46 protein-coding genes and 1 pseudogene are annotated in these 46,015 nt (G+C 71.5%); 26 read left to right on the forward strand and 21 right to left on the reverse strand.

Annotation, left to right across the window (positions count from 1 at the left end; genetic code table 11):
* Nucleotides 1–373: pseudogene (locus ABZ749_RS00215) on the forward strand (fatty acid--CoA ligase); the annotation flags it as partial.
* A gap of 183 nt (nucleotides 374–556) precedes the next feature.
* Here ABZ749_RS00215 and ABZ749_RS00220 read toward each other — a convergent pair.
* The 6 genes from ABZ749_RS00220 to ABZ749_RS00245 all read right to left on the reverse strand — a co-directional run bounded on the left by ABZ749_RS00220 (nucleotide 557) and on the right by ABZ749_RS00245 (nucleotide 5,856).
* Entirely contained in the window at nucleotides 557–1,567 is a 1,011-nt protein-coding gene (locus tag ABZ749_RS00220; RefSeq protein ID WP_357203791.1) for an NADPH:quinone reductase, read from the reverse strand.
* Between the two features lie 28 nt (nucleotides 1,568–1,595).
* Nucleotides 1,596–2,249, reverse strand: coding sequence for an HAD family phosphatase (locus ABZ749_RS00225; RefSeq protein ID WP_357221038.1), 654 nt, complete (start codon nucleotides 2,247–2,249; stop codon nucleotides 1,596–1,598).
* Nucleotides 2,250–2,281: 32 nt separating this feature from the next.
* A complete protein-coding gene (locus ABZ749_RS00230) occupies nucleotides 2,282–3,109 on the reverse strand; it encodes a hypothetical protein (RefSeq protein ID WP_357221135.1) in 828 nt (275 codons plus the stop codon).
* A gap of 188 nt (nucleotides 3,110–3,297) precedes the next feature.
* Complete coding sequence (locus ABZ749_RS00235; protein ID WP_357221041.1) at nucleotides 3,298–3,969, reverse strand: FKBP-type peptidyl-prolyl cis-trans isomerase; 672 nt, start codon at nucleotides 3,967–3,969, stop codon at nucleotides 3,298–3,300.
* A 146-nt stretch (nucleotides 3,970–4,115) separates the two neighbouring features.
* Nucleotides 4,116–4,754: a DUF4241 domain-containing protein gene (locus ABZ749_RS00240; RefSeq protein ID WP_357221044.1), complete on the reverse strand. Its 639-nt coding sequence runs from the start codon at nucleotides 4,752–4,754 to the stop codon at nucleotides 4,116–4,118.
* Nucleotides 4,755–4,827: 73 nt separating this feature from the next.
* On the reverse strand, nucleotides 4,828–5,856 hold the full coding sequence (locus tag ABZ749_RS00245; protein ID WP_357221047.1) for a Ku protein: 1,029 nt from the start codon (nucleotides 5,854–5,856) through the stop codon (nucleotides 4,828–4,830).
* 86 nt (nucleotides 5,857–5,942) lie between these two features.
* Here ABZ749_RS00245 and ligD (ABZ749_RS00250) point away from each other — a divergent pair, with 86 nt between their 5' ends.
* Together ligD (ABZ749_RS00250) and ligD (ABZ749_RS00255) are read left to right on the forward strand one after the other, a co-directional pair.
* The gene (gene ligD / locus ABZ749_RS00250) at nucleotides 5,943–6,884 is read left to right on the forward strand and encodes a non-homologous end-joining DNA ligase (RefSeq protein WP_357221050.1); all 942 of its coding nucleotides are present in this window, start codon (nucleotides 5,943–5,945) and stop codon (nucleotides 6,882–6,884) included.
* Nucleotides 6,874–7,788, forward strand: coding sequence for a non-homologous end-joining DNA ligase (gene ligD, locus ABZ749_RS00255; RefSeq protein ID WP_357221053.1), 915 nt, complete (start codon nucleotides 6,874–6,876; stop codon nucleotides 7,786–7,788). The genes ligD (ABZ749_RS00250) and ligD (ABZ749_RS00255) overlap by 11 nt, the downstream gene beginning before the upstream one ends.
* A gap of 73 nt (nucleotides 7,789–7,861) precedes the next feature.
* Here the strand turns inward: ligD (ABZ749_RS00255) and ABZ749_RS00260 are convergent, their stop codons facing one another.
* Complete coding sequence (locus ABZ749_RS00260) at nucleotides 7,862–10,168, reverse strand: esterase-like activity of phytase family protein (RefSeq protein WP_357221056.1); 2,307 nt, start codon at nucleotides 10,166–10,168, stop codon at nucleotides 7,862–7,864.
* Between the two features lie 53 nt (nucleotides 10,169–10,221).
* Nucleotides 10,222–11,307, reverse strand: a complete 1,086-nt coding sequence (locus tag ABZ749_RS00265) for a hypothetical protein (protein WP_357221059.1) — start codon at nucleotides 11,305–11,307, stop codon at nucleotides 10,222–10,224.
* A gap of 145 nt (nucleotides 11,308–11,452) precedes the next feature.
* Between ABZ749_RS00265 and ABZ749_RS00270 the strand changes: the two genes are divergently transcribed.
* Together ABZ749_RS00270 and ABZ749_RS00275 are read left to right on the forward strand one after the other, a co-directional pair.
* On the forward strand, nucleotides 11,453–12,205 hold the full coding sequence (locus ABZ749_RS00270) for a TIGR03089 family protein (RefSeq protein ID WP_357221061.1): 753 nt from the start codon (nucleotides 11,453–11,455) through the stop codon (nucleotides 12,203–12,205).
* Between the two features lie 132 nt (nucleotides 12,206–12,337).
* Nucleotides 12,338–13,060, forward strand: coding sequence for a hypothetical protein (locus tag ABZ749_RS00275; RefSeq protein ID WP_357203773.1), 723 nt, complete (start codon nucleotides 12,338–12,340; stop codon nucleotides 13,058–13,060).
* A gap of 12 nt (nucleotides 13,061–13,072) precedes the next feature.
* Here the strand turns inward: ABZ749_RS00275 and ABZ749_RS00280 are convergent, their stop codons facing one another.
* Nucleotides 13,073–13,444 carry a DUF4267 domain-containing protein gene (locus ABZ749_RS00280; RefSeq protein ID WP_357221064.1) on the reverse strand — a complete coding sequence of 124 codons (372 nt, stop codon included), beginning with the start codon at nucleotides 13,442–13,444 and terminating at the stop codon, nucleotides 13,073–13,075.
* A gap of 90 nt (nucleotides 13,445–13,534) precedes the next feature.
* Between ABZ749_RS00280 and ABZ749_RS00285 the strand changes: the two genes are divergently transcribed.
* Nucleotides 13,535–14,107 carry a TetR/AcrR family transcriptional regulator gene (locus ABZ749_RS00285; protein WP_357221067.1) on the forward strand — a complete coding sequence of 191 codons (573 nt, stop codon included), beginning with the start codon at nucleotides 13,535–13,537 and terminating at the stop codon, nucleotides 14,105–14,107.
* 32 nt (nucleotides 14,108–14,139) lie between these two features.
* Here the strand turns inward: ABZ749_RS00285 and ABZ749_RS00290 are convergent, their stop codons facing one another.
* Both ABZ749_RS00290 and ABZ749_RS00295 read right to left on the reverse strand, forming a co-directional pair.
* A complete protein-coding gene (locus ABZ749_RS00290) occupies nucleotides 14,140–14,361 on the reverse strand; it encodes a hypothetical protein (RefSeq protein ID WP_357221137.1) in 222 nt (73 codons plus the stop codon).
* Nucleotides 14,362–14,783: 422 nt separating this feature from the next.
* The gene (locus ABZ749_RS00295) at nucleotides 14,784–16,463 is read right to left on the reverse strand and encodes a DNA repair helicase XPB (RefSeq protein WP_357221070.1); all 1,680 of its coding nucleotides are present in this window, start codon (nucleotides 16,461–16,463) and stop codon (nucleotides 14,784–14,786) included.
* Between the two features lie 172 nt (nucleotides 16,464–16,635).
* On the opposite strand from ABZ749_RS00295, the gene ABZ749_RS00300 reads away from it, so the two are divergent.
* Together ABZ749_RS00300 and ABZ749_RS00305 are read left to right on the forward strand one after the other, a co-directional pair.
* A complete protein-coding gene (locus ABZ749_RS00300; RefSeq protein ID WP_357221074.1) occupies nucleotides 16,636–17,514 on the forward strand; it encodes a L,D-transpeptidase family protein in 879 nt (292 codons plus the stop codon).
* Between the two features lie 97 nt (nucleotides 17,515–17,611).
* Nucleotides 17,612–17,848 (forward strand): hypothetical protein, encoded by a 237-nt coding sequence (locus tag ABZ749_RS00305; RefSeq protein WP_355004954.1) that lies wholly within the window; start codon nucleotides 17,612–17,614, stop codon nucleotides 17,846–17,848.
* Nucleotides 17,849–17,878: 30 nt separating this feature from the next.
* On the opposite strand, the gene ABZ749_RS00310 is transcribed toward ABZ749_RS00305, so the two are convergent.
* Nucleotides 17,879–20,362: a helicase-associated domain-containing protein gene (locus tag ABZ749_RS00310; RefSeq protein WP_357221078.1), complete on the reverse strand. Its 2,484-nt coding sequence runs from the start codon at nucleotides 20,360–20,362 to the stop codon at nucleotides 17,879–17,881.
* A gap of 83 nt (nucleotides 20,363–20,445) precedes the next feature.
* Here ABZ749_RS00310 and ABZ749_RS00315 point away from each other — a divergent pair, with 83 nt between their 5' ends.
* Together ABZ749_RS00315 and ABZ749_RS00320 are read left to right on the forward strand one after the other, a co-directional pair.
* The gene (locus ABZ749_RS00315) at nucleotides 20,446–21,069 is read left to right on the forward strand and encodes an HAD hydrolase-like protein (RefSeq protein ID WP_357221081.1); all 624 of its coding nucleotides are present in this window, start codon (nucleotides 20,446–20,448) and stop codon (nucleotides 21,067–21,069) included.
* 27 nt (nucleotides 21,070–21,096) lie between these two features.
* Complete coding sequence (locus ABZ749_RS00320; protein WP_196920747.1) at nucleotides 21,097–21,483, forward strand: cold shock domain-containing protein; 387 nt, start codon at nucleotides 21,097–21,099, stop codon at nucleotides 21,481–21,483.
* On the opposite strand, the gene ABZ749_RS00325 is transcribed toward ABZ749_RS00320, so the two are convergent.
* Nucleotides 21,444–22,292, reverse strand: coding sequence for a 1,4-dihydroxy-6-naphthoate synthase (locus tag ABZ749_RS00325; RefSeq protein ID WP_357221085.1), 849 nt, complete (start codon nucleotides 22,290–22,292; stop codon nucleotides 21,444–21,446). The genes ABZ749_RS00320 and ABZ749_RS00325 overlap by 40 nt on opposite strands.
* 360 nt (nucleotides 22,293–22,652) lie before the next feature.
* On the opposite strand from ABZ749_RS00325, the gene ABZ749_RS00330 reads away from it, so the two are divergent.
* Nucleotides 22,653–23,522, forward strand: a complete 870-nt coding sequence (locus ABZ749_RS00330) for a helix-turn-helix transcriptional regulator (RefSeq protein WP_357221088.1) — start codon at nucleotides 22,653–22,655, stop codon at nucleotides 23,520–23,522.
* Between the two features lie 28 nt (nucleotides 23,523–23,550).
* Here ABZ749_RS00330 and ABZ749_RS00335 read toward each other — a convergent pair whose 3' ends face one another.
* Together ABZ749_RS00335 and ABZ749_RS00340 are read right to left on the reverse strand one after the other, a co-directional pair.
* Complete coding sequence (locus ABZ749_RS00335) at nucleotides 23,551–24,201, reverse strand: futalosine hydrolase (protein WP_357221091.1); 651 nt, start codon at nucleotides 24,199–24,201, stop codon at nucleotides 23,551–23,553.
* Nucleotides 24,198–25,799 carry an MFS transporter gene (locus tag ABZ749_RS00340; protein WP_357221094.1) on the reverse strand — a complete coding sequence of 534 codons (1,602 nt, stop codon included), beginning with the start codon at nucleotides 25,797–25,799 and terminating at the stop codon, nucleotides 24,198–24,200. The genes ABZ749_RS00335 and ABZ749_RS00340 overlap by 4 nt, the downstream gene beginning before the upstream one ends.
* An 88-nt stretch (nucleotides 25,800–25,887) precedes the next feature.
* Here ABZ749_RS00340 and ABZ749_RS00345 point away from each other — a divergent pair, with 88 nt between their 5' ends.
* Nucleotides 25,888–26,727: a DUF3027 domain-containing protein gene (locus ABZ749_RS00345; RefSeq protein WP_357221097.1), complete on the forward strand. Its 840-nt coding sequence runs from the start codon at nucleotides 25,888–25,890 to the stop codon at nucleotides 26,725–26,727.
* Nucleotides 26,728–26,763: 36 nt separating this feature from the next.
* Here ABZ749_RS00345 and ABZ749_RS00350 read toward each other — a convergent pair whose 3' ends face one another.
* On the reverse strand, nucleotides 26,764–27,009 hold the full coding sequence (locus ABZ749_RS00350; RefSeq protein ID WP_091395273.1) for a DUF2530 domain-containing protein: 246 nt from the start codon (nucleotides 27,007–27,009) through the stop codon (nucleotides 26,764–26,766).
* 88 nt (nucleotides 27,010–27,097) lie between these two features.
* Here ABZ749_RS00350 and ABZ749_RS00355 point away from each other — a divergent pair, with 88 nt between their 5' ends.
* The 4 genes from ABZ749_RS00355 (at nucleotide 27,098) to ABZ749_RS00370 (ending at nucleotide 31,101) form a co-directional block, all read left to right on the forward strand.
* Complete coding sequence (locus ABZ749_RS00355; protein WP_357221100.1) at nucleotides 27,098–28,576, forward strand: NCS2 family permease; 1,479 nt, start codon at nucleotides 27,098–27,100, stop codon at nucleotides 28,574–28,576.
* 114 nt (nucleotides 28,577–28,690) lie between these two features.
* A complete protein-coding gene (locus ABZ749_RS00360) occupies nucleotides 28,691–29,140 on the forward strand; it encodes a MarR family transcriptional regulator (RefSeq protein WP_355004963.1) in 450 nt (149 codons plus the stop codon).
* 71 nt (nucleotides 29,141–29,211) lie between these two features.
* Nucleotides 29,212–30,495 carry an MFS transporter gene (locus tag ABZ749_RS00365; RefSeq protein ID WP_357206212.1) on the forward strand — a complete coding sequence of 428 codons (1,284 nt, stop codon included), beginning with the start codon at nucleotides 29,212–29,214 and terminating at the stop codon, nucleotides 30,493–30,495.
* A gap of 96 nt (nucleotides 30,496–30,591) precedes the next feature.
* A complete protein-coding gene (locus ABZ749_RS00370; RefSeq protein WP_355004965.1) occupies nucleotides 30,592–31,101 on the forward strand; it encodes a hypothetical protein in 510 nt (169 codons plus the stop codon).
* A gap of 16 nt (nucleotides 31,102–31,117) precedes the next feature.
* Here ABZ749_RS00370 and ABZ749_RS00375 read toward each other — a convergent pair whose 3' ends face one another.
* Nucleotides 31,118–31,867 carry a helix-turn-helix domain-containing protein gene (locus ABZ749_RS00375; RefSeq protein ID WP_357221104.1) on the reverse strand — a complete coding sequence of 250 codons (750 nt, stop codon included), beginning with the start codon at nucleotides 31,865–31,867 and terminating at the stop codon, nucleotides 31,118–31,120.
* 237 nt (nucleotides 31,868–32,104) lie between these two features.
* On the opposite strand from ABZ749_RS00375, the gene ABZ749_RS00380 reads away from it, so the two are divergent.
* Both ABZ749_RS00380 and ABZ749_RS00385 read left to right on the forward strand, forming a co-directional pair.
* Nucleotides 32,105–32,770 carry a DUF4097 family beta strand repeat-containing protein gene (locus ABZ749_RS00380; protein WP_357221107.1) on the forward strand — a complete coding sequence of 222 codons (666 nt, stop codon included), beginning with the start codon at nucleotides 32,105–32,107 and terminating at the stop codon, nucleotides 32,768–32,770.
* 32 nt (nucleotides 32,771–32,802) lie between these two features.
* Nucleotides 32,803–33,630, forward strand: a complete 828-nt coding sequence (locus ABZ749_RS00385) for an alpha/beta hydrolase (protein ID WP_357221110.1) — start codon at nucleotides 32,803–32,805, stop codon at nucleotides 33,628–33,630.
* A 172-nt stretch (nucleotides 33,631–33,802) separates the two neighbouring features.
* Here the strand turns inward: ABZ749_RS00385 and sepH are convergent, their stop codons facing one another.
* The 3 genes from sepH to ABZ749_RS00400 all read right to left on the reverse strand — a co-directional run bounded on the left by sepH (nucleotide 33,803) and on the right by ABZ749_RS00400 (nucleotide 37,530).
* The gene (gene sepH / locus ABZ749_RS00390) at nucleotides 33,803–34,882 is read right to left on the reverse strand and encodes a septation protein SepH (protein ID WP_355004969.1); all 1,080 of its coding nucleotides are present in this window, start codon (nucleotides 34,880–34,882) and stop codon (nucleotides 33,803–33,805) included.
* Between the two features lie 185 nt (nucleotides 34,883–35,067).
* A complete protein-coding gene (serC, locus tag ABZ749_RS00395) occupies nucleotides 35,068–36,195 on the reverse strand; it encodes a phosphoserine transaminase (protein WP_357221114.1) in 1,128 nt (375 codons plus the stop codon).
* A 228-nt stretch (nucleotides 36,196–36,423) separates the two neighbouring features.
* Nucleotides 36,424–37,530, reverse strand: coding sequence for a citrate synthase 2 (locus ABZ749_RS00400; RefSeq protein WP_091395245.1), 1,107 nt, complete (start codon nucleotides 37,528–37,530; stop codon nucleotides 36,424–36,426).
* A gap of 279 nt (nucleotides 37,531–37,809) precedes the next feature.
* Here ABZ749_RS00400 and pdxH point away from each other — a divergent pair, with 279 nt between their 5' ends.
* The 7 genes from pdxH (at nucleotide 37,810) to ABZ749_RS00435 (ending at nucleotide 43,930) form a co-directional block, all read left to right on the forward strand.
* Nucleotides 37,810–38,439 carry a pyridoxamine 5'-phosphate oxidase gene (pdxH, locus tag ABZ749_RS00405; RefSeq protein WP_357203216.1) on the forward strand — a complete coding sequence of 210 codons (630 nt, stop codon included), beginning with the start codon at nucleotides 37,810–37,812 and terminating at the stop codon, nucleotides 38,437–38,439.
* Nucleotides 38,436–39,734 carry an MFS transporter gene (locus ABZ749_RS00410; RefSeq protein WP_357221117.1) on the forward strand — a complete coding sequence of 433 codons (1,299 nt, stop codon included), beginning with the start codon at nucleotides 38,436–38,438 and terminating at the stop codon, nucleotides 39,732–39,734. Before pdxH ends, ABZ749_RS00410 begins: the two co-directional genes overlap by 4 nt.
* Nucleotides 39,735–39,752: 18 nt before the next feature.
* Complete coding sequence (locus ABZ749_RS00415; protein WP_357221120.1) at nucleotides 39,753–40,682, forward strand: aldose 1-epimerase family protein; 930 nt, start codon at nucleotides 39,753–39,755, stop codon at nucleotides 40,680–40,682.
* The gene (locus tag ABZ749_RS00420; protein ID WP_357221123.1) at nucleotides 40,682–41,284 is read left to right on the forward strand and encodes a nitroreductase family protein; all 603 of its coding nucleotides are present in this window, start codon (nucleotides 40,682–40,684) and stop codon (nucleotides 41,282–41,284) included. Before ABZ749_RS00415 ends, ABZ749_RS00420 begins: the two co-directional genes overlap by 1 nt.
* 187 nt (nucleotides 41,285–41,471) lie before the next feature.
* Nucleotides 41,472–41,777, forward strand: a complete 306-nt coding sequence (locus ABZ749_RS00425) for a type II toxin-antitoxin system VapB family antitoxin (protein ID WP_030329612.1) — start codon at nucleotides 41,472–41,474, stop codon at nucleotides 41,775–41,777.
* A gap of 44 nt (nucleotides 41,778–41,821) precedes the next feature.
* On the forward strand, nucleotides 41,822–42,985 hold the full coding sequence (locus ABZ749_RS00430; RefSeq protein ID WP_357221126.1) for an acyl-CoA dehydrogenase family protein: 1,164 nt from the start codon (nucleotides 41,822–41,824) through the stop codon (nucleotides 42,983–42,985).
* 99 nt (nucleotides 42,986–43,084) lie between these two features.
* The gene (locus ABZ749_RS00435; protein WP_357221129.1) at nucleotides 43,085–43,930 is read left to right on the forward strand and encodes a DUF4230 domain-containing protein; all 846 of its coding nucleotides are present in this window, start codon (nucleotides 43,085–43,087) and stop codon (nucleotides 43,928–43,930) included.
* Between the two features lie 123 nt (nucleotides 43,931–44,053).
* Here ABZ749_RS00435 and ABZ749_RS00440 read toward each other — a convergent pair whose 3' ends face one another.
* A complete protein-coding gene (locus ABZ749_RS00440; RefSeq protein ID WP_030486383.1) occupies nucleotides 44,054–44,263 on the reverse strand; it encodes a PspC domain-containing protein in 210 nt (69 codons plus the stop codon).
* 371 nt (nucleotides 44,264–44,634) lie between these two features.
* Here ABZ749_RS00440 and ABZ749_RS00445 point away from each other — a divergent pair.
* Nucleotides 44,635–46,015: L-serine ammonia-lyase (locus tag ABZ749_RS00445; protein ID WP_357221132.1), on the forward strand; the 1,381-nt coding region annotated here is incomplete at its 3' end.

Raw genomic sequence — 46,015 nt, forward strand, 5'->3', positions numbered from 1 at the left:
GGACGGGTACATCAACCTGACCGACCGCGCCAAGGACGTGATCAAGTCCGGCGGCGAGTGGATCTCGTCGGTGGAGTTGGAGAACGCCTTGATGGCCCACCCGGCGGTGCTGGAGGCGTGCGTGGTGGGGGTCCCGGACGAGCGATGGGACGAACGTCCGCTGGCCACCGTCGTGGTCCGGGAGGGCGCTTCGGTGACCGCCGAGGAGTTGCGGGACTTCCTGGCCGGGTCGGTGGCGCGCTGGCAGTTGCCCGAGCGCTGGGCGTTCATCGACACGGTGCCGAAGACCAGCGTGGGCAAGTTCGACAAGAAGGTCGTCCGTTCGCGGTACGCCGAAGGCGAGCTGACTGTCCGGGAGCTGACAGCCCCGTAACGTTTTCCCCGGCACTGTCGCCTGTTGGGGCGGGAGTACTCCTGAACCCTCCCCAGGGGCGGCCCCGGCGTTCGCACCGCGCCGGGGCCGCCCGCTCCACGCGGGGTAACCCGCACCGTCATTGTTGCGAAACTTGTTCGCTTCTGTCCTGCTGACGAGAAAATCGGGTGGTCGGCGACCCGATCAGGCGTCGCTGGTGGTGATGAGCACCTTGCCCACCGTCGAGTCCTCCACCGCCTGGTGCGCCGCGGCCGCCTCCGCCAGCGGGTAGTAGTGCAACGGCAGGCCGGCGTCCGCGCCGACCCGGATGCCACCCTGGCTGGCCGCCGCCGCCACGTCCTTCACGCCCTGCGCCTTGGCCGCCTTCGGCTCGGTGTAGACCAGGACGAACTGCCAGCGGGCGTTCGGCGCCATCATCGCCCGGATCGGGATGCTCACCTCGTCCCCGCCGTTGTCGGCGTACATGCAGACCGCGCCGCCGTGCCGCAGCACCCGTGCGTCGACCGAGGCGTTGCGGGCGGGGGCAACCTCCACGATCGTGTGGACCCCGTCGGGAGCGATCTTGTGGACCTCCTCGACCACGTCCTGCTCCCGATAGTTGATCACGAAGGATGCGCCGGCCGAGGCTGCGAGCTGGGCCTTCTCCGCGCTGCTCACAGTGGCGATCACAGTGGCGTCGGCCCAGCGGGCGAGCTGGATCGCGGCGTTGCCGACCGCGCCCGCGCCGCCCTGCACCAGCACCGTGTGATCCGCCAGCGCGCCCGCCCGCAGCGTGTCCGGCATGAACTCGCCAGCCGTCAGACAGCGGTGCGCGGTGAGGAACGGAATGCCGAGGGCCGCGCCCAGCTCGAACGGAGCGGCACCGAGGCGTACCGCCTGCCGGACCGGCACCAGCGTGTACTCCGCCGTCGTGCCCCACTGTCGCTGCCAGGCGGCCTCCCAGACCCACACCCGCTCACCGATCAGGTCGGGGTCGACCCCGTCGCCGACCGCCTCGACCAACCCCGCGCCGTCCTGCCCGGGGATCTGCCACCCGTTCGGCGGGCTGTTGCGGCGGGACTTCCAGTCGGTCGGGTTCACCCCGGAGACCGCCATCCGCACCAGGACCTCGCCCGCCCCCGGCTCGGGCACCGGGCGGTCGACCAGGTCGAGCACCGAAGGGTCGCCGTTGCGCTCGTACACGATGGCCTTCATCCGTGGTCTCTACCCGGCTCGACCCCTGTCAACCCAGCTCGTCCACCAGCTCCGGGGTCAGCTCACCGATCGCGTTCAGCGTCACCACGGCCAGCGCGGCGGCGTCCGGATCGAGCGGGTACGAGCCGTGCGGCACCGCCACCACCCGCATCCCCGCCGCCGCGGCGGAACGCACCCCGTTGGACGAGTCCTCCACGGCCACACACCGGGTCGGGTCGACGCCGAGGCGCTGCGCCACGCTCAGGTACACGTCCGGTGCGGGCTTGCCCCGCTCGGTCTGCTCGGTGGAGAGGGTCGCGCCGAACGCGTCGGTCAGGCCGGTCGCCGCCAGCGCCGCCTCGATCAGCCGGGTCGGCGACGAACTGGCCAACCCGAGCGGCCACCGCGCGGCCAGCCCGCGAACGACCTGGTCGGCGCCGTCGATCAGGGGTACGTGGTCCCGGTAGCGTCGGGCCATCTCCTCGACCACCTCGACGGCGACCTGCTCGGCGGTGCGGTCGACGTCCAGCTCTCCGCTGAGGTAGTGCGCCCACTCGCCGGTGCTCATCCCCATCAGTCGGCGTTGCGTGTCGGGCTGCCACGTCCCGCCGTGCGCCGCCACGTACGCCCGCCGGACCTCCTCCCACACCGGCTCGGAATCCACGATCACGCCGTCCAGGTCGAAGACCACAGCATCAGTCACGGGCCCATCCTGCCCGACCGGTGGGTGCCCGGTCAGCCGGGCAACGCGGGCAGACCGAGCGGGCTGCCCTCGGGGAGCAGGGTGTGGCCGGACCGGGCGATCGGCTCCAGCAGCTCCCGGAGCCGGTCCGTGTCGTCGGTGCCGAGCGCCTGCCAGGGGTGCGCGGCGGCCAGGTCGGTGGCGTCCTCGATGGCCTGGAACTCGGCCCGGGCGTGGTCGGTGGCCGCGCCGTCACCGGTGAGCCAACCCCGCTCGGTGAGCCGCTCGCGGGCGGCCTGCCACTGCTCCTCGGACCAGCCCCGGCCCAGCAGGTACTGCGGTGGCGAGCCGTCCAGCGCGACCCGCGCGGTCAGCGTCTCCACCGGGTCCAGGCCGGCGGCCACGAGCGCCGCCACGTGCCCGTCCCCCCGGTGCTCCCGCAGCGTGGTGGCGGCCTGCCAGAGCCGCGCCAACGGGTACTCACCGGCCGGGAGAGCCGCGTTCGCCGCGCCGAGCACCCGGCCGGCGGTCTGCGCCGCCGTTGCGGCCCGTTCCAACAGGTCGGCGGCCTCCACGAGGTGCGACTCAGGAAGCTCGTAGGTCAACTCGGCGAGCGCCTGCACCGCACCGGTCAGGCGGGCACGCAGCGCCTCCTGGGGAGTGGCCAACCGCCACACCGCAGGCAGTGCGCGGGTCACCATCGGCGGCGCGAAGTTGAAGAAGGCGGCGATCACCGGGGCCGCCTCGGCGGCTCCCAGCGGCGCGGCCCGGCCGGCGAAGTAACCGCGCCAGTAGCCGCGCAACCCGACCGCCTCGTACGCGGCACGCGCCCGGGGGTGAAGGTAGGTGACAGCGTGGACCGGCTCGAAGTACGCCCACATCAACCGGGCGGTCCGCCCAGGCTCGTCCAGCGCAGTCACACGCACCTCCGCGTCGCGTTCCGGATGCTCACCCCGGGCGGCGAACCGCCCGGGGTGACGCCGAACCTACTGCCGCTGGGTGACGGGCCGGAAGCCCCATGTGAACAACTCCATCCCGTCCCGGCGACAACCAGGACGATCCGGGCAGGTCACTGGGCGGCGAGCACGTCCACCACGAAGCGCAGCGGACCGGTCGGACGTCCACCGGCGTTGGCCTCGTCGTTGCCGTACGCCAGCTCACCCGGGATGTCGAGCTGCACCCGGCTGCCCACTGTCACCCCGACCAGGCCCTGGTCCCAGCCCGGGATGACCTGGCCGACGCCGATCGGGAAGGTGGCCGGCTGCCCGGCCTTCCACGAGGAGTCGAACTCCTTGCCGTCCTTGAAGAACACCCCCACGTAGTTGGTGGTGATGTTCTGGCCCTTCTGCACGGCCGGGCCCTTGCCCTTGATCAGCGGGGTGACCACGAGCTTCTTCAGGTCACCCGTGCCCGGCGTCACGGTCGGCTTGGTGCCCAGCGCCGGGTCGGAGCCCTCGGGCAGCTGCGGTGCGGGGGGCGCTCCGGCCTCGTCGGGGGCCGGGGCGGAAGCGGACGGGGTCGCGTCGGCCTGGTTCTTGGGCTTGTCGTCGCCCCCGCCGATCGCCACGAAGACGCCGATCAGCGTCGCGGCCACGGCGAGGGCGGCGAGGCTACTGAGCCCGGCGTTGATCTTCCGCCTCCGGTCGGCGGCCTTCTTCTCCGCCAACTGGGCGGCCAGGCGGCGCCCCGACTTGGTTGCCGGGCTCTGGTCCGGGCCCGTCTGCTGCGTCCGCTCGCTCACGTCGTCGACTCCCTGCTGCGAAGTGTGGCCGGCACCCGGTGCCGGGGGGAAAGCCGACGCACACGGTACCCGCACAGCGGCCCACCGTGCCCGCCGCGGACGCCTCGGATCGCCCAGCGCGACAGTTCCGGGTCTTTCCCGGGCGGTTATTCCGGGACGACCATGAAGTCGGTCACGAACGAGGTGACCCGCCCGTCGGCGGCACGGCCGATCCAGGTGCCGTAGCAGCCGTCGCCCCAACCGGTGGCCACTGTGACGACGTTGGCACCGCTGGCCTCGTCCAAAACGGCGGTGATCAGCCCTGGAACCGGGGACGAGGGCAGCTCGGCCGGGATGAAGACCTCCTCGACCAGGTCCTCGTCCCAGCCCTCCAGGACGGCGAGGGCGGTCGGGTCGGCGAGGGTGCCGACGCCGGCATCCACCCCGTAGCCGAAGTAGTCGTCAGCACCGAGCGTGGCGACGTTCTGGTCACCCGCGACGGCCGGCTCCCAGCGGATCGTCGGCTCGGCTGAGACGACCAGTTCCAGCGCCGCGACCCGCCGGTCCACCTCGGCGTCCTCCCGGAGCACCACAGCCACCCAGGCACGGGCGGGATGCCGCCCCGGCGGCACTGTCACGGTGAACGGCTCCGCCTCCGGGCAGACCAGCGGGTCACACCCGACCACACGGCCGGTCGGCAACACGATGTCGCCCACCGGGTGCACCTCGATCAGGTATCCGCCGTGCTGGTCGGTGAAGCGGGCGCCGGGCGTCAGTAACCGGTCCAGATCAGGGGTGTACGGCATGGGGGCTCCTCCGGTCGCCAGCGGCCGGCGGAGCGTACCCGGCGAGGCGGACACCGCCGCCGCTGCCGTACGGTCAGGCGCTCTTGCGGGGTGCGGTCTTGCGTGCGGCGGTCTTCTTCGCCGGCTCCGCCTTCTTCGCGGCGGTCTTCTTGGTGGCGGTCTTCTTCGCCGGCTCCGCCGCCTTCTTCTCGGCCGTCTTCTTCGCCGCTGTCTTCTTCGCGGGAGCCTTGGCCGCCTTCTTCTCGGCTGCCTTCTGCGCCGACCGGGCCGACGAGATGGGCGTCGGCTCACCCCCGCCACCACCTCCGCCGGCGGGCTGCTCGCCGCGAGCCGCCTTGGCGCGCTCCACCGAGGCCTTCAACGCCGCCATCAGGTCCACCGCCGCGGCCGGGGCCTCCTCGACCTCCTCCGGCTGGACGACCTCCCGACCCTCCACCTTGGCGTCGATGACCTCCTGCAACGCGGCCCGGTAGTCGTCGGTGAAGACGTCCGGCTCGAACTCGCCGGTCATCGAGTCGATCAGCGAGCTGGCCATGGCCAGCTCCGGGGGGCGCACCTTGAGGTCCTCGTCGAGGAAACCGAAGTCCGGGGTACGGATCTCGTCCGGCCAGAGCATGGTGTTGAGCAGCAGCACACCCTCACGGACCCGCAGCGTGGCCAACTGCTCCCGCTGGCGCAGCGCCACCTTGACGATGGCCACCCGCTCCGAGTCGATGAGCGCGTCGCGCAGCAGCACGTACGGCTTGGTAGCGGCGCCGTCCGGCTCGAGGAAGTACGCCTTGTTGTAGAGGATCGGGTCGACCTGCTCGGCCGGCACGAACTCCAGCACGTCGATGGCACGGGAGCTGGTCAGCGGCAGGTCGGCGAAGTCCTCGTCGGTGAGGATCACCATCTCGCCACCGCCGATGTCGTAGCCCTTGGCGATGTCGTCGTAGGTGACCTCTTCGCCGCAGACCGAGCAGGTGCGCTTGTAGCGGATCCGGCCGCCGTCCTCGCGGTGCACCTGGTGGAACCGAATGTCCTTCTCCTCGGTCGCGGAGTAGAGCTTCACCCCGATCGAGACGAGCCCGAACGACACGGCTCCCTTCCAGATGGCACGCATCCTGCGCTCCCTTCCCCGGTATCGACCATGCTCGCATCCGAAGGAACCGGACGCGAGGTGTTCGGCCCGCTACTACAATTCGGGTCGTGCCCGGAGCGCCGCTCAAGCCGATGCTCGCGATGACCGGGCCGCTCCCGGCCGGCGACGGCTGGGCGTACGAGTTCAAGTGGGACGGCGTCCGCGCCCTGGCCGACATCTCAGGTGGTGGTCAACACCTGTATGCCCGTTCCGGCGTGGAGATCACCGCCGCGTACCCGGAGTTGGCAACCCTGCCCGAGCAGGTCGACGACGCGCTGCTCGACGGTGAGGTGGTGCTGCTCGGCCAGGGTGGGCAGCCGTCGTTCACCGCGTTGGCCGAGCGGATGCACGTCCGGGACCGGGCCAGGGCGGCCCGGTTGGCAGCGGTCATGCCGGTGACGTACATGATCTTCGACCTGCTCCGGCTGAACGGCGACGACCTGACCGGCTGGCCGTACGAGCGCCGCCGGGAGGCGTTGGACGCGCTGGCGCTCGGTGGCCTCCGGTGGGCGGTGCCACCGACGTTCAGCGACGGGCCGGCGACCTACGAGGCGGCCGGGGAGCACGGCCTGGAGGGTGTGATGGCCAAGCGCTCCGGGGCCGTCTACCGCCCGGGGGTGCGCTCGCCGGACTGGGTGAAGGTCAAGCTGGAGGTGACCGGCGACTTCGTCATCGGCGGTTGGCGACCGGGCGCTCGCCGGATCGGCGGGCTGCTGGTCGGGGTGCCCGGCCCGGATGGCCGACTGATCTACCGGGGTCGCGTCGGCGGCGGGATCGGCGCGGCCATCGAGCGGCAGCTCCTCGCCGAGCTGGAGCCGCTGCGCTCCGGCGTGTCACCGTTCGCGCCGGGGGTGCCGCGCGAGGATGCGCGAGGCGCCATCTGGGTAGAACCCCGGGTGGTGGTGGAGGTGAAGTACGGCCAGCGCACCCCCGACGGCCGGCTGCGCTTCCCCCGGGTGCTGCGGTTGCGCCCGGACAAACCTCCGGAGGAGGTCGACGATGCCGGCTGACCGGCTACGGGTGGACGTCGAGGGCCGTGCGCTGGAGCTGTCCAACCTGGACAAGGTGCTCTACCCGGCGGCCGGGTTCACCAAGGGTGAGGTGATCGACTACTACACCCGGATCTCGCCGGTGCTGCTGCCGCACCTGCGGGACCGACCGGTCACCCGGATCCGCTTCCCCAACGGGGTGGACGACAAGTCGTTCTTCGAGAAGAACACGCCAGCCGCGACCCCGGAATGGGTGCGGGTGGAGAACCTGCCGGCGCCCGGGTCGACGAAGGGCCGGGAAACCATCGACTACGTGGTCGCCGACGACCTTCCCACCCTGGTCTGGCTGGCCAACCTGGCCGCCCTGGAGCTGCACACACCGCAGTGGAAGGTGGGCGAGCACCCGGACATGATGGTCGTCGACCTGGACCCGGGCCCCCCGGCCGGGCTGGCCGAGTGTTGCCCGGTGGCGGTGCTGATGCGCGACCGCCTCGCCGACGACGGCATCGAGTCGTACCCGAAGACGTCCGGCAAGAAGGGCATGCAGCTCTGCTGCCCGATCGCCGGCACCCAGTCGTCCGACCTCGTCTCCGACTACGCCCGGCGGATCGCCCAGGAGTTGGAGAAGGCCCACCCGAAGCTGATCGTGTCGAAGATGGCGAAGAACCTGCGACCGGGCAAGGTCTTCATCGACTGGAGCCAGAACAACGCGGCGAAGACCACAGTGGCGCCGTACTCGCTGCGGGCCCAGTCGGTGCCGTCGGTGTCGACGCCGCTGACCTGGGACGAGGTGGAGGCCGGCGCTCGCGGCCGGAAGCCGGCCGTCCGCCAGTTCACCGCCGCCGAGGTCCTGGCCCGCGTCGAGGAGTACGACGACCTGCTCGGCCCCCTGCTCGACGGCGGGCCGGAACTGCCCACTCGCTGACGAGCGCCGACGGTAGGAAGCGCCCGGCCCGGCGTCCACGCTTGCGGACGCCGGGCCGGGTCGGCTGCACAGGTCAGTTGCGGCCGAAGACCTTGCGGCTGGAGCCGAGGCGCAGGAGCATCGTCTCGCCGGTGGCGTCCTGGACCCCGTCGTTGTCGGTGATCGCGTACACCTCGCCGTTGCCGGCCACTGTCAGCCCCTCCAGCTTCTCCTGCGTCCACCCGTTGGTGGCGCGCAGCGCGGGCAGCACGTCGACGGCGAGCGTCTTCGGCAGGACGGTCAGCGGCCCGGTCGCCGCCGCACCGGGCAGTGGCACCGTGTAGATCCGCTTGACAGTGGCGGCCGGGCCGTTCAGCTTGTCCCGTTCGATGACCGCGAGCCGGTCGCCGACCACTGTGATCTCGGAGAGGCCCATCCAGTCGCCGGGCACCGTGGTGGCCCCCAATCGGTAGCCGAACCAACTCCAGGTGCCCGCCGCCACGTCGTACCGGCCGAGCCGGACGACGCCGGCCGGGTCGGTGCTCAACTCCCGCTGTACGGCCACCCAGACGATCTCCCGGCCCTGCCGGTCGGTGATAGCGGTCACCCCCTCCAGGCCCTGCTTGCCGAGGCCGGCGGCGACCTCGGCGGGCAGCGGGACGGTCTGCCGGGTCACCCCGGCCGCGTCGAGCCGGACCAGCTTGTTCTCCGCGCCCTTGGCACCCTCCACGGCGAGCCAGAAGCCGCCCTGCGGGCGGGCGAAGATGCCCTCCGCGTCGTACCCGACCGGAGCGCCGGCCGCGTCCCGCACCGGCAGCGCACCGGTGATCACGGCCGGCGTCCGCTTCGCGTCGACGGTGAGGATGCGGGTCTGGCTGTACGCCGCATCGGTGACGCCGTAGAGCTGGTCCCGCTTGCCCGGGGCGGCGCTCAGCGCGCCGAGCGCGCCCCAACCGATCGGGGCACCCGACGTGTCCGAGGCCGAGACGATGCTCGGGAACGCCGGAGTGCCCTTGCCGAGCTGGAAGAGTGACACCGAGGCTCGAACGTTGACCGAGGCGTCGTCCTCCTCACTGGAGACCGCGAGCAGCCCGCGCGACGGGATGGGCAGCAGCCCTTCCGGCCCGTTCGTGGTCGGCAGGATCTGCCGGAACACCGGCCGGGTGGGGTCGCCCAGGTCGTAGACGGCGACGAAGTTGCTCCGCTCCGAGCCGACGAAGGCGTACCGGACGCCGTCGTACTCGGCGACGGCCACGCCCTCCGGCTCGGTGCCCTTCTTGCCGGCCCGGTCCTCGTTGTGCAGCCCGTACGTGACAGCGAGCCGCTCGAAGGTGTTGCCGGCGTCCCAGGCGACGCGTCCGCTGCGGCTGTCGAAGACCGACCAGCCACGGGTGCCGCCGTGCCAGTCGCCCTCGTTGGCAGTGGCGAGATAGCGATCGTCGACCCAGGCCACCGCGTCCGGCTCGCGGGGCACGCCGGTGATGCCGCCGGTCAGGTCGATGACACCGTCCTTCTTGGTGTCGATGCCGCTGATGGTGGCGGTGCCGGCGCTGAACACCTTCGTGAGCCGGCCGGTGGGCAGGTCGATCAGGGCGACGCCGTTGTTCTCCTGAAGCGTCACGGCCAGCTGGTTGCGGCTGTTGATCGAGACGTACTCCGGCTCGGGGTCGGACGGCGCGGCGAGACCGGCCTGCGCCAGGGCGGGCAGCGCGGTGCCGTCGGCCCCGGTCAGCGCGACCGGGCGCAGCCGCCAACCGGCCGCAGACTTCCCGGCCAGGTCGACGATCTGCACGAAACCGGCGGGTGCCTGGGGAAGGTCGCCTTCCTCGCCACCGGGCGGGGTGGCCTCCTCGTCGCGCTCGTTCTCGATGGCGATCGCGGCGTACCGCTTGTCCTTGCTGATCGCGATCGAGTCGGGCTGACCGCCGAGATCGAAGCTGGCCACCCGCTCCCGACTGGCCAGCTCGATCACGTCGAGTCGACCGGACGGTTCGGTGAAGCTGGCGCTGGTGTTCACCACCACCAGCACGTACCTGCCGACCACGGCGACGGAGGTCGGCTCGTCCTCGGCGTCGCCGAGCTGGGCCAGGGAGAGCGTGCCGAGGCCGCGCGGCCGGTCGGCACGGGAGATGTCCAGGAAGCCGATCCGCTTGGCCAGGGCGTCGGTGTGGATCAGGGTGCGGCCGTCCTCGCTGACCGCCGAGATCTCGGCGACCGTCGCCGTCGCCGGGTCCTCACCGGCCGGACGGTTCTGGAACACCGGGTACGTGGCGACCCGGTCGAAGGCGAGCGACGGGCCTGGGTGGTGGTGCGCGCCGGCCGACGCGGGGGTGGCCCCGGTCAGGCTGGCGGCGGCGACACCGGCGGCGGTGAGCGCGGTGAATGCTCTTCTGAGTGTCAAGACTTCCTCCGTCAGTTCGTACCCGCACGGAGGCTGACAGTCGTTGGGGAGCGTCAGCTTGCGCCGACGTGAACAGTCGGCGAAGCGCGGCGCAGCCGCCACCAGGCGCCGCCGACCAGGGCGAGCGTGAGGACTGTGACCGCGACGTCGCCGGCCAGGGCCGCCGCCGGGCTCGCCGGGGAGTAGGGCGGCACCAGGTACGCGAACGCTGCGGCGATGACCAGGCCCGCCGACCCGGCCGCGAGCACGTGCCGTTGCCCCCAACCGTTGCCCGACGACCAGTAGGCGATCAGGGCCCCGGCGGTGGCTGCCAGCATCAGTGCCACAGTCACTCCCGCCCAGCCGGGCGTCAGGTCGCCGCCGAACCGGACGAGGACGACCAGCAGACCCACCCAGAGCGGGTGCGGCACCCGACGGGCCCGACGCGGGCGGGGATGACGCCAGCGGGGCAGCAGGGCGACCGCGATCAGGGCGACGACCACCACGGCGGCGAAGGCCAGTTGGAGCGGGCTGGCCAGGAAGCCTTTGTCCCCGTTGATGTCCGAGAAGATGAACAGACTGCCGAGCAGGTAGGTCAGACCGACGACGAGGAGGCCGGGGCGGCCCAGCCACGGCCGCAGCCGGCGGTCCGCACCGAGGAACGACTCGATCAGCACGATCGGCGCGCAGATCGTCAGCACGATGTGGTTGCCGACGTAGTCGAACGCCTGCCGGAGGCTGAATTCGAGCCCCGGCACCAGCGACGCCCCGGCGGCGGCGCGGGTGTCGGCGTACTGCGTGTCGTTCAGGTAGTCGGGGTTGAACAACGACTGGTCGACCAGCCCGGCCTGGAGTACGCCGAACGCGGCGGCGAGCAGCACGATCGTCGGCCAGCCCGCGCCGAGGTGCCGGGCGGTCTCCCGGATGAGGATCGCCGCACCGCCGTACATCGGGCCGAGGAAGATCAGCACCGGGAGGAAGTCGTCGATGGCGAAGCCACCCCACGAGCACTCGGCCGCCCACGGGGCGAGCAGCAGCAACGCGATCACCGGCAGGAGCCGCCGGCGGAGAGGCAGACGGTCGGCGGGTACGAGACGGTCGGCGGCGGGGCGGTCGGTGGCGGGGCGGTCGCCCGTGACGGGGTCGGAACCGGTCGGCATGGGCGCTCCTCGGCGGCGTTCTCTTCGGGGGTCACCTGCACGGTGCCCGTGCCACCCGGTCACCCGATACGGCCATCGGCCGACGACCGGCGCTACCAAAGTCGTTGAGTACTGTGATGCCGACGTCGACCCGGGGAGCGTGAAGATGCAGCCAACCGACACGGCCGACCTGGCGGCCCGGCCCGTCGAGGCCGAGCGCCCGCTGCTCAGCTACCGCGACGAGGCGACCGGCGAGCGCGTCGACCTGACCGCGCAGCAGGTCGGCCAGTGGGCTGCCCGGAGCGCCGGCCTGCTGCGGGACGGGTGCGGCCTTGGCCCCGGCAGCCGCGTAGCGGTCCTGCTGCCGCCGCACTGGCGTACCGCCGCTGTGTTGTTGGGGGCTTGGGCCTCGGGCCTGGCAGTCTCGTTCCGACCGCGCGCCACCGCGGGCCTGGCGGTCCTCGAACCCGGCGGCGACCGGCCGTTCGATGCGGTGTTCGTGACGCCGGAGCGGCAGGACGACTGGCTGGAGGACGTGCCGGACGCGCCGCACCGCTACCTCGTCGGCACCGGTCCGGGGCGGCTGGACGACGTGCCGTTGGGCTGGTTGGACTGGTCCGCCGAGGTGCTCCGGCACGGCGACGGCACGCCCGACCACACAGCCATCCACCCGTCGGACCCGGCGACCGCCGACGGCACCACCTACGGTCAGTGGGGTGCGCTCGCCCAGGAGTTCGCCACGATGCTGGACCTGCGCGCCGGCGACCGCCTGCTGGTCGACGCCGCCGAAACCGAGCAGCCGCTGAAGTGGTTGCTCGCGCCGCTCTCGGCCGGCGCGTCAGTGGTGATCAGCGCCAACCTCGACCCGGCGCGGCGGGACTCGATCGTCGCCTCGGAACACATCACCCGCGTCCTCTGAGGCCGTCTCGAGTCACTCGACCGGTGGAGCCTCCGCCTTCCGTCAGCTCTCACATTTCTCCTGCTCATACGCTTCGCCGAAGGCACGCGCGATGGTCCGGGCGCGGCCACTGTGCACACCGGCGGAGGGTCGATGGCTTCGAGGCGTACACCTCGGGTTGTGGTCGCGGCGGTGGCCGGCGGCCTGTTCGCCCTCGGGGTGGTCGCGCCCGGCCCGGCGGCGGCGCCGATGCCCCGTGCGGCCCAGGCCGACGGGCCCACGGCCCCCGACCCGCGCGAGCCGCGCCCGCCGCTGCTCCCCGCCGACTTCCAGGGCACCGGCCGGTACGTCGTGCGGGACCTCGGCATCGACGTGCCGTTCTCCTGGCAGGGCCGCGACGGCAACAGCCAGATGATCGCCGGCGGCCCGGACCACCCGATCTGGTTCACGAACCTGATCTACGAGAACACGCTCTACACGCTCACCTACAAGTGGCCGAACATCCCGCTGTTCCCGCCCCGCGCGTGCAGCAAGGTCCCGGGTTTCTTCAACCGGCAGATCTTCAACGACAAGCTGAAGACCGCCCGCTACGTGGGGCCGGAGATCCTCCAGGGTGAGAAGGACCGACATGTCGACCACTGGCGGGTCGGGGTGGTCGGCGGCTCCGCGGTGCCAGGGGAGTTCTTCCGGTTCCCGATCGCGCTCGGCGACATCTACGTCGACCAGCACGACCCGAGCCGCTGGTGGCAGGTGTTGCAGTTCGGCCTGCAGAACCTTTTCGACCCGGAGCTGGACGAATGGTTCACAATGGACACGTTCGACCACCGCCCCGGAGAGGTCACCCTCCCCGACCGCTGCCCACCCCCGACGTCGTAGCGCGTCCAGCGCTCACAGGGCGAACAGTAGGGCGGCGTCCAAGAGGACGACGACGGCTGTGGCGAAGTGGATGCCGAATGCCACAGCCTTCGTTCCGCCGATCCGCAGCACGATGAGGGTGTCGCCCAGCGGGACGAGCGCGACGATCAGCATGAACCACGCGACCGCGTCGGCGGTCGTGAAGGCGATCAGGGCGAGGCCGAGCAGCCCGAAAGTGAGGTCCTTCAGCCCTTTGACCGTCAGGTAGGCGGGGTCGCCGTCCGGACGGGCCGGCACGCCGTACCCGGCGGCGGCGGCCTGCGGTACCAGCAGGAACCGCGCACCGATGAAGGCGACGAAGAGGCTGAGTACGACGGCGAGCCCGTAGGCGATGAAGGACAGCATGAGTTCAACTCCCTTTCCTAGCGCTGCTAGATACTGGAGCAACGCTAGCAGAGCATCGGCAGAACTCCTAGCAGTGCTAGGGTTGCCGTCATGTCGACGCAGGGACGCCGGGAGCGCGAACGGGCCGAACGGGAGCAGGCCATCATCACCGCGGCCCGCGACCTGGCCCTGGCGGAAGGCTGGGACGCGGTGACCACCCGGCGGCTGGCGGCCGAGATCGAGTACAGCCAGCCCGTCCTCTACAGCCACTTCAAGGGCAAGGACGCCATCATGGCGGCGGTAGCCGTCGAGGGCTTCGCCGAACTGGCCGCCACGCTCGTCTCAGCCCGAGCGTCGGCTGGCGACTCCCGTCAGGCGGTCGCCGACGTCGCAGCGGCGTACGCCGCCTTCGCCGAGCAGCGGCCCGCGATCTACGACGCGATGTTCACCCTCGCCGTGGACCTGCCGTTCGCCAGCCAGGACGTCCCGACCGACCTGGCCCGGGGCTTCGCCGAGTTGGCCGAGACGGTGCGCCCATTTGTCGGCAACGACGACCTGGAGGCGGTCACCGAGACGTTCTGGAGCGGCCTGCACGGGCTGGTCACGCTGATGCGCAGCGGCCGGCTCCGCCGCGCCGACCACGACCGCCGGCTCGCGGTTCTGGTGGACCGCTTCTCCCGTTGAGCGATGCCGTCAGGGCCGGGCGCGCGCTGAGGTCACCGACCGCCGGGCCGGGATGCGCGTCGGGCGCAGGGCGACAGGTGGTCGGTGGGCAGGGCGCACCGCGCCCCGCCGGGCAGTGGCCGATCACAGAAGACCCAATGTCGTACGCCCTGCTGGTCCTCCGCCGAGACGGTCACCCCGCCCGGCTCGACCCGCGCGCTGAGCCGGACCGACACCCGAGCTGCGGTACGCGCGAAGATCCGGACGCGCAGCAGGTCAGGCGCGCTGCGGAAAGAGGGTGTGTTCGTTGGCCGTCCGGGCGCGGGGTCTTCGTCGCGGAGTCCCGTAAGCGCTGACGCTCGTTGACTGCCTGGAACGCGCCGGAGCGCGGAGGTCGTCGAGATCTTGGACAGTTTCCGTTCAGAGAGAGGACGGAAACTGTCCAAGATCTAGAGTGATGGACTAGCGGCACGGATCAGGGTGGCGCGGACGAGAGTTACCGCGTGCTGCTGGCGGCCCCACGCGGGCGACTGATTCTTTTACGACATCAGCTCCATAGCGAGCGCGAGAGACACCACGTCCCCGCCCCGCGCCCGCGCCCAACGCGGCGATCGACTCGGTTTTCAGGAGAACGCGGTGTCGGAGTCCCTCGGACACCCCGACTTCCTGAAAACCGAGTCGATCAAGGCCGTACGGGTCAGTCGACCGTGGGCAGCTTCGGGCCGAGGACGTCGTCGGCGTCGACGATCGTGTACGCGTACCCCTGCTCGGCGAGGAAGCGCTGCCGGTGTGCCGCGTACTCGGTGTCGATCGTGTCCCGGGACACCACAGTGTAGAAGTGCGCCTGCCGGCCGTCGGCCTTCGGCCGCAGCACCCGACCGAGCCGCTGCGCCTCCTCCTGGCGCGACCCGAACGTCCCGGACACCTGGATCGCCACCGCCGCCTCGGGCAGGTCGATCGAGAAGTTGCCGACCTTCGAGATGACCAGGGTTCGCAGCGCGCCGGACCGGAACGCGTCGAACAGGCGCTCCCGCTCCTTGTTCGTGGTCGAGCCCTGGATGATCGGCGCGTCGAGGTACTCGCCGAGCTGGTGCAACTGGTCGATGTACGCGCCGATCACCAGCACCTGGTCGTCAGGGTGCCGGTCGACCAGCGCCTTGACCACCGGCAGCTTGGTGCGGGCGGTCGCCGCCATCCGGTAACGCTCCTCCGCCTCCGCCGTCGCGTACGACATCCGCTCCGCGTCGGTGAGGGTCACCCGGACCTCGGTGCACTCGGCCGGGGCGATCCAGCCCTGCGACTCGATGTCCTTCCACGGCGCGTCGTACCGCTTCGGCCCGATCAGGCTGAACACGTCACCCTCGCGGCCGTCCTCGCGTACCAGAGTCGCGGTGAGGCCCAGCCGGCGGCGGGCCTGGAGGTCCGCCGTGAACCGGAAGATCGGCGCGGGCAGCAGGTGCACCTCGTCGTAGACGACCAGGCCCCAGTCGCGGGCCCCGAAGAGGTCCAGGTGGGTGAACGCGCCGCCGCGCCGCGAGGTGAGCACCTGGTACGTGGCGATGGTGACCGGACGGATCTCCTTGCGCTCGCCCGAGTACTCGCCGATCTCCTCCTCGGTCAGCGACGTGCGGGCGATCAGCTCCCGCTTCCACTGCCGACCGGCGACCGTGTTGGTGACCAGGATCAGTGTGGTCGCCTTCGCCTCGGCCATCGCCGCCGCGCCGACCAGGGTCTTGCCGGCACCGCAGGGCAGCACCACCACCCCCGACCCGCCGGCCCAGAACGCCTCCACGGCCTCCCGCTGGTACGAGCGCAGCGTCCACGGCTTGCGCCCGTCCTTGCCGGCCTCGGCCAGCTCGATCGGGTGCGCCTCACCGTCGACGTAACCGGCCAGGTCCTCCGCCGGCCAGCCCAGCTTGAGCAGCGCCTGCTTGAGCCGGCCACGCTCGGACGGGTGCACCCTGATGGTGTCGTCGTCGATCTTGTCGCCGAGCATCCCGGCGAGCTTCTTGCTCTTGGCCACCTCGATCAGCACCAGCCGGTCCAGTGCGCGCAGCACCAGCCCGTACGCCGGGTCGTTGGCGAGCTGGAGCCGGCCGTACCGGTCCATCGTCTCGGCCACGTCCACCAGCAGCGCGTGCGGCACCGGGTAGCGGGAGTATTTGAGCAGCGAATCCACCACACCCTCGGCGTCGTGCCCCGCCGCGCGGGCGTTCCACAGACCCAGCGGGGTCAGCCGGTAGGTGTGCACGTGCTCCGGCGAGCGTTCCAGCTCCGCGAACGGCGCGATCGCCATCCGGCAGGCCTGCGCGTCGGGGTGGTCGATCTCCAGCAGCAGGGTCTTGTCCGACTGCACGATCAGTGGTCCACCGCTCACGCCAGCGTCCTCTCCTCGGTTGGCCGACCGGCCGGAACGGGTCGCATACCCGCTGCTGGCCGACCATCCAGTGTTGCACGATGCGGGACGGTGAAAGAAAGATGCTCACCGGACGCAACCGTGATGGCACTCACGAACGTCTAGTAAAGGGACGACTGTCTGGGGAGGGCCCATGGAGCATGTCCGGATCGCCTCCCGGCTGGTTGCCCTCGTGGTGGTCGTGCTGGTCGGCGCGGGAGCGTGCGCGTTCGATCCGCAGTCCGGCGGGAGTGGTGGCGGGGGAGCCGCCCCAGCCGGTGCGGCGGAACAGGCAACGGGGGCGGGCGACACGTCCGGGCCCGACCAGCACGGCCGGCCCACCCCGGCCGCGCCCACAACGAAACCCTCCCGGAAACCCACGCCGAAGCCGACCCGCCCGGCACCCACCACGACCCCCGGCACCGGTACGCCGACAGTCGCCGGCTGCCCCCAGGGGCAGCACCAGCGGGCGGTGGAGACCCACCTGGCCCGGTTGGGCGGGTTCGGGGCGGTGACAGTGGACGGCCGGCAGTCCGCCGCCGACTGCGCGGCGATCAAGAAGTTCCAGAAGAGGTACGGCATTCGCCCCGTCGAGGGTCGCGCCGGACCAACCACCCTCGACGTGGCCCAGCGCCTCGCCACTACCGACACGACGCGCTGCAAGGCCGGCGCCGGCACCACGTTCTGCGTGGACCTCACCCGGCAGACCGTCTGGGCGCTCCGCGGCGGCAAGGTGATCATGGCGCCGACGGTGACCCGCACCGGCATGTCCGGCTACCGCACCCCGGCCGGCACGTACGCCGTCAACTACCGCAACCCCAAGGAGTGGTCCAACCCGTACGAGGTGTGGCTGCCGTACTGGCAGCACTTCACCCAGGGGATGGGCTTCCACGAAACCACCACCTACCTGCACGACAAGTCGATCGGCTCGCACGGCTGCGTCAACCTGCTGCACGCCGACGCCGTCCGGATGTGGGAGCTCGGCAAGGTCGGCACCCGGGTGGTGCTGATCGGCCGACGCCCCGGCACCTGAGTGACACGGAACGAATCGCGGCGATAACCCCCTGTCCGACTGGACCAACGAGTGTCACCCTTGGAGTCCAGGGCCGGACCGGGCGGGGAGGCTGGGCATGACGGTCGACCGTGACGTGATCGCGGAGCACGAACACGCACCACCCGACGAGGTGTCCCGAGCGACGGTGATCGCGTACGTCGTCGCGGCGACACTCCTGCTCGGGTGGTTCCTCTTCGGCTGGCTGGTGCTCCAGCAGGGCTTCGTCGACTCCATCGGCGAGTCCGCCGGTGCCGGCTTCGCGCTGCTGTTGATCATCTCGGTGGTCGGCACCGTACGCCGCAGTCGCCGCTGACCGACGGCGTCCGCGCGGTGGCACCGTCGGTCAGTCCGCCACGACCGCCGCAGTGATCCGGTGCAGCGCGAACGTGTGCAGCATCTCGGTCCGTTCGTCCTCGGCCCGCAGGTAGCCGGCACCGATCGAGACCGGCTTGAGCAGGCGTGACGCCGTCGCCCCGTGCGCGTCGACGTAGCCCACCCAGACCAGCGCCTTGTCCCGGACCGCCTGCTGGAGAACCGCCAGTGCCTCGCTGTGGGTGTGCGCCGGCACCGGGCCGCCGCCCAGCCCGGGCGCACCGCCGCGCACCACGGCAGGCGCCCGTCGGGCGGCCCGTGCCGCCGCGTCGCCGCGACGGATGTGCTCCACCACACCGAGCAGCCGGGGCATGGGCAGCTTCGGGGCGGCCAGCGGATCGATCGTCCGGGTGGTCACCGACACCCGGGGCGGGGCCCGCCGGATTCGCGGCCGGGCCAGCACAGTGCTGCCGGTGCCGTCCTCCTGCACCGGGGCGTACCCCGCGTCGCGCAGCGCACCCAGCAGCCGACCGACCTGGTACTGCGTACACAGCACCGTCGGTGCGAGCCGGCGCAGCGCCAACGACTCCAGCCGCCGGTCGGCCAACACCTCGCTGATCAGCGTCTCGTCGTCGCTGCGCAGGTACGCCCCGGCCAGGCCGACCCGCAGCCCACCGTGCTTACGGGCCACGTCGTCGATCAGGTACGTGAGCCCCTGCGGCACCGGGGTACGGGACCGACGCCGGAACACGTCGTGCAGGTCGTCGGCCGTATAGCCGGAATCCAGGGCCCGCCGCACGCTCGCCGTGGTGACCCGGTGCACGCTGGCCCCGCCGGCCGACTCCAGCTCGGTCATCGCCTCCAACTCGACGGCGAGCGCCGGCTCGGGTGGACCGGGCACCACCACTGTCAGGTCGGCCTGCACCAGGAAATGGTCGACCGGTGCGGGCAGCAGGGCGTCCAGCGCCCGCGCGGTACTGGACGGGTCGCCGCTCTCGACGTCGGCGTGCACGCCCAGCGGGTCGTCACCCCGCTCGTCGGTCGACGTCAGGTCCCCCAGCAGCAGCCGACCGTACGAGGTGAGCGCCCCCAGCCCCGTCACGCCCAGCTGTGCGGCCTCGGCCAGCACCTCCCGGTGTGCGGCGTCCCGGCCCCGGCTGCGACGGGGAGACCGCCAGTCCAGCAGCTCCTGCACCTCCTCCGGGGTGGGCGCCGTCGCCGGCTCCAGATCGGCGAGTACGCCGAGCACCGCCCGTCGGGTGGCCGGCACGCTGGCCCGCTCGGCCTCGGCGGAGAGCACGGTGATCGGCCGGTCCCGGTCGTCACGGCGGCCCACCAGCCCCACCTGCCGGGTCATGGTCAGCCACGCTCGGGCGAGCTGCTCCCACCGTTGGGCCAGCGAGGCGGCCCGCCACACCTCGTACCCGCCGGTCGGCAGCACCTGCTGATCCGCCCCGTAGCGGCCGGTGGTCGCACCGGGCATCTCCAGCTCACCGAGGAGCCCCGCCGCGTACGCCACCTCCAGCAGCAGCGCGGTGCTCGGTTCGTCCAGCCCGGCGGTACGCGCCAACCGGCGCAGGTCCCGTACACCGATGCCACCCGAACGCAGCACCGGCGCGGGCTCGTCGGCGAGCTGCTCCAGCAGCCCTTCGGTGTGCCGGACCACCTCCATGGTCTGCCCGGCTCCGGCCGAGTCGACCGCCTTCGGCTCGCGCGGCGCGGCGGCCACCGGCGGTGGGCTGGTACGCAGCGGCCCGAGGGGGCCGCTGTCGCGGCGCAGCAGCAGGCCGACCTCGCGGGGCAGCTCCACCGTTCCGCTCGCCGTGGACGAGCCGGTCGTCGCCGGGACCAGCAGCCGGTTGTCGACCAGCCACCGCACCGGGGAGCCGGTCGGAGCGCCACCGTTCGTCGGGTCGGTGAGGACCGGGTCCGCCGCGCCGAGCGGCGGTGCCTGCAACGCCCCCGGCGGCACGCTGCCCACCGGTGGGCCGGCCGCCAACCGGTCCAGGATCGCCCGGGCCGAGGGCGGGGCGGCGAGCACCGTCCGTCGCAGCTTCGCCGGGTCCGCGCAGAGCGCGGCCGCGCGCGGGTCCAGCTCCGCGGCCGGTCGGCCGAGCCCAGCGGGGTACGGGGAGACTTCGTCGACGGCGGGCAACACCTGGAGTGCGTGCTCCGGGCCGTACAGCAGGAAAAGCGCACGCAGTCGGCCCACGGCGGCCCGGACGGCCGTCGGAGCCGGCGGGTGCGGCCCGGCGGTCGCCATCGCGAGCACGGTGTCGGTGGCCGTGGTGGCGTCGTCCGGGTTCCGGGTGAGGCGGGCGGCGTCGAGGATCTGGAGGGTGAACTGGTCCAGGCCGTCCAGCGCGCGGGCCACGGAGACCCGGGACTGGGCCCGGATGGCCAGCGCGGAGACGTCGGCCGGCACGGGCACGACGAGGTCGGGCCGCAGTTGGAGGAGCGCGGCCAGTGACTCGTCGGGCAGCGACCGCAGGTGGTCGGCGAGTGAGGTGGTCATCGTCTTTCCACGCTAGCCCGGCACCGGGCTTCCGCGCCCCTCGGACGTCCGGTCGGCTGGGAGTAGCCGGTACGTTTCTCGACATGCCCGCACTGACCGTCGGATTCGACCTCGACATGACCCTGGTGGACTCCCGCCCCGGCATCGCCGCGGCGTACCGGGCGCTGACCGCGAGGACCGGTGTGCCGGTCGACGCCGAGCTGGCGGTGTCCCGGCTCGGGCCGCCGCTGCGTACCGAGATCGCGCACTGGTTCCCGCCGGATCAGGTCGAGTCGGCCGTGCGGGTGTATCGCGAGCTGTACCCGGCGTACGCGATCACCCCGACGCTCCTGCTGCCCGGCGCGCGGGAGGCCATCGAGGCGATCCGTGCGCGCGGTGGCCGGGTGCTGGTCGTCACGTCCAAGATCGGCCGGCTGGCCCGGTTGCACCTGGACCACCTCGGTCTCAGTGTCGACGAGTTGGCCGGTGACCTCTTCGCCGAGCAGAAGGCGACCGCTCTGCGGGAGCACGGGGCTACCCACTACGTCGGTGACCATGTCGCGGACATGGTGGCGGCGGCAGCGGCCGGGGTGCCCGGCATCGGTGTGGCGACCGGCCCGTGCTCCTCCGATGAGCTGCGCGCGGCCGGGGCGGAAGTGGTGCTGGACGAGCTCACCGAATTCCCAGCGGCGCTCGACGGGATGATCCAGCTAGCCTTGGAGCAGTAGCGGCTCAAGTGAAGCAGGGGTTTTCAGGTGCCTACGGGTCGAGTGAAGTGGTACGACACGGCCAAGGGATACGGCTTCGTCACGAGTGACGAGGGCGGCGACGTGTTCCTGCCCAAGGGGGCGCTGCCGGCGGGTGTCACCGACCTCAAGGGTGGCCAGCGGGTCGACTTCAGCGTGGTGGACAGCCGCCGGGGCGCGCAAGCCATGGGGGTCAAGCTGCTGGACGCGCCGCCGTCGATGTCGGAGCTGCGCCGTCGGCCGGCCGAGGAACTGCACGGCCTGGTCGAAGACATGATCAAGGTGCTGGAGGCGAAGGTCCAGCCGGACCTGCGCCGGGGTCGGTACCCGGACAAGAAGGCCGCGCAGAAGATCGCTCAGCTGGTCCACGCGGTGGCCCGCGAGCTGGAGGTCTGAGGCACCAGGCCGGCGGTGGCGGCCCGGTCGAGCAGTGCCGCCACCGCGGCGAAACCGGCCTCGCCCAGGTCCGCTGTGAACTCGTTGACGTAGAGGCCGATGTGCCGGTCGACCACGTCGAGCTCCATCTCCTGGGCGTGCGCCAGCACGTACTCCCGGCTGGCCGCCGGGTCCGCCCAGGCCTGCCGGACCGACTCGCGGACCCAGCCGGCCGCGGCCTGCGGGTCGACCGCCCCGCGTCGGGCCAGGATCGCGCCGAGGGGGATGGGTAGGCCGGTGTCGGCCTCCCACCATTCGCCGAGGTCGACGAGCGCGCTCAGGCCGTGCCGGTGGTAGGTGAACCGGGCCTCGTGGATGACCAGCCCGGCGTCGTAGCGCCCAGCCGCCACGCCCGGCATGATCTCGTGGAACGGCACCACCTCGATCCGGGCCGGTGGCCGCCCGGCCGACCAGAGCCGGAACAGCAGGTACGCGGTGGTCCGGTCACCCGGCACCGCCACAGTGGCGCCGGTCAGGTCGGTGCGGTCCGGGCCGCCGTCGCGGTCGCCCCGGGTGAGCACCAGCGGACCACAACCGCGACCGAGAGCGCCGCCGCAGGGCAGCAGGTGGTAGTCGTCGAGCAGCCAGGGCAGCGCCGCGAAGCTCACCTTCACCAGGTCGAACGCGCCCCGCTCGGCCGCCGTGTTGGTGACGTCCACGTCGGCGTACGTCACCTCGACCGGCGGTGCGCCGGGCACCCGCCCGTGTACCAGCGCGTGGAAGACGAACGTGTCGTTGGGGCAGGGCGAGATCGCCAGGGAGAGCGCCACACCCTCACGGTAGTCCCGCCCTCCGCCCGGGGCCCGCGCCCACCCCACGACTGTGATCCGCGACCGTGCCGCCGGGTGGAACAACGCGTGCAACGACTGGTCGAGCAGGGTCGACCGCCCATCCCGGTCTCCCTTTGGAGCTGATGTCGTAAACGAATCGCCCAGAGTGGGTGACCGTGCTCCGGAACTGGGCGTGGTGTGCACCTCGGCGGGACAGGAGGTCTGGTGATGACGCAAACGATTCAGCTCCAAAGGGATCGCGGGAGTAGTCATCCACCGGTCGGCGAGGTTGTCCACAGCCTTATCCACAGGTTGGCGCAGGGTGTTGATAGCTCGCCGACCGGCCGGGACCATCGGCCGGTGACCGAGGCGAGTGACCACACCGACGAGGCCGGCGGAGCCGACCTCGGGCAGGCGCTCCGCGCGCTGCGTCGGAGGGCCGATCTGAGTCAGCGGCAGTTGGCCGAGAAATCCGGGGTGCCGCAGCCGACGCTGGCCCGGATCGAGTCGGGGCGGGCGCTCGATCCCCGATTTCGGACAGTGGAACGCCTCGTCCAGGCGGCGGGTGGGACGTTGGCCGTTGGCGTCCCACCATCCGTCTCCGGCGTCACCGAACCCACGCCGGTTGCGCACGACGACATGCGGGACGAGGCGGGCCGCCGATACCCGGCTCACCTGGACGTCTGGCCGGTCCACGAGCCTCGGGACTGGCCCGGTGCCTGGTGGGCGGAGTGGTACCGGTTGCCGCCCGAGCGGTATCCGCTCCCGCTGCCACCGGCCGCGTACGAGCTGAACCGGCGCTATCGCGACAACCGGCGGTGGGCTGCCGAGGTCCGGCGGACTGCGCAGGTGCGTCGGGTGATCGGTGGCGACCTGCCGGCCACCTGCTGGCGATACGTCGCCGAGCTACCCGACGGCACGCTGGTTGGTGAGCTACGGGCCCATGAGCGGAGCCCATTCCTGGAGTACGGGGAGTGGCATCCGCACCTGCCGGAGCGGGAGATGGTGCTCGACGGCGTGCTTGTCGACGCCCGGTACCGGCGGCTGGGGCTCGGGCGACGGCTGGTCACCGCGCTGGTGACCGGGATGCGCGAGGCGGGCATCGACGACGCAGTCGCTATCGCCGAGGGATCCGGCACCGACCTGCTGCGGGCGTGCGGCTTCGAGATCGAGGCACGCCGCCCGGCCGCGCTGCGCCTGGCCAACCCAGGCAAACGCTGGTTCTCCTGAGCGGAGACCTGGTCAGCGCAATGCCGGGTCAGCGCAGTGCCGGGGCTGCTGCGGTCAGGGCGGCCAGGGCTTCGCGCAGCCGCCAGGCGTCCCGGTCGCGGGGGCCGATCGGGTTGGAGATCGTGCGCAGTTCGGCGAAGGGCACCCCGGCCTGCGCCGCGGCGACCGCCACGCCGTACCCCTCCATGGCTTCGGCGACCGCTTCCGGATGCCTCCGGCGCAGCTCGTCGGTGCCGGCCGTGGTGCCGGTGACGGTGCTGACCGTGAGCACCGGGCCGGCCGTGGCCGTCGGGAGGGCGGCTCGCAGTGCCGCCAGCAGGCCCGGGTCCGCCGGCACCCTGCTGCCCGCACCGAGCAGCGCGAGCGGCATGCCCAGCTCGTCGACAGCGATGAAGCCGTCGGGCGACTCGGCACCCAGGTCGGCGGCGATGCTGGCGGTGCCGAGCACCGTGTCGCCGACCTCGGCCCGCCCGGTGAAGCCGCCGGCCACGCCGGCGCTGACCACCGCACGGTACGGACGACCGGCGGCCTCTGCCAGCGTCAGCAGCCGGGCGGTGGCGGCACCGGCGAGTGCCGGGCCCACACCGATCGGGGTGACGGTCACGCTGGGGTCGGTCAGCCCGGCGCGGACCGCATCCGCCTCGGCGGGAACCGCCGTCACCACCAGCAGCCCGGTCACGAGAGCGAGCCGGGGGACTCGCGGCGGTTTTCGTCGTCGGCCCCGCCACCCGGGCCGCCAACGGCCGACGACGGGCGGTAGATGTGGTAGCCCGGCGGGGCGAGGCTCGGGTCGTCGTACTGCGGTGAGCTGGTCCGGGCCGGGGCCGGTGAGGTCGGTGTGGGGTCCCCGGGCTCGTCCGCCGGCTCGTCCTCGGTCAGCTCGTCGTCACCGAGCGGTCGGCCGGCCAGCTTCTCACCGCGCAGCCGGGCGGCGGCCAGCACACCCCGGATCGCCGCCAGTACGCCGACCCCGGCGGCCACGGCGATGCCCATCCGGCCGTCGAACGGCACCAGCCCGAGCCCACCGCCGGCGACGAAGGCGAGCATCAGCACCGTCTCGGAGTGGGCGAAGGAACTGGCCCGCAACCGTTCCGGGATGCGCTCCTGGATCGAGGCGTCCACCGCCAGCTTCGCTATCCCGCTGGCCAGCGCGGCGACAAGGCAGAGCAGGGCGACCATCAGCAGCGAGAACTGGATGACGGCGAGCACCGCCACCCCGGCCACGATGATCATGCTGCTGGACTGGATGGCTGTCGGCCGGTGGATGCGCAGCCGGGTGCCGATCGCGGTGGCCAGGAAGGTGCCGACCGCGAGCGCGCCGCCGACCACGCCCAACGCCCACTCGGCGCCCAGATCCCGGCCGAACACCACTGTGGTCAGGTCGCCCTTCTTGATCGCGAAGGCGAGGAAGAGCAGCAGGAAGCCGTAGAGCGCGCGTAGCGTCGCCGCGCCGATCAGGGTGGCGATCACCAGCCGGCCGGACGGTCGGCCCCGGCCCAGCGGCCGGTCGCCACGGCGGCGGCCCAGCGCGCGCAGTGGCCGGGGGACCCGCTCCGGTGGCTCCGAGTCGGCCTTCGGCGGCAGCCGCAGGGAGATCACCATGCCGACCAGGAAGATCACCGACGCGACCCGCAGCGGCCACTGCGGCCCGAACCAGAACGCGGCCAACCCGATCGGCGCCACCAGCGCACCCGCGACGGTGCCGTAGACGCTGGCCCGGGCACCCACCTGGGACAGACCGAGCCCCTCCGGCAGCAACCGGGGCACCGCCGCGGATCGGGCCACGCCGTACGCCCGGGAGAGCGCGAGCACCCCGAACGCGGCCGGATAGAGCCCGAAGCCGTGGATGTAGTCGGAGATCAACCAGGCCAGGAAGGCACGCCCGAGCATCGTCGCCGCCAGGGCGTACCGCCGGCCGTGCCGGAAGTGATCCAGCAGCGGGCCCACCACCGGGGCGAGCATCGCGAACGGCACCATGGTCACCAGCAGGTAGAGCGCGACCTTGCTGCGAGCCTCGCCGAGCGGCACGTTGAAGAAGATCGTGCCGGCCAGACCGATGGCGATCAGGGTGTCACCGGCGCAGGAGAGCGCGTGCAGGTCGAACAGGCGAACCATGCCGACCTCGCCGCCGGCACCCCGGGCGCGTGCCCGACCGGCCCGGCGGGTCACCCAGCGGCCGCTACCCACCGAACCACGCAACAGCAGACGGATGGCGCGAATGCCGGTGCCGACGGTCCGCCCGAGGACGGATCGCCCGGAGCGGGAGTACGACGGCATGTGCACCATCCTCGCCCATCTGATCCGGGTACGCCGCACCACCGCTGGGAAAGGTTCCCCGGGAGTCCCTGTCACCCCTGCGAGGCGCATGGGGAACAATGGTCGGGTGACCAGGCCCGTCTCCACCCGTGCCGCCCGTCTCGACCAGGTCTGCGCCGCCGCCGTCGAGGTGGCCCGCGCCGGCATCACCGAGGTGGGCTCCGACGATGTCGGCGACCACCTGCAGGTCGTCGCCGAGGGCGACCGGCTCGTCACCCACTATTTCGAATGTCGCCTCGCCGGCTACAACGGCTGGCGCTGGGCGGTCACCGTCACCCGGGTGCCGCGTAGCAAGACGGTGACCATCTGCGAGACGGTGTTGCTGCCCGGCCCGGACGCGCTGCTCGCGCCCGGCTGGCTGCCCTGGCAGGAGCGGCTCAAGCCGGGCGACCTGGGTCCGGGGGACCTGCTCCCGACCTCGCCCGACGACGATCGACTGGTCCCCGGTTACCTGCTCTCCGACGACCCGGCGGTCGAGGAGACGGCATGGGAGTTGGGCCTCGGCCGCGCCCGCGTGCTCTCCCGGGAGGGTCGCATCGACACGGCGCAGCGCTGGTACGAAGGTGACCACGGCCCCGCCGCAGCCATCTCGTCCGCCGCTCCGGCCGCCGCCCGCTGCGGCACCTGCGGCTTCTACCTGCCGCTGGCCGGTGCGATGCGGCAGGCATTCGGGGCGTGCGGCAACTTCTACGCTCCCGACGACGGCCGGGTGGTGAGCGCCGACCACGGTTGCGGCGCCCACTCCGAGACGTTGATCGAGGCGGCCGAGACCGCCGTCGACGAGCTGCCCACTGTTTACGACGACAGCGCTGTGGAGGCCATGTCGGTCAGCCGGGCTCCGGGCTCGGTGGAGGCCGCTGAGCCGGCGGAGCCGTACGGGCACTCCTGATCGTCCGCGCCGGAGTGCTCCGGCGCGGCGGCCAGCTCACCTCGCGCGGCGACGGCGTCGGTTGGCGTCGTGCCGCATCATCACGGCGAGGCCCGGGAAACCCCACAGGAAGCCGGCGAGGCAGGTCCAGAGCCAGTTCTGGTGACCGTGGTCGGTCAGCCAGCCCCGGAAGAAGATCAGCAGGACCAGCCCGGCCACGGCCCACGCGATCAACCCGGCTAGGGCGAACGGCACCATCGGCGGATCCAGTGGTGCGGGCCGCGGTGGCTGCTCGTTCGGCATTCGGCAAGCGTACGGGATCTACTTCCCCTGCCCACCGACGATCTGGGACGATGCGCGCGACAACTGGAAGATCACCTGCGAGGACCTGATGGCCGTAGCGCCGCCCGAGAACGGCACACCTTCCAAACTCGCCCCTCCGCGTAACGGTTTCGACCGGTTCTTCGAGATTTCCGCCCGTGGCTCGACGTTGAGCCGTGAGGTACGCGGTGGCCTGGCGACCTTCTTCACGATGGCGTACATCGTGGTGCTCAACCCGCTGATCCTGGGTGGCGCCGTCGACGGTGACGGCAAGAGCCTCCCGATTCCCGCGCTGGCTGCGGCGACCGCGCTGGTCGCCGGTCTGATGACCATCCTGATGGGTGTGGTCGGCCGGTTCCCGCTGGCGCTCGCCGCCGGTCTGGGTGTCAACGCGCTCGTGGCGTACGAGATCGCCCCCGAGATGACCTGGGCAGACGCGATGGGCCTGGTGGTGATCGAGGGTCTGATCATCGCGGTGCTGGTGCTGACCGGTCTGCGGACCGCTGTGTTCCGCTCGGTGCCGACCCAGATGAAGAGTGCGATCGGGGTCGGCATCGGTCTGTTCCTGACCATCATCGGCCTGGTGGACGCGGGCTTCGTCCGGCGCATCCCAGACGATGCCAACACCACGGTTCCGGTCGGCCTGGGCATCGGCGGCAAGCTGGTGAGCTGGCCGATGCTGGTCTTCGTGGTGGGCCTGCTGATCACGCTGGTGCTGGTGGTCCGTCGGGTCAAGGGCGCGATCCTGATCGGCATCCTCGCCTCGACGGTGCTCGCGGTGATCGTGGAGGCGATCGGCAACATCGGCCCGTCGTTCGTCAACGGTCAGCCCAACCCGAAGGGCTGGTCGCTGAACGTGCCGGAGTTGCCGAAGTCGGTGGTCGACCTGCCGGACCTGTCGCTGCTCGGCAAGTTCAACGTGTTGGACTCGTGGGGCCGGGCCGGTTGGCTGGTCGTGCTGATGTTCATCTTCACGCTGTTGATCACGGACTTCTTCGACACCATGGGCACGATGGTCGCGGTCGGCCAGGAGGGTGGCCTTCTCGACGAGCAGGGCACTCCGCCGAAGGCCAAGGAGATCCTGCTGGTCGACTCGATCGCGGCGGCGGCCGGCGGTGCGGCCAGCACCTCCAGCAACACGTCGTACATCGAGAGCGCCGCCGGTGTCGCGGAGGGTGCCCGGACCGGTGTGGCCAACCTGGTCACCGGCGTGCTCTTCCTGCTCGCGATGTTCCTGGCGCCGCTGGTCGTGATCGTGCCGTTCGAGGCGGCGTCGACGGCACTGGTGGTGGTCGGGTTCCTGATGATGACCGCGGTGCGGACGATCGACTGGTCCGACTACGAGATCGCCATTCCGGCCTTCCTCACCATCGTGTTGATGCCGTTCACCTACTCGATCTCCAACGGGATCGGCGCCGGTCTGATCACCTTCGTGGTGGTCAAGCTGGCGCGGGGCAAGGCCCGGGAGATTCACCCGTTGCTGTACGGGGTGGCCGTGCTCTTCGTGCTGTACTTCCTGCGTGGGCCGATCGAGTCCCTGGTGCTCTGAGGCACGTCCGGGCGGGGAATCGATCGGGATTCCCCGCCCGTACCATCTGAATCCCCTCGTGAGCCTGGTCATAACGGATGTCGTTAGCCATGCTCATTAGTTAAGCTAACTACTGTGACGGAGCGGACGGTGACGGCGGAACGCGTGCCACCGGCGCAGCTGGCTCCCCAGCTGCGTGATGCGATCACCCGACTCAACCGGCGGGTCCGACAGGCCCGACCGGTCGGCGACCTCACGGTCACCCAGGTCTCCGCGCTCACCAGCCTGCGGCTGGCGGGCGCGATGACACCCCGTGAGCTGGCCGACGTGGAACGGGTGCAGCCGCCGACGATGACCAAGATCGTCGGGAAGTTGGAGGACCGCGGCCTTGTGCAGCGGACACCCCATCCGACCGATGGGCGGCAGGTCATCCTCGCGGCGACCGAAGGAGCGCAGGCCGTGCTCGACCAGTTCGAGCGGGCCCGCGACGAATGGCTGGCCCACCGGCTGGCCGCGCTCGACGAGGACGAACGGGAGACCCTGCAGAGGGCCGCCCAGATTCTTCAGCAGCTCGCTCGCGCCTGAGCCGCGCCCGCGCCACCGGGTCCGTGCCGTCACCTGTCGATGACGCGTACGTCCGAGGAGGCGCACCAAGAGTGCAGGCCAAGCTGAGCACGATGTTCCAGTCCCTACAGGTCCGCAACTACCGGCTCTTCGCATCCGGGCAACTGATCAAACTGATCGGTGTCTGGATGATGTTCATCGCCCAGGACTGGCTCGTCCTCGACCTCTCCGACAACTCGGCGACCGCGCTCGGTGTGGTGACCGCGTGTCAGTTCACCCCGGTGCTCCTGCTCACCCTGTTCTCCGGCCGGCTCGCCGACCGGTACGACAAGCGGGTGCTGCTCTTCGTCGCCAACGCCTTCTGGAGTGTGCTGGCGCTCGGCATGGCGGTGCTGGTCCTCACCGACCTGGTGCAGCTCTGGCACGTCTTCGCCTTCGCCGCCCTGCTCGGCACGGCCAACGCCGTGGAGACCCCGGTCCGGCAGGCGTTCGTCTCGGAACTCGTCGGCACGCCGCTGCTGCCCAACGCGTTGTCGCTGAACGCCGCCGTGTTCAACTCGGCGCGGATCGTCGGCCCGGCCGTCGCCGGCCTGGCGATCGCCGCGTTCGACGTGGGCCCGGTCTTCCTGTTCACCGCCCTCAGCTCGGTCGCGCCCCTGGTCAACGTGGTCCGGATGCGGACGGCCGACCTGCATCGCGAGGCCCTGCTGCCGCGCGACGAGCGGGCGTCCGCACGGGTCATCGACGGGCTGCGGTACGTGTTCCGTCGGCCCGACCTGCTGCTACCGATGGCTGTCATGTCGGTGATCGGCATGTCGCTGTTCAACTTCCAGCTCACCCTCGCCGCGCTGGCGAAGACGGTCTTCCACACCGGTGCCGCCTCCTTCGGCCTGTTCAGCACGGCGCTGGCCGTGGGCGCGCTCGGCGGCGCGCTCAGCGGCACCGGTCGACGCAGCCGGCCGTCGGTCTGGCTGGTGCTCGGCGCGGCGATCGCCTGCGCCAGCTTCGGCACCCTGGTCGGTCTCGCCTCGACGTACTGGCTGGTCGTGGCCCTGCTGGTGCCGACCGGCTTCTTCATGGTCTTCTTCGCCCAGGCCGCCAACCAGCGGGTCCAGTTGGGCGTGGACGCGGCCTTCCGGGGTCGGGTGATGGCCCTGTGGGTGCTGGTGTTCCTGGGTACCAACCCGGTCGGCGCGCCGCTGATCGGCTGGGTCGCGGAGCACTACGGTGCCGGTGCCAGCATCTGGATGGGTGGGCTCATCTCGCTGGCCGCCGCGGTGATCGCCCTCACCTGGCAGCTCCGCCACTCCGGTGCCCGGCTGCGTTTCCGGGTGTTGCCGATGCCCCGCTTCTACGTCACCTCCACCGACTGCTGAGGTTTACCACCAGCTCCGGCCGCGTCCGGTTGCGCGGATTGCTCGGATGCGGCCAAATCGCTGGCGGGGTGGCACGGTGGGGCTTAGCGTCGATGCGTGGGAGTCGGACACGCGCTGATGCTGGCCCTGGCGTTCCTCGCCGTGGCCACGCTGCCGGCGGCGTTCGCCCTGCTCTTCTGCTACGACGAGATCCTCGACCGGGTGGTCTGCGGCTGGTCCGAGTGGCGTGACCGCCGACGGGAGAAGCGCACGATCGCCAGACTCGACCGTGCCATTGAGGCCGACGCGCTGACCCGGGACATCGACCTCAGCGAGTTCGACAGCGTTGACCGCCGGCCGCTGGAGCAGCTCGCCGCCGACCTGCGCCGTCTCGGCGGTCAGCGGGTCGGCGGTAGCGGTCGCTCGATGGTCTGGCACAGCGCGCTGCTCCAGGCGTACGACGACCGGCTTCGTCTCGCCTGCCGCGCCCTCGGCATCGCCGAGCACCTCGCCGAGCTGGAGGGCGTCGACCAGGAGATCGAGCGGGTCCGGGTGGAGGGCGTGCTGCACGCCGCCGGTCTGGCCCTTCCGGCGGCCCGCCCCGGGCAGCGGCAGCGGCACCGCTGACCCGCCCGCTCGTCGGTCACCGCCGATCCGGTTGCCCGGTGGCCTGGGCAGCGGGTTGGGTCCCGGTGTGAAGCACCGCGCGGCCCTGCTCGGCGGCGCGGACGACGCTCTCACTGATGAAGTCGAGGAAACGGGCGATGTTCTCCAGGCGGGCGGCGGCGGGGGTCTGCGGGCCGAGGATGGCGACGCCCTGGCGCGCGGTTGCGACGAGCTGGTCGTTGGCCCGGGCGCTGGCGATCGTCGCCTGGTAGAACAGCTCGTCGTCGACCACGTAGCGGTCGCGGCGGCGTTCGTCGCGTTCACGGCGGACGAGGCTCTGACTCTCCAGGAAGGTGATCGCCTTGGAGATGGACGCCGGGCTGACCTGGAGGCGCTGGGCGAGCTGTGACGCGGTGAGGCTGGCCGAGTCGGTGATGAACAGGTGGGTCAGGACCCGGGCCGCCATCTTGGGCAGGCCCGAAGCCATGAGGACCGTGGTGAACGTCTCCCCGTACTCCGCCACGGCCCCGGCGTCACGCCCATGCTCCTGAGGGAGCGCGGTGGCCCCCGGTGAGGTGACTGTCCTGCGCCGCTGGGCGCGACGTTCGGTGGCGCGATGGGCCAGCTCGGCGCGGTAGGCGGTGGGGCCGCCGTTGCGCATCACCTCGCGGGTGACTGTCGACGTGGGACGGTCGAGGCGCCGGGCGATCTCCGCGTAGGGGAGGCTGTCGATCAGCCCCAGCGCGATCTGCTGGCGCTCCTGCTGACTGAGTCTGCCTCCCGGCATCACGATCTCCCCGGTGATTCCTCGTCGCGTCCGCTGACTGCCCCACCATAGCGTTCACCCTCCGCCTGTTGCAACGGTTGCGGCCTCCGTCGTTGCGTTATACCTTCAGTCGTTGCAACACTTTATAGGTCATGAGCTGCATCTATGCAACTCCAACGCAACAGACTTGTTGCCTGCATCTGGAAAGCAACGTAGCGTTTCCTATATCAGAAAGAGCTGCCAACACAGGAGAACATGATGCAGACGTTCGACACCCCCGCCCCCATCTCGGCCGTCCTCGACATCCCCGCCGGACGGATCCAGTTGATCGCCGCGGACCGCGCCGACACCGTCGTCGAGGTTCTGCCCACCGACCCCTCGAAGAAGCGCGACACCAGGGCCGCCGAGCAGACCACTGTCGCCTACAACGACGGCGTCCTGCGGATCACGGCCTTGGCCCCCGGCAACCCGTTCGTCGGCCCGTCCGGGTCGCTGGAGGTGACCGTTCAGCTCCCCGCCGGCTCGACGATCAAGGCCAGGACCGCCAGCGCCGAACTTCGCGGCGTCGGGCGTCTCGGCGACATCGCCTTCGACGGGGCGTACCGCCAGATCAAGATTGACGAGGTCGCGAGCCTGCGGCTCACCGCGATCGACGGCGACGTCGAGGTCGGCCGGCTCAACGGCCCCGCGGAGATCAGCACCGCCCGGGGTGACATCCGGATCGCCGAGGCCGTGAGCGGCGCGGTCGTGCTCAGCACCCAGTCCGGCGACATCTCGGTCGGTGCCGCCGCCGGCGTCTCCGCCGCACTCGACGCCGGCACCGGCCACGGTCGGGTCAGCAACGCCCTCAAGAACGACGGCGCCACGACGCTCGACATCCGCGCCACCACCTCCCAGGGCGACATCACCGCCCGGAGCCTCTGAACCCCACCACGGCCAGGCGACAGGAGTACGACATGAACTTAGCTACCAACTCCCCGTGGACCGGCATGGTGTCGGTCGACGACACGGCCCTGGCCGTCACCGACACCGGTGGCCCCGGCATCCCGGTGGTCTACCTCAACGGCCAGTTCGCCACCCAGGGCTACTGGCGGCGGGTCATCGCCGAACTGGGCACCGGGTTCCGGCACATCACCTACGACGAGCGGGCTCGCGGCAGAAAGTCGGAGCGCTCAGCCGACTACTCGTTCGAAGCTGCCGTCCGGGATGTCGACGCCGTACTCGCCGCCCGGGGGGTGGCCCAGGCGGTGCTGGTGGGCTGGTCCTACGGAGCGGTGGTCGGGGCGCACTGGGCCAACCGGAACCCGGAGCGTGCCCTGGGCGCGGTCCTGGTCGACGGCGCGTTCCCGCACGACTGGCTCGACGATGCCATGGCGCAACGGATCCGCAGGATGTTCCGACGGATGAACCTGTTCATGCCGCTGCTCCGCCCGACCGGCCTGACCCCACGGATGAACGCCGACCAGATGGCGGACAGCAACATTGAACTGGGCGAACTCTCCCGCGAGCGCGAACTGGGCCCGGTGCTGGACGCCATCAGCGTTCCGGTGCGGTACGTCGTCGCCTCGGGAACGTCCCTCGGTAGTCGTGGGGACGAACAGGAGCAGATCCGCGCCAGCCTCGACGCGGTGACCGCCCGCAACCCGCACATCACCATCGCGGCGAAGGTCGCCAGCAACCACGGTGCGATCCTCAAAAAGGACTTCCGCGCCGTCGCCGAAGCGGTACGCGGAGTCGCCGCCCTCAGCCGACCCGCACGAAGAACCCTCAACGAGGGTGCGTAGTCGGCCGCTACACCGCACCGATCTCGCAGCTTCGGTCGCCGAGATGGGCGGATTGCCCCCTGAGTCTGGGCAGAAAGTGCAAGATCGCCGGGCGGGCCGTGTCGCTCGGGGAGCTGAGGTTCGAACGCGCGCGTTGACGGGTGACCCAGGGGTCACCCGTCAACGCGAGGCGTCAGGAAGATTCGCGGGCGGCCGGGCCGCTGCCGAAGAGCACGTCGTCCCAGCTCGGCAGCCTCTTGCGCGGCTTGCCGTTGGCATCGGTGGACTCGCCGCCGGTGGCTGCCGCGGCACCCGTGCGGCGAGGCCGCAGCACCGCCAGCGACGGCACGGCCGGCACCTCCTTGGGCGCGTCCGAATCGTCGTCGAAGGCCGAGCCCTGGCCACCGCCGAGCAGCGCGGCGGCACCTCCACCGACCGGCCGCTGCCGGGGCGCGTCCGACCCGGCCAGGGCAGCCGGGGTACGCGGCTCCAGCCCACGACCCGACGAACCGCCGAGCGGACGGTCCAGGGAGGCGAGCAGCGCGTCACGGCCGGCCCGGATCGGATCACGGCCAGGGCGCGGGTGCTCGGACGCCGCTGGCAGACCGTGCCCGCCACGACTCGGCTCGCCGCGCGACGGGCCCGGCAGGGCGTGCCCGCCGCGCTCCGGTGCCGGCTCCTGGCCGAGGATCGGCGTGGGCCGCTCGGCGCACAGGTACTGCGCCATGTCGTCGTGCGGCGTGACCACCTGTCGCGCCTTGTCCATGTCCCAGATGGCCTGCGCGGTGGCCTTGCCCGACGGCCAGGTGGCGATGATCCGCCAGGTACCGTCGTCGCGCCGGTACGCGTCCCAGGAGATCTTCTCGGTGTCGATGCCGTGCTGGCTCAGCCGGCCGTTGACCACCTCGGCGAGCGGGGTGGGCTTCTCCGCGCCCTTGAGTCGGGTGCGCCGGGCGTGCTGGGCGAGCATCGCCCGCTCCTGCAACACCGGGCCGGCGTAGCGCAGCACGCGGTCGACCGGCACCCCGGCGATCCGGGCGACGTCCTCCGCGGACTCACCGGAGCGGATGCGGGCCTGGATGTCCCGGGGGGACAGTGAGGGAATTGGGTCGACGGTGCTCGGTGCCACCGCGAGCGGCGGGGCACCCGGCTCGGGGTGCATCACACCGGCGATGCGTTCGTCGATGGGCAGGGCCAGGAGGCGCCCAACCTCGTCGGCGAGCACCAGTGCCTGGCCGTCCTCGGAGAGGGCGACGAAGCGTACTGGGCGCATAACGTTGCCTCCGTCCCGCTCCGCTGGCCGCACACCACGAGTCGGCCACCCAGGCGTCTCGGACCACCGTACGCGCATCTGTCTCGGGGTGGGGGAAGCGACACCCCGCATGTCGTGACTGAGCTGCGGCGATGATCACGGTCGGTGTCCGTGGAGGCTCCAACGGACACCGACCGTGACGAACGTCAGAGTCGCTCGACCACGTAGTCGATGGACGCGGTGAGCGCCTCGACATCGGCCGGCTCGACGGCCGGGAACAGCGCCACCCGCAGCTGGTTGCGACCGAGCTTGCGGTAGGGCTCAGTGTCCACGATGCCGTTGGCGCGCAGCGCCTTGGCGATCGCCGTGGCATCCACCCCGTCGGCGAAGTCGATGGTGGCGACCACGTTGGAGCGCAGCGCCGGGTCGGTGACGAACGGGGTGGCCACGCTGGACCGCTCGGCCCAGCCGTAGACCGCTGCGGCGCTCTCGGCGGTGCGCTTCGCCGCCCAGGACAGGCCGCCCTGCGCGTTCATCCAGTCGGTCTGCTCGGCGGCCAGGAAGATCGTGGCCAGCGCCGGGGTGTTGTAGGTCTGCTCCAGCCGCGAGTTGTCGATAGCGGTGACCAGGTCGAGGAAGGCGGGGATGTAGCGCCCGGACGCCTTGATCTCGGCGGCCCGGTCCAGTGCGGCCGGGGACATCAGCGCCAGCCACAGACCACCGTCGGAGCCGAAGCACTTCTGCGGGGCGAAGTAGTAGACGTCGGTCTCGCCGACGTTGACCTCCAGGCCACCCGCGCCGGAGGTCGCGTCGACAAGCAGCAGCGCGCCCTCGTCGGCACCGGCCACCCGGCTGATCGGGACGGCCACACCGGTCGAGGTCTCGTTCTGCGGCGTCGCGTACGCGTCCACGCCGGACTCGGCGACCAGGGTCGGCGCGCTGCCCGCGTCGGACTTGCGGACGGTCGGCTCACCCAGGAACGGGGCGTCCTTGACCGACTTGGCGAACTTGGCGCCGAACTCGCCGAAGCTGGCGAACTGGGCCCGGTCGCGAATCAGGCCGAAGGTGGCGACCTCCCAGAACGCGGTGGTGCCGCCGTTGCCGATGACCACCTCGTAGCCCTCGGGCAGCGAGAAGAACTCGGCGATGCCGGAGCGCAGCCGGGCAACCTGGTCACGGACCGTCTTCTGCCGGTGCGAGGTGCCGAGGTAGGTGGTCGCGACCTCGGCGAGGGCGGACACCGCCTCCGGGCGGACCTTGGACGGGCCGCAGCCGAAGCGTCCATCGGCGGGCTTGATCTCATCGGGAATCCGGATGATCGGTGCGTCAGCCACGGTCTTGAAGATCCTTCCGCAAGGGCGAGGGCGGGCCCGGCGACACTGCCGGCCCTCATCCTCGCACCCGGACCGAACGACGATGGGCGGGGTCCCGGCGCTCGGTCTGAGTCCTTCGCCACAGTCGGCTCCGGTAACAGACGACAACGACCACTCTTCGACGCGCGGCGTGGACAAGGGGCCCTTCCTCGACGTCCGGCGTCGAGGAAGGGCCCCTTGTCGACCAGCTCAGACGCCGTGCGGGATGGCTGCCCAGCCCTCGACGTCGGACGGCTTGCGGGTCTCCGGGCCCATGTAGCGGGCGGACGGGCGGACCAGCCGCTGCAGGCGCTTCTGCTCCAGGATGTGCGCGCTCCAGCCGCCCATCCGCGCGCAGGTGAACATCGAGGTGAACATGTGCGCCGGCACCTCGGCGAAGTCCAGCACCACGGCCGACCAGAACTCGACGTTGGTGGCCAGCACCCGGTCCGGGCGGCGGGCCTGAAGCTCGGCGAGGGCGGCCTTCTCCAGCGCCTCGGCGATCTCGAAGCGCGGCGCGCCCAACTCCTTGGCCGTGCGCCGGAGCACTCGGGCGCGCGGGTCCTCGGCACGGTAGACGCGGTGGCCGAAGCCCATCAACCGCTCACCGCGGTCGAGGACGCCCTTGACGTAGCCCTCCGCGTCGCCGCTGCGCTCCACCGCCTCCAGCATGCTGAGCACCCGCGACGGGGCGCCGCCGTGCAACGGGCCGGAGAGGGCGCCGATGCCCGACGAGATGCAGGCAGCCGCGTCCGCCCCGGTGGAGGCGACGATGCGAGCGGTGAAGGTGGACGCGTTGAGGCCGTGCTCGGCGGCCGAGATGAAGTACGCGTCGACAGCCTTGACGTGCCGCGGGTCCGGCTCGCCGCGCCAGCGCTTCATGAACCGCTCGACGATGGTCTGCGCCTTGTCGATCTCCTTCTGCGGCACCGCCGGCAGGCCGAGGCCGCGGGCGGACTGGGCGACGAAGGAGAGCGCGGTCACCGAGACCCGGGCGAGATCCTCACGGGCCTGCTCGTCGGAGATGTCCAGCAGTTGGTTGAGACCCCAGTACGGGGCCAGCATGGCGACCGCGGACTGCACGTCGACGCGGATGTCACCGGAGTGCACCGGCACCGGGAACGGCTCCGCCGGCGGCAGGCCCGGCCCGAACCGGCCGTCAACGAGCAGCGCCCAGACGTTGCCGAACGACACCTGGCCGATCAGATCCTCGATGTCGACTCCGCGATAGCGCAGCGCACCGCCCTCACGGTCAGGTTCGGCGATCTCGGTCTCGAAGGCGACAACGCCCTCCAGCCCGGGTTTGAAATCGGCCATGTCGCTCTCCTGGATCTGGTCGGTGCGCCCGATCGCTCATCCGGCCCGGATCGGCCGAGCGCCTTAGGCGACCCTCAGGGATGTGTTCGCAACATACTGCCTGCTGAGTAAGGGATACGCGACCCGCTGCGACTGTGCTGCACGCGACATCCCCGGGCGCGCATTCTCCGTCCGGCTCGGTGAGACTGGGCAGGGCGGGCTGGTCAGCGCGGGAGGGTGCTGGCGGGGCCCCGGAGAAGGAGTGGGTACGTGACGGGCGACACACCCGCCCCGGCCGCGATGCGTAACGAGTACGCCGCGGACCTGGGCCTGACCGAGGCTGACCTGGCCGCCGACTGGCACACCCAGTTCGACAGCTGGTTCGCCGACGCGGTGGCCTTCGGGCTACCCGAACCGAACGCCATGGTGGTGGGCACCGCCGACTCGGCCGGCCGGCCGAGCGGGCGGACGGTGCTGCTGAAGGGGTACGACCCGGAGGGCTTCGTCTTCTTCACCAACCACCTGTCGCGCAAGGGCGTCGAGGCGACCGCCAACCCGTACGCCAGCCTGGTCTTTCCGTGGTTTTCCATGCAGCGTCAGGTGGTGGTCGCCGGACGGGTCACGCCGGTCGACCGCGCCACGAGCGAGGCGTACTTCGCCAGCCGGCCGCGCGGCTCCCAGTTGGGTGCCTGGGCCAGCCCACAGTCGCAGGTGGTGTCGGATCGGGCGGCGTTGGAGCAGCGGTACCAGGAGGCGGTCGAGCGGTTCGCCGACCAGGCCGAGATCCCGACCCCGTCACACTGGGGAGGGCTGCGGGTCCAACCCGAGTCGGTGGAGTTCTGGCAGGGCCGGGCCGGCCGGTTGCACGACCGGCTCCGCTTCCGTCGCCTCGACGAGGGTGGCTGGATCGTCGAGCGGTTGGCGCCGTGACGGGTGTGCGGGAGCCCCGGTCGCGCGCAGCGCGCCGCTGGGCGATCGACGTGCGTCCGCTGCGGGTTCCGGCGTACCGCCGGCTCTGGCTCGGCAACACGGTGGCGATGTTCGGCTTCCAGTTCACCGCCGTCGCGGTGCCGGTGGAGATGTACGCCCTGACCCGGGACTCGTTCTGGGTGGGCCTGCTGGGCGTGGCTGCCTTCGTACCGTTGCTGGTCTTCGGGCTCTGGGGCGGCGCGGTCGCCGACGCCCGTGACCGGCGTGCGGTGCTGCTCGGCGGCTCATTGTTGCTCTGGGCATCCACTCTCGGGTTGCTGCTCCAGGCGGTGCTGGACGTGGGCAGCCCGGTGCTGCTGCTGGCGTTGATGGCGTTGCAGTCGGTGGCCTTCGCGATCAGCTCGCCGGCCCGTAGCGCCATGCTGCCCCGGCTGGTGCCGGAGGACCTGGTGGCGTCCGCCACCACCCTGAACTACACGACCTTCACCGCCGCCTCGGTCGCCGGCCCGCTCGCCGCCGGTCTGATCCTCTCCGCTTCGCCGGACACCACTGTGGTCCTGCCGATCGCCTACGGGCTGGACGCGGTGCTGTTCACCGCGATGCTCTGGGCGGCGCTGCGGCTGCCCTCGCTCCCGCCCGAGCCCAGCGCCGACGGCCAGGCCCGGCGTGCCGGTCTGGCCAGCGTCGTCGACGGGTTCCGCTACCTGGCCACCACCCCGGTCCTGCTGCTGTCCTTCGGGGTGGACCTGATCGCGATGATCCTCGCCATGCCACGGGCCCTCTTTCCGGAGATCGCGCACGAGCGGTTCGGTGGCGGTGGCTCGGTCGGTCTGCTCTACAGCGCCATCGCGATCGGCTCGATGATCGGTGGGTTGACCTCCGGCTGGATCGGCCGGCTCCGCCGGCAGGGGCTCGGCCTGGTGCTGGCGGTGGTCGGCTGGGGCCTGGCGATCGCCGCGGCCGGGTTGGCCCACCAGCTCTGGCTGATGGTCGTGCTGCTCGCCGTGGCCGGCGCCGCCGACCTGATCAGCGCGGTGCTGCGTCAGTCGATGCTGCTGGTCTACGCACCGGACCGGATGCGCGGCCGACTCCAGGGCGTGAACACGGTGGTGGTGGCGGGTGGCCCACGCCTGGGTGATCTGCGCGCCGGCACCATGGCCGCCGGGTTCGGTGGCGGGGTGGCCTGGGTGGCCGGTGGGCTCGCCTCCGCGGTGCTCGTGGTGGTGCTCGCTGTCGCGTTCCCGGCGCTGCTGCGCTACCGGGCGGCGACGGCGTCGAGCGACAACCGGACCTGACCGGTTAGTGTCGCCGGCATGGAAAGCCCCGATCCGCGCCCGTTCTCCGGCGCCCAGTGGACCATCTCCGCCGCCGGCCACGAGGCCGTCATCGTGGAGGTCGGCGGTGGGCTCCGGACGTACCGGCACGACGGTGTCGACCTGCTCGACGGGTACCGGGCCGACGAGGTCTGCCCCGGCTGCACCGGGCAGGTGCTGGCACCGTGGCCGAACCGGATCCGCGATGGTCGCTACTCGTTCGACGGGCGGACGCACCAGCTTTCGCTGACCGAGCCGGAGCGGCACGTGGCCATCCACGGGCTGGTCAACTGGGTGCCGTGGCAGTTGCTGGAGCAGTCGGCGGACGCCGTGACGGTCGGATACGACCTGCCGCCGCAGCCCGGCTACCCGTGGCCGCTGCGGCTTCGCAGCCGGTGGAGCGTCGACGCGGACGGGCTGCGCGCCGAGCACGAGGTGACGAACATCGGCGGGGAGCTTGCCCCGTTCGGCTTCTCCGTGCACCCGTACCTGCAACTGCCGGGCGTCGCGGTGGACGACCTGGTGATGCGGCTGCCCACCCGCAGCCGCGTGCTGGTGGACGGTCGACTGCTGCCGGTGGGGGTCACCCCGGTGGCCGGCACCGAGTACGACTGGACCAGCCCTCGCCGGATCGGCGCTGCCGTGCTGGACTCCTGCTTCGGCGAGGTGGTCCGGGACGCCGACGGCGGTTCGTCGGTGAGCCTCGCCGCGCCGGACGGTTCGGCCGGGGTGAGCATCTGGGCGGACGCCGAGTTCGGCTGGTGGCAGGTGTTCACCGGGGACGCCCTCACCGGCGAGCGGCACCGCCGTTCGGTGGCAGTCGAGCCGATGACCTGCCCACCGGACGCGTTCCGGTCGGGCAAGGACCTGCTCACCCTCAAGTCCGGCGCGACCTGGCGAGGTGCCTGGGGCATCCGCCCCGGCGCCTGATGGAGTTCGCCGAGGTCGTCCGCCGACGGCGGATGGTGCGCAACTACGACCCGGACCGCCCGGTCCCGCCCGACGTGGTGGACCGGGTGCTCGACCACGCGGTCCGCGCGCCGTCGGCCGGCTTCGCCCAGGGCTGGGGTTTCCTGGTGTTGGAGGAGTTGGCCGATCGGGAGCGGTTCTGGGCGGCCACCACACCCGATGGTGGTGGGCGGGAGCGTTGGCTCGCGGGCATGCGCCGGGCACCCCTGATCGTGGTGCCGCACGCCAACGAGTCGGCCTACCTGCGGCGGTACGCGGAGCCGGACAAGGGCTGGACGGATCAGTCCACGGACCGGTGGCCGGTGCCGTACTGGCACGTGGACGCCGGCTTCGCGGCGTTGCTGATGCTGCTCACCGCCGTGGACGAGGGGCTGGGGGCGTGCTTCTTCGGCATTCCACAGCAGCGGCTCGCCGCCTACCGGGACGCGTTCGGCGTGCCGGCGGAGTACCAACCCATCGGTGCCGTCACAATCGGTTACCGTGCGGCCGACCATCGGTCACCATCGTTGCGCCGCGGACGTCGTCCAATGGACGAGGTGGTGCGGCGCGGTCGGTGGAACTGACACGGACGTCCCGTTAGTCCGGTTCAGGATCGGACGAGCGATAGCGAAACTGACATCAGGGAGCAGAACGTAGCGTGCGCTGGGCGGCTAGGCTGGCACGGTCATCGGTGCCGCGCCGCGCGGTGCCCGCCGCGGCCCGGCTCGGCGCCGTCGGTCGGCCCGGCCACGGGGAGGGGAGCGTGCCGTCGTGATCTTCAGAGCGGTCCGGGACGGGCGTCCCTATCCGGAGCACAATCTGACGCTCAAGCAGTGGGCGGAGATCCCGCCGAGGCCACTGCGCCTGGATCAGATGATCACCACCAAGCGCGAGCTGGCGCTGGACAAACTCCTCGCCGAGGATTCGACCTTCTACGGTGACCTTTTCCCGCACGTCGTGCAGTGGAACGGCGGGCTCTACCTGGAGGACGGGCTGCACCGGGCGCTGCGCGCAGCCCTCCAGCAGCGCAACCAGATCCACGCGCGGGTGCTGGTGCTCTCCGAGCCCATCGAGTGACGAGCCCTTCTTTCCCGCGCTGAGCCTTCGTTAGGGTGGCGTCCATGACCGCTGCGCTGGATCTGCTCGACCTGGACCCGTCGCTCAGCGAGGAGGAGCGGCAGATCCGCGACGTCGTCCGCCAACTCGTCGACGACCGGGTGCGACCCCACGTCGCCGACTGGTACGAGGACGGCCGGGTGCCCGCCCGGGACCTGGCCCGTGAGTTCGGCAAGCTCGGCCTGCTCGGCATGCACCTGACCGGCTACGGCTGCGCCGGCGCCTCCGCTGTGGCCTACGGTCTGGCCTGCCAGGAGTTGGAAGCCGGCGACTCCGGCCTCCGCTCCCTGGTCTCCGTGCAGGGATCGCTCGCCATGTACGCCATCTGGCGCTACGGCAGCGAGGAGCAGAAGCAACGGTGGCTGCCGTCGATGGCCACCGGTGAGGCGATCGGCTGCTTCGGCCTGACCGAGCCGGATCACGGCTCCGACCCCGCCTCGATGGCCACCCGGGCCCGCCGTGACGGCGACGACTGGGTGCTCACCGGCGGGAAGATGTGGATCACCAACGCCCCGATCGCGGACGTCGCGGTGATCTGGGCGCGCACCGACGAGGGCGTACGGGGTTTCGCCGTACCCATGGACACCCCCGGCGTCACGGCCCGCGAGATCCGCCGCAAGATGTCGCTGCGCGCGTCGGTGACCGGCGAGATCGTGCTCGACGACGTCCGGCTCCCGGCCGACGCCCAACTACCCGAGGCGGTCGGGCTCAAGGCGCCGCTGAGCTGCCTCACCGAGGCCCGCTACGGCATCGTCTGGGGCGCGGTGGGCGCGGCCCGCGACTGCCTCGAAACCACACTGGCGTACGCGACCACCCGCACCCAGTTCGGTCGCCCCCTGGCCGGCTTCCAACTCACCCAGGCGAAGCTCGCCGACATGGCCGTCGAGTTGGTGAAGGGGCAACTGCTCGCGCTGCACCTGGGCCGGCTCGCCGACGCCCGGCGACTGCGGCCCGAGCAGGTCAGCGTGGGCAAGCTGAACAACGTGCGGGAGGCGCTGGCCATCGCCCGGCAGTGCCGCACCATCCTCGGCGCCAACGGTGTCTCCGGCGAGTACCCGGTGATGCGGCACGCCAACAACCTGGAGAGCGTGCTGACCTACGAGGGCACCTCCGAGATCCACCAACTGGTCATCGGGCAGCGGCTGACCGGGCTCTCCGCGTTCGCCTGACCTGCTCGTTTGTCACTTCCTGGCGCTCGCCGCGCGACTGTCGTATCGGGGCCGTACCGTCATTGACAGACGACGTGTCTGACGAGGACGGTGAGCGTGATGGCCCGCGACGCTGGCAGCAACGAGCCCACGAGAGAGTTCCCCGGTTACCCGACCGGTGACGATCTCAAGGCGCGGTCGACCGCGACACCCGGGTGGACCACGGATACGCCGGGTGACCCCGGCGAGCCGGCCGGTCCCGGTGGGCCTGGAGGTCCCGGTGGCCCGACGAGCGGTGGCGATGGCCCCGGCGGTGGCGGTGGCGGTGGGGCGGCCCGCGGTCTGCTCCTGCTGCTCGGCGCCGCCGCGCTGGCCGTGGTCGTGCTGCTCGGCATCCAGGCGACCGGCATTCTGCCGGAGTTCCGCAACCCGTTCGCCAAGGAGCAGACCGACCGCAGTCAGCCACCGCTGCTGAAGTCGATCCAGGACCTCAGCCGCTACGTGGCCGCGGAGGGCAACTTCCAGGTCGTGGTCGACACGCAGAACGACAGGCGCAACGTTCCGGACTTCCTGCTCAACGAGCGCACCCTGTTCGTCGGGGCCGGCAGTGTCGAGGCGTACGTCGACTTCACGAAGATCGGTGAGGGCGCCGTCGTCCAGTCCGCCGACGGCAAGTCCGTCGAGATCAAACTGCCCGCGCCGCAACTCGGTGAGACCAACCTCGACATGGAGAAGAGCTACGTCTTCGCCGAGCAGCGCGGTCTGCTCAACCGACTCGGTGACCTGGTCGGCAACGACCCCAACCGGCAGCAGCAGGTCTACAAGCTCGCCGAGGACCGGATCACCGCCGCCGCCCGGGACAGCGGGCTCTCGGCCCGAGCCGAGGAGAACACCCGCAAGATGCTGGAGGGGCTGCTCCGCTCCCTCGGCTACCAGCAGATCACTGTCACCTACATCGCCCCCTGACCTGCCCTCCGTACGCCGAAGCGCCCGCCCCGACCTCCGTCGGAGCGGGCGCTTCTGCGTGGTGTCCCCCTGGCTCACGGCCCGGGAGGGCTGGCGGCCGATCCCGTGGGGGTGCCGGGCGGATCAGTGTCCGGTGGACGCGAGGTAGCGGTCCTCGTTCGGCATCAGCACCCACAGGATCAGGTAGACGATCACCTGCGTGCCGGGCAGCAGCAGCGACAGCAGGAACAGCAGCCGGACCATTCCGGCCGACATACCGAACCGCCGCCCGAGACCAGCGCAGACACCAGCGATCATGCGCCCCTCGCGGGGCCGAACCAGTTTGCGACTCATCGTCGTACTCCCACTCTGCGGCGGTGCGCCGCGTCTGCAATCCACGGTAGAAAGGGATGGCCACCTCGCCCTCGGTCCCGAGGAGGAGCGGCGACCCGTGGACCCGTAGGTGCTTTACCCGGGCAACCCCTCGCTGACGCCTCCCCGAGCCGCCCGCCGCGGCCAGGCGCGGCGGGGCGGGAGACGGTGGTCGGGTGTTCACGTCCCGGACCGGGTGGCGGGTGAGCTGGGCAGGTAGGCTGGCTGATCGGCCTTCCACACCCCGGGAGGCCGGCACCCATACCCCGGACGGTCACGAGCGGGGCCGCCAGACCGGCGGTCACGACCCGGCCGGGTCCCGTACGCCGGGACGACGGCGAGGAAGCGCAGCCATGATCAGTGTTTTCGACCTCTTCAGCGTCGGTATCGGGCCGTCCAGCTCACACACCGTGGGGCCGATGCGGGCCGCGCGGACGTTCGTCGGAGGGCTGAAGGCCGACGGACTGCTCAGCGACACGGCGCGGGTGCAGGCCGAGCTGTTCGGCTCGCTGGGTGCCACCGGGCACGGCCACGGCAGCGGTCCTGCGGTGCTGCTCGGGTTGGCCGGCGAGTCGCCGGAGACCGTCGACACGGACACCGTCGGTCCTCGGGTGGAGCGGATCCGGGCCGAGCGGCGGATCAACATCCTCGACGCGCACGAGATCGACTTCGACCCGGATCGGGATCTGACGCTGCACCGCCGCCGGTCGTTGCCGTACCACCCGAACGGCATGACCTTCGCGGCGTACGACCGGGCCGGCGCCGAGCTGCGCAGCCGCACCTACTACTCGGTGGGTGGCGGGTTCGTGGTGGACGAGGCGGCTGCCGGGGCGGACCGGATCAAGCCGGACAGCACCGTGGTGCGGTACCCCTTCCTGACCGGGGCGCAACTCCTCGACGTCACCACCCGCACCGGGCTGTCGATCAGCGAGGTGATGCTCGCCAACGAGCGTTCCTGGCGTAGCGAGGCGGACATCCGGGCCGGTCTGCTGGAGATCTGGCGGGTGATGCAGGAGTGCGTGCGCAGCGGCTGCGAGCGCGACGGCGTACTCCCTGGGGGGTTGAAGGTCCGGCGGCGCGCGGCGGAGCTGCGGCGTGGCCTGGAGGCGGAGGCCGGGTCGGCCGACCCGCTGCACGTGATGGACTGGGTGACCCTGTTCGCGCTGGCGGTCAACGAGGAGAACGCCGCTGGTGGCCGGGTGGTCACCGCGCCGACCAACGGCGCGGCCGGGATCATTCCGGCGGTGCTGCACTACTACACCCGGTTCGTGCCGAACGCCGATGACGAGGGTGTGGTGCGGTTCCTGCTGACGGCGGGCGCGATCGGTGTGCTGTTCAAGGAGAACGCCTCGATCTCGGGCGCCGAGGTGGGCTGTCAGGGTGAGGTCGGTTCGGCGTGCTCGATGGCGGCGGCGGGGCTGGCCGAGGCGCTCGGTGGCACCCCGGAGCAGGTGGAGAACGCGGCCGAGATCGGGATGGAGCACAACCTCGGGTTGACCTGTGACCCGGTGGGTGGCCTGGTGCAGATCCCCTGCATCGAGCGGAACGCGGTGGCTAGCATCAAGGCGATCACGGCCGCCCGGTTGGCGTTGCGCGGCGACGGGGTGCACAAGGTGTCGCTGGACAAGGTCATCAAGACCCCACTGGCGTACCTGCCGGTGGGGGTGGAGCTGGCCGAGGCCCGGGACTACGCCGCCGCGAAGCCGGCCGAGTTCACCGACCGGGCCCGCGCGT

Source organism: Micromonospora sp. NPDC047753, assembly GCF_040642735.1.
Lineage (GTDB): Bacteria > Actinomycetota > Actinomycetes > Mycobacteriales > Micromonosporaceae > Micromonospora.

Coding starts and splice junctions, on each gene's coding strand:
- ABZ749_RS00220 (WP_357203791.1), bottom strand. CDS start 1,567: ATGAAGGCCATCGTGTACGAGCGCAACGGCGACCCTTCGGTGCTCGAC.
- ABZ749_RS00230 (WP_357221135.1), bottom strand. CDS start 3,109: ATGTGGGCGTACTTCGAGCCGGTCCACGCTGTCACCTACCTTCACCCC.
- ABZ749_RS00240 (WP_357221044.1), bottom strand. CDS start 4,754: ATGCCGTACACCCCTGATCTGGACCGGTTACTGACGCCCGGCGCCCGC.
- ABZ749_RS00245 (WP_357221047.1), bottom strand. CDS start 5,856: ATGCGTGCCATCTGGAAGGGAGCCGTGTCGTTCGGGCTCGTCTCGATC.
- ligD (WP_357221053.1), top strand. CDS start 6,874: ATGCCGGCTGACCGGCTACGGGTGGACGTCGAGGGCCGTGCGCTGGAG.
- ABZ749_RS00265 (WP_357221059.1), bottom strand. CDS start 11,307: ATGCCGACCGGTTCCGACCCCGTCACGGGCGACCGCCCCGCCACCGAC.
- ABZ749_RS00270 (WP_357221061.1), top strand. CDS start 11,453: ATGCAGCCAACCGACACGGCCGACCTGGCGGCCCGGCCCGTCGAGGCC.
- ABZ749_RS00275 (WP_357203773.1), top strand. CDS start 12,338: ATGGCTTCGAGGCGTACACCTCGGGTTGTGGTCGCGGCGGTGGCCGGC.
- ABZ749_RS00280 (WP_357221064.1), bottom strand. CDS start 13,444: ATGCTGTCCTTCATCGCCTACGGGCTCGCCGTCGTACTCAGCCTCTTC.
- ABZ749_RS00285 (WP_357221067.1), top strand. CDS start 13,535: ATGTCGACGCAGGGACGCCGGGAGCGCGAACGGGCCGAACGGGAGCAG.
- ABZ749_RS00300 (WP_357221074.1), top strand. CDS start 16,636: ATGGAGCATGTCCGGATCGCCTCCCGGCTGGTTGCCCTCGTGGTGGTC.
- ABZ749_RS00305 (WP_355004954.1), top strand. CDS start 17,612: ATGACGGTCGACCGTGACGTGATCGCGGAGCACGAACACGCACCACCC.
- ABZ749_RS00310 (WP_357221078.1), bottom strand. CDS start 20,362: ATGACCACCTCACTCGCCGACCACCTGCGGTCGCTGCCCGACGAGTCA.
- ABZ749_RS00315 (WP_357221081.1), top strand. CDS start 20,446: ATGCCCGCACTGACCGTCGGATTCGACCTCGACATGACCCTGGTGGAC.
- ABZ749_RS00340 (WP_357221094.1), bottom strand. CDS start 25,799: ATGCCGTCGTACTCCCGCTCCGGGCGATCCGTCCTCGGGCGGACCGTC.
- ABZ749_RS00345 (WP_357221097.1), top strand. CDS start 25,888: ATGGGGAACAATGGTCGGGTGACCAGGCCCGTCTCCACCCGTGCCGCC.
- ABZ749_RS00350 (WP_091395273.1), bottom strand. CDS start 27,009: ATGCCGAACGAGCAGCCACCGCGGCCCGCACCACTGGATCCGCCGATG.
- ABZ749_RS00355 (WP_357221100.1), top strand. CDS start 27,098: ATGGCCGTAGCGCCGCCCGAGAACGGCACACCTTCCAAACTCGCCCCT.
- ABZ749_RS00375 (WP_357221104.1), bottom strand. CDS start 31,867: ATGCCGGGAGGCAGACTCAGTCAGCAGGAGCGCCAGCAGATCGCGCTG.
- ABZ749_RS00380 (WP_357221107.1), top strand. CDS start 32,105: ATGCAGACGTTCGACACCCCCGCCCCCATCTCGGCCGTCCTCGACATC.
- ABZ749_RS00385 (WP_357221110.1), top strand. CDS start 32,803: ATGAACTTAGCTACCAACTCCCCGTGGACCGGCATGGTGTCGGTCGAC.
- sepH (WP_355004969.1), bottom strand. CDS start 34,882: ATGCGCCCAGTACGCTTCGTCGCCCTCTCCGAGGACGGCCAGGCACTG.
- ABZ749_RS00400 (WP_091395245.1), bottom strand. CDS start 37,530: ATGGCCGATTTCAAACCCGGGCTGGAGGGCGTTGTCGCCTTCGAGACC.
- pdxH (WP_357203216.1), top strand. CDS start 37,810: ATGCGTAACGAGTACGCCGCGGACCTGGGCCTGACCGAGGCTGACCTG.
- ABZ749_RS00415 (WP_357221120.1), top strand. CDS start 39,753: ATGGAAAGCCCCGATCCGCGCCCGTTCTCCGGCGCCCAGTGGACCATC.
- ABZ749_RS00420 (WP_357221123.1), top strand. CDS start 40,682: ATGGAGTTCGCCGAGGTCGTCCGCCGACGGCGGATGGTGCGCAACTAC.
- ABZ749_RS00430 (WP_357221126.1), top strand. CDS start 41,822: ATGACCGCTGCGCTGGATCTGCTCGACCTGGACCCGTCGCTCAGCGAG.
- ABZ749_RS00435 (WP_357221129.1), top strand. CDS start 43,085: ATGGCCCGCGACGCTGGCAGCAACGAGCCCACGAGAGAGTTCCCCGGT.
- ABZ749_RS00440 (WP_030486383.1), bottom strand. CDS start 44,263: ATGAGTCGCAAACTGGTTCGGCCCCGCGAGGGGCGCATGATCGCTGGT.